58 protein-coding genes and 1 tRNA gene (1 of these 59 running past the window's edge) are annotated in these 57671 nt (G+C 56.9%); 35 read left to right on the forward strand and 24 right to left on the reverse strand.

The window, feature by feature from the left end; all coding sequences use genetic code 11:
• A partial coding sequence (locus HY298_00595) for an endonuclease/exonuclease/phosphatase family protein (protein ID MBI3848778.1) occupies positions 1–855 on the reverse strand: 855 nt, incomplete at its 3' end.
• Between the two features lie 189 nt (positions 856–1044).
• Between HY298_00595 and HY298_00600 the strand changes: the two genes are divergently transcribed.
• From HY298_00600 to hpnI, 4 genes are all read left to right on the forward strand, one after another.
• Positions 1045–3111 carry a hypothetical protein gene (locus tag HY298_00600; GenBank protein ID MBI3848779.1) on the forward strand — a complete coding sequence of 689 codons (2067 nt, stop codon included), beginning with the start codon at positions 1045–1047 and terminating at the stop codon, positions 3109–3111.
• Complete coding sequence (locus HY298_00605) at positions 3078–4541, forward strand: hypothetical protein (protein ID MBI3848780.1); 1464 nt, start codon at positions 3078–3080, stop codon at positions 4539–4541. Before HY298_00600 ends, HY298_00605 begins: the two co-directional genes overlap by 34 nt.
• A gap of 13 nt (positions 4542–4554) precedes the next feature.
• Positions 4555–5238, forward strand: a complete 684-nt coding sequence (locus HY298_00610; protein ID MBI3848781.1) for an ABC transporter ATP-binding protein — start codon at positions 4555–4557, stop codon at positions 5236–5238.
• 65 nt (positions 5239–5303) lie between these two features.
• Positions 5304–6434 carry a bacteriohopanetetrol glucosamine biosynthesis glycosyltransferase HpnI gene (hpnI, locus tag HY298_00615; GenBank protein ID MBI3848782.1) on the forward strand — a complete coding sequence of 377 codons (1131 nt, stop codon included), beginning with the start codon at positions 5304–5306 and terminating at the stop codon, positions 6432–6434.
• A gap of 18 nt (positions 6435–6452) precedes the next feature.
• Here hpnI and HY298_00620 read toward each other — a convergent pair whose 3' ends face one another.
• The 3 genes from HY298_00620 to HY298_00630 all read right to left on the reverse strand — a co-directional run bounded on the left by HY298_00620 (position 6453) and on the right by HY298_00630 (position 8845).
• The gene (locus HY298_00620; GenBank protein MBI3848783.1) at positions 6453–6785 is read right to left on the reverse strand and encodes a hypothetical protein; all 333 of its coding nucleotides are present in this window, start codon (positions 6783–6785) and stop codon (positions 6453–6455) included.
• Positions 6786–6876: 91 nt separating this feature from the next.
• Complete coding sequence (locus tag HY298_00625; GenBank protein MBI3848784.1) at positions 6877–7845, reverse strand: NAD-dependent epimerase/dehydratase family protein; 969 nt, start codon at positions 7843–7845, stop codon at positions 6877–6879.
• Positions 7835–8845: an N-acetylmuramoyl-L-alanine amidase gene (locus HY298_00630; GenBank protein ID MBI3848785.1), complete on the reverse strand. Its 1011-nt coding sequence runs from the start codon at positions 8843–8845 to the stop codon at positions 7835–7837. The genes HY298_00625 and HY298_00630 overlap by 11 nt, the downstream gene beginning before the upstream one ends.
• Before the next feature lie 379 nt (positions 8846–9224).
• Here HY298_00630 and HY298_00635 point away from each other — a divergent pair, with 379 nt between their 5' ends.
• From HY298_00635 to HY298_00685, 11 genes are all read left to right on the forward strand, one after another.
• Positions 9225–9782 carry a UbiX family flavin prenyltransferase gene (locus tag HY298_00635; protein ID MBI3848786.1) on the forward strand — a complete coding sequence of 186 codons (558 nt, stop codon included), beginning with the start codon at positions 9225–9227 and terminating at the stop codon, positions 9780–9782.
• Between the two features lie 140 nt (positions 9783–9922).
• Positions 9923–10819, forward strand: coding sequence for a UbiA family prenyltransferase (locus tag HY298_00640; protein ID MBI3848787.1), 897 nt, complete (start codon positions 9923–9925; stop codon positions 10817–10819).
• Positions 10820–10860: 41 nt separating this feature from the next.
• Positions 10861–11124, forward strand: coding sequence for a type II toxin-antitoxin system ParD family antitoxin (locus HY298_00645; GenBank protein ID MBI3848788.1), 264 nt, complete (start codon positions 10861–10863; stop codon positions 11122–11124).
• Positions 11108–11515, forward strand: coding sequence for a putative toxin-antitoxin system toxin component, PIN family (locus HY298_00650; GenBank protein ID MBI3848789.1), 408 nt, complete (start codon positions 11108–11110; stop codon positions 11513–11515). Before HY298_00645 ends, HY298_00650 begins: the two co-directional genes overlap by 17 nt.
• 162 nt (positions 11516–11677) lie before the next feature.
• Entirely contained in the window at positions 11678–12016 is a 339-nt protein-coding gene (locus HY298_00655) for a helix-turn-helix transcriptional regulator (GenBank protein MBI3848790.1), read from the forward strand.
• Complete coding sequence (locus HY298_00660) at positions 11989–12603, forward strand: hypothetical protein (protein ID MBI3848791.1); 615 nt, start codon at positions 11989–11991, stop codon at positions 12601–12603. Before HY298_00655 ends, HY298_00660 begins: the two co-directional genes overlap by 28 nt.
• 159 nt (positions 12604–12762) lie before the next feature.
• Positions 12763–13008 (forward strand): UPF0175 family protein, encoded by a 246-nt coding sequence (locus HY298_00665; GenBank protein MBI3848792.1) that lies wholly within the window; start codon positions 12763–12765, stop codon positions 13006–13008.
• Positions 13005–13466: a DUF3368 domain-containing protein gene (locus tag HY298_00670; protein ID MBI3848793.1), complete on the forward strand. Its 462-nt coding sequence runs from the start codon at positions 13005–13007 to the stop codon at positions 13464–13466. The genes HY298_00665 and HY298_00670 overlap by 4 nt, the downstream gene beginning before the upstream one ends.
• Positions 13467–13535: 69 nt before the next feature.
• On the forward strand, positions 13536–14846 hold the full coding sequence (locus tag HY298_00675) for a radical SAM protein (protein MBI3848794.1): 1311 nt from the start codon (positions 13536–13538) through the stop codon (positions 14844–14846).
• Between the two features lie 11 nt (positions 14847–14857).
• The gene (locus HY298_00680; protein MBI3848795.1) at positions 14858–15262 is read left to right on the forward strand and encodes a hypothetical protein; all 405 of its coding nucleotides are present in this window, start codon (positions 14858–14860) and stop codon (positions 15260–15262) included.
• Positions 15263–15360: 98 nt separating this feature from the next.
• Positions 15361–17076: an AAA family ATPase gene (locus HY298_00685; GenBank protein ID MBI3848796.1), complete on the forward strand. Its 1716-nt coding sequence runs from the start codon at positions 15361–15363 to the stop codon at positions 17074–17076.
• Between the two features lie 25 nt (positions 17077–17101).
• Here the strand turns inward: HY298_00685 and HY298_00690 are convergent, their stop codons facing one another.
• Together HY298_00690 and HY298_00695 are read right to left on the reverse strand one after the other, a co-directional pair.
• Positions 17102–17776, reverse strand: a complete 675-nt coding sequence (locus HY298_00690; GenBank protein MBI3848797.1) for a hypothetical protein — start codon at positions 17774–17776, stop codon at positions 17102–17104.
• A complete protein-coding gene (locus HY298_00695; GenBank protein MBI3848798.1) occupies positions 17773–18429 on the reverse strand; it encodes a hypothetical protein in 657 nt (218 codons plus the stop codon). The genes HY298_00690 and HY298_00695 overlap by 4 nt, the downstream gene beginning before the upstream one ends.
• Here HY298_00695 and HY298_00700 point away from each other — a divergent pair.
• From HY298_00700 to HY298_00715, 4 genes are all read left to right on the forward strand, one after another.
• Complete coding sequence (locus tag HY298_00700) at positions 18406–18549, forward strand: hypothetical protein (GenBank protein MBI3848799.1); 144 nt, start codon at positions 18406–18408, stop codon at positions 18547–18549. The genes HY298_00695 and HY298_00700 overlap by 24 nt on opposite strands.
• Positions 18550–18596: 47 nt before the next feature.
• The gene (locus HY298_00705; GenBank protein MBI3848800.1) at positions 18597–18827 is read left to right on the forward strand and encodes a hypothetical protein; all 231 of its coding nucleotides are present in this window, start codon (positions 18597–18599) and stop codon (positions 18825–18827) included.
• The gene (locus tag HY298_00710) at positions 18824–19285 is read left to right on the forward strand and encodes a type II toxin-antitoxin system VapC family toxin (protein ID MBI3848801.1); all 462 of its coding nucleotides are present in this window, start codon (positions 18824–18826) and stop codon (positions 19283–19285) included. The genes HY298_00705 and HY298_00710 overlap by 4 nt, the downstream gene beginning before the upstream one ends.
• 164 nt (positions 19286–19449) lie before the next feature.
• Complete coding sequence (locus tag HY298_00715) at positions 19450–19767, forward strand: hypothetical protein (GenBank protein ID MBI3848802.1); 318 nt, start codon at positions 19450–19452, stop codon at positions 19765–19767.
• A gap of 562 nt (positions 19768–20329) precedes the next feature.
• Here the strand turns inward: HY298_00715 and tsf are convergent.
• Both tsf and rpsB read right to left on the reverse strand, forming a co-directional pair.
• The gene (tsf, locus tag HY298_00720; protein MBI3848803.1) at positions 20330–21172 is read right to left on the reverse strand and encodes a translation elongation factor Ts; all 843 of its coding nucleotides are present in this window, start codon (positions 21170–21172) and stop codon (positions 20330–20332) included.
• Between the two features lie 91 nt (positions 21173–21263).
• Entirely contained in the window at positions 21264–22079 is an 816-nt protein-coding gene (rpsB, locus tag HY298_00725; GenBank protein MBI3848804.1) for a 30S ribosomal protein S2, read from the reverse strand.
• Positions 22080–22384: 305 nt separating this feature from the next.
• On the opposite strand from rpsB, the gene HY298_00730 reads away from it, so the two are divergent.
• The 3 genes from HY298_00730 to HY298_00740 all read left to right on the forward strand — a co-directional run bounded on the left by HY298_00730 (position 22385) and on the right by HY298_00740 (position 25951).
• Positions 22385–22972, forward strand: coding sequence for a molybdenum cofactor guanylyltransferase (locus tag HY298_00730; GenBank protein MBI3848805.1), 588 nt, complete (start codon positions 22385–22387; stop codon positions 22970–22972).
• Between the two features lie 128 nt (positions 22973–23100).
• Positions 23101–23946: a trypsin-like peptidase domain-containing protein gene (locus tag HY298_00735; protein MBI3848806.1), complete on the forward strand. Its 846-nt coding sequence runs from the start codon at positions 23101–23103 to the stop codon at positions 23944–23946.
• Positions 23947–24031: 85 nt separating this feature from the next.
• Positions 24032–25951 (forward strand): hypothetical protein, encoded by a 1920-nt coding sequence (locus HY298_00740; protein MBI3848807.1) that lies wholly within the window; start codon positions 24032–24034, stop codon positions 25949–25951.
• A gap of 149 nt (positions 25952–26100) precedes the next feature.
• On the opposite strand, the gene HY298_00745 is transcribed toward HY298_00740, so the two are convergent.
• The 5 genes from HY298_00745 to HY298_00765 form a co-directional block, all read right to left on the reverse strand.
• Positions 26101–29238, reverse strand: a complete 3138-nt coding sequence (locus tag HY298_00745) for a PD40 domain-containing protein (protein ID MBI3848808.1) — start codon at positions 29236–29238, stop codon at positions 26101–26103.
• A gap of 26 nt (positions 29239–29264) precedes the next feature.
• Entirely contained in the window at positions 29265–30083 is an 819-nt protein-coding gene (locus HY298_00750; protein MBI3848809.1) for a hypothetical protein, read from the reverse strand.
• 76 nt (positions 30084–30159) lie between these two features.
• A complete protein-coding gene (locus HY298_00755) occupies positions 30160–32508 on the reverse strand; it encodes a VCBS repeat-containing protein (GenBank protein MBI3848810.1) in 2349 nt (782 codons plus the stop codon).
• Positions 32509–32564: 56 nt separating this feature from the next.
• Positions 32565–32987: a YjbQ family protein gene (locus tag HY298_00760; protein ID MBI3848811.1), complete on the reverse strand. Its 423-nt coding sequence runs from the start codon at positions 32985–32987 to the stop codon at positions 32565–32567.
• Between the two features lie 139 nt (positions 32988–33126).
• Complete coding sequence (locus HY298_00765) at positions 33127–34923, reverse strand: tetratricopeptide repeat protein (GenBank protein ID MBI3848812.1); 1797 nt, start codon at positions 34921–34923, stop codon at positions 33127–33129.
• Positions 34924–35067: 144 nt separating this feature from the next.
• Between HY298_00765 and HY298_00770 the strand changes: the two genes are divergently transcribed.
• Entirely contained in the window at positions 35068–35688 is a 621-nt protein-coding gene (locus HY298_00770; GenBank protein MBI3848813.1) for an HNH endonuclease, read from the forward strand.
• Positions 35689–35799: 111 nt separating this feature from the next.
• Positions 35800–36183 carry a four helix bundle protein gene (locus HY298_00775; GenBank protein ID MBI3848814.1) on the forward strand — a complete coding sequence of 128 codons (384 nt, stop codon included), beginning with the start codon at positions 35800–35802 and terminating at the stop codon, positions 36181–36183.
• A 44-nt stretch (positions 36184–36227) separates the two neighbouring features.
• Here the strand turns inward: HY298_00775 and HY298_00780 are convergent, their stop codons facing one another.
• The 3 genes from HY298_00780 to HY298_00790 form a co-directional block, all read right to left on the reverse strand.
• On the reverse strand, positions 36228–36611 hold the full coding sequence (locus HY298_00780; GenBank protein MBI3848815.1) for a hypothetical protein: 384 nt from the start codon (positions 36609–36611) through the stop codon (positions 36228–36230).
• A 51-nt stretch (positions 36612–36662) separates the two neighbouring features.
• The gene (locus tag HY298_00785) at positions 36663–37052 is read right to left on the reverse strand and encodes a four helix bundle protein (protein MBI3848816.1); all 390 of its coding nucleotides are present in this window, start codon (positions 37050–37052) and stop codon (positions 36663–36665) included.
• A 135-nt stretch (positions 37053–37187) separates the two neighbouring features.
• Positions 37188–37262, reverse strand: a tRNA-Glu gene (locus HY298_00790).
• 133 nt (positions 37263–37395) lie between these two features.
• On the opposite strand from HY298_00790, the gene HY298_00795 reads away from it, so the two are divergent.
• On the forward strand, positions 37396–39009 hold the full coding sequence (locus HY298_00795) for a sulfotransferase (GenBank protein MBI3848817.1): 1614 nt from the start codon (positions 37396–37398) through the stop codon (positions 39007–39009).
• 277 nt (positions 39010–39286) lie between these two features.
• Here HY298_00795 and HY298_00800 read toward each other — a convergent pair whose 3' ends face one another.
• From HY298_00800 to HY298_00815, 4 genes are all read right to left on the reverse strand, one after another.
• On the reverse strand, positions 39287–39514 hold the full coding sequence (locus HY298_00800; GenBank protein ID MBI3848818.1) for a hypothetical protein: 228 nt from the start codon (positions 39512–39514) through the stop codon (positions 39287–39289).
• Complete coding sequence (locus HY298_00805; protein MBI3848819.1) at positions 39501–39899, reverse strand: hypothetical protein; 399 nt, start codon at positions 39897–39899, stop codon at positions 39501–39503. The genes HY298_00800 and HY298_00805 overlap by 14 nt, the downstream gene beginning before the upstream one ends.
• A 712-nt stretch (positions 39900–40611) precedes the next feature.
• Positions 40612–41178 (reverse strand): PEP-CTERM sorting domain-containing protein, encoded by a 567-nt coding sequence (locus HY298_00810; GenBank protein MBI3848820.1) that lies wholly within the window; start codon positions 41176–41178, stop codon positions 40612–40614.
• A gap of 66 nt (positions 41179–41244) precedes the next feature.
• Positions 41245–41877, reverse strand: coding sequence for a hypothetical protein (locus tag HY298_00815; GenBank protein ID MBI3848821.1), 633 nt, complete (start codon positions 41875–41877; stop codon positions 41245–41247).
• Between the two features lie 328 nt (positions 41878–42205).
• On the opposite strand from HY298_00815, the gene HY298_00820 reads away from it, so the two are divergent.
• The 3 genes from HY298_00820 (at position 42206) to HY298_00830 (ending at position 43423) form a co-directional block, all read left to right on the forward strand.
• Positions 42206–42622, forward strand: coding sequence for a GxxExxY protein (locus HY298_00820; protein ID MBI3848822.1), 417 nt, complete (start codon positions 42206–42208; stop codon positions 42620–42622).
• 334 nt (positions 42623–42956) lie between these two features.
• A complete protein-coding gene (locus HY298_00825) occupies positions 42957–43160 on the forward strand; it encodes a hypothetical protein (GenBank protein ID MBI3848823.1) in 204 nt (67 codons plus the stop codon).
• Positions 43157–43423: a type II toxin-antitoxin system RelE/ParE family toxin gene (locus tag HY298_00830; protein ID MBI3848824.1), complete on the forward strand. Its 267-nt coding sequence runs from the start codon at positions 43157–43159 to the stop codon at positions 43421–43423. The genes HY298_00825 and HY298_00830 overlap by 4 nt, the downstream gene beginning before the upstream one ends.
• A 393-nt stretch (positions 43424–43816) precedes the next feature.
• Here HY298_00830 and HY298_00835 read toward each other — a convergent pair whose 3' ends face one another.
• Entirely contained in the window at positions 43817–45013 is a 1197-nt protein-coding gene (locus HY298_00835; protein ID MBI3848825.1) for an alcohol dehydrogenase catalytic domain-containing protein, read from the reverse strand.
• A 140-nt stretch (positions 45014–45153) separates the two neighbouring features.
• Between HY298_00835 and HY298_00840 the strand changes: the two genes are divergently transcribed.
• On the forward strand, positions 45154–45405 hold the full coding sequence (locus HY298_00840) for a hypothetical protein (protein MBI3848826.1): 252 nt from the start codon (positions 45154–45156) through the stop codon (positions 45403–45405).
• Positions 45406–45412: 7 nt separating this feature from the next.
• Here HY298_00840 and HY298_00845 read toward each other — a convergent pair whose 3' ends face one another.
• Both HY298_00845 and HY298_00850 read right to left on the reverse strand, forming a co-directional pair.
• Positions 45413–47098 carry a hypothetical protein gene (locus tag HY298_00845; protein ID MBI3848827.1) on the reverse strand — a complete coding sequence of 562 codons (1686 nt, stop codon included), beginning with the start codon at positions 47096–47098 and terminating at the stop codon, positions 45413–45415.
• Between the two features lie 486 nt (positions 47099–47584).
• Entirely contained in the window at positions 47585–49234 is a 1650-nt protein-coding gene (locus HY298_00850) for a hypothetical protein (GenBank protein MBI3848828.1), read from the reverse strand.
• Positions 49235–49493: 259 nt separating this feature from the next.
• Between HY298_00850 and HY298_00855 the strand changes: the two genes are divergently transcribed.
• Complete coding sequence (locus HY298_00855) at positions 49494–52232, forward strand: fused MFS/spermidine synthase (GenBank protein ID MBI3848829.1); 2739 nt, start codon at positions 49494–49496, stop codon at positions 52230–52232.
• 6 nt (positions 52233–52238) lie between these two features.
• On the opposite strand, the gene HY298_00860 is transcribed toward HY298_00855, so the two are convergent.
• Positions 52239–53012, reverse strand: coding sequence for an RluA family pseudouridine synthase (locus HY298_00860; GenBank protein ID MBI3848830.1), 774 nt, complete (start codon positions 53010–53012; stop codon positions 52239–52241).
• 51 nt (positions 53013–53063) lie between these two features.
• On the opposite strand from HY298_00860, the gene HY298_00865 reads away from it, so the two are divergent.
• From HY298_00865 to HY298_00885, 5 genes are all read left to right on the forward strand, one after another.
• Complete coding sequence (locus tag HY298_00865) at positions 53064–53672, forward strand: hypothetical protein (GenBank protein ID MBI3848831.1); 609 nt, start codon at positions 53064–53066, stop codon at positions 53670–53672.
• A 97-nt stretch (positions 53673–53769) separates the two neighbouring features.
• A complete protein-coding gene (locus HY298_00870) occupies positions 53770–54231 on the forward strand; it encodes a metallophosphoesterase family protein (protein ID MBI3848832.1) in 462 nt (153 codons plus the stop codon).
• Between the two features lie 548 nt (positions 54232–54779).
• Complete coding sequence (locus tag HY298_00875) at positions 54780–55082, forward strand: GYD domain-containing protein (protein MBI3848833.1); 303 nt, start codon at positions 54780–54782, stop codon at positions 55080–55082.
• 249 nt (positions 55083–55331) lie between these two features.
• Positions 55332–56846 carry a nitrite reductase, copper-containing gene (gene nirK / locus HY298_00880; protein ID MBI3848834.1) on the forward strand — a complete coding sequence of 505 codons (1515 nt, stop codon included), beginning with the start codon at positions 55332–55334 and terminating at the stop codon, positions 56844–56846.
• Positions 56847–56909: 63 nt separating this feature from the next.
• Positions 56910–57671 carry the 5' portion of a formylglycine-generating enzyme family protein gene (locus HY298_00885; GenBank protein ID MBI3848835.1) on the forward strand. Its footprint extends 27 nt past the window's final position, so only the first 762 of its 789 coding nucleotides appear in the window; the start codon lies at positions 56910–56912; its stop codon lies off the right edge, out of view.

Here is a 57671-nt window from a genome sequence, read left to right on the forward strand (position 1 = left end):
GTCGTCCGTGTCGGACTTGGCCTCGGAATAGAGCCTGCCCCATCCGGTCCCGAAATAATCGAGCACGCCGCCGAGATCGCTGAAGGATTTGGTGAAGACCGGGTCGTGCAGGATCTGGTCGTAGCGCTTGTCCTTGGCGAGGTTCGAGCCGTGGATGCCGGCCAGTGCCTTCGGCATGCTGAGCCCGTGCTTGGTGACGGCCTTGTAGAGCGGCGATGTCAGCGAGGGGATGTTGAAATCGCCCATCACGATGAGGTCCTTGTCTTCGTTCGTTTTCTCAAGACGCTTGCCTTCGATCCAATCGGCGAGCCTCTCGATCTCCTGCCGTCGCGCCTCGTTGCTCTCGCCCCAGCGGATGTGCGTCGTGAGAACGACGAAGTCGAAATTGCCCGACTTGAACGACGCCAGGTAAGGACTGCGCCAGAAGGATTTGTCGGGAAGATACTCGAACCCAAGTTTCGCGCGCGGTGGACTGGCTTCCGCGGCGAGGCCGTTGAAGATGACCGCGCGTTTGTCGTAGATGAAGCCGAGCCGCTCCCGGTTGCCGCCGGCGTCGGGAATCATGTCGGAATAAACTGCGCGCCAGTACGGGCCGAGGATTTTCAGTGCTCGGCCAAGGTCGGTGAGATCGTCGCGCAATTCGACGATGCCGATAAGGTCAAACTGACCCAGGATTTCGGCGACGTAATGAATGGCGGCATCGCTGCGGCGCACCTTGCCGAACTCGCGGATGTTCCAACTGGCGAGGTTGAGCGTCTCGTCCAGTTTCGAGGACGGGACTTTCGCGGCCGTGATGCGCTTCTTGAGCGCCAGCAATCCGGCCGCAATTTCCGGCGAAACTTTTCCGTGGTGCATATCGTTTGAAGTGGCTTCGACCATAGCAGCGCGCACGACCCGCGCAAGGTTGGATTGGCTGCCACGCGATTGTCCAATCGCTGAATTGCCTGCTTTGCGAAGAATCGTAACCGACGTTTGCTCGATGGCAGTCTGTTCTTGAAAAGGTTTGTATCCTGTCGAGAATCATCGGCAATCGATTTATTTCCGGTGAAACCTGACGACATACTCATTGCCCTCCAAGACCTCACCCAGCGTGAGCGCATTGAGTTCCTGCCGCTCGCGCCGGATGCGCGCCAACCTTCGCCTTACGCCCCCATTGAAAAGTATCTGCTCGATCTAAAGAACAACGCAAAGCCGGAATCCGCCGCCGAAGATTTATTCACTGCGCTTTGCAAAGATCTGTTGGGCTTCCAGCCCACCCGCCAGGTCGGCGTCATGGAAGGCTTCGTGGATTTCATGCTGCCTGAACCGATGGAGCAGGCCCTTCCCCTTGAACTCAAGCCACTGTTTCAACGCGACGGCCCGGACGCACTTTGGCGCAGCGACGCCAATCCAAAAAACCACGTCGCTCAGGTCAAAAAGTATTTGCGTGATCACGAATACCTCGTTCTCACCGACCTGCGCACGGCGTGGTGCTTCAGCACGCGCGACTTTTTCTTTGAAGGCAAACATTTTGCCGAATTGCCGTTCGTGGACTTTCTCAGCCGTTGCCGCGATAACCGCAGTGTGCTCGACGCCGTGCGCCGGTTGGAAGACACGGCGGACAAACCCGAATTGGAACGCCAGTTCTTCGATGACCTCCGGCACTGGTTCAACGAATTCGACAAGGTCAAATGGACGCCGCCGGACCTCGCCGCTGAATCCATCATTCTCCTCATCAATAAACTCATTTTCGCCCGCACCATCGAGGACTTTGGGCTGGTCCCCTATCGCTACACGCAGGACGCCTACGCGCAACACACCCGCGACTGGCAGGCCAAAGGCCCGCACCGCATCGTTCCCAAGTTTCTCGATCAGTTCGAAGAGTTCTTCGATGAATACTACGACACGGAAATCTTCTCCGCCCGCGTCTGGGAACGGCTCGATAAAGACCCCGCCAATCTCCAGCGTTTTTGTGACAAGCTGAACTTCGTGCTCGGCCTCAACTCCTGGGACCAGACTTACAGCCGCGGCATCGTCCATTACAATTACCGCCGCATAGACGAGGACATCTTCGGCAAGAGCTATGAAATGTTCCTCGCCGCCAACCGCAAGGACGAAGGCATCTACTACACGCCCGCCGGCATCACCGCGCCCATGGCGGATTCGCTCGTGGATTCACTGGCGGGCAGAATCGTGGACGAAATCTGCGACGCCGTTGGTAGCCAGAAATGCGACTTCGCGCGCGCCGACCAACTCATGGCGTTGCTGGCCGAACTCCGCGTCGCCGACACAGCCGGCGGTTCGGGCGGATTTCTCATCAAAGTCCTCCGCGCCTTCTGGCGGCAATACCAGCGCATTGATTCGGCCAGCGCCTGGGTCGGCAAAATCCTGAAGCCGGACAACGGCGAACTGTATCTCGCCGAACTCCCGCCCAATGTTGAGAACGCGCTCGCCTTTCGCCGCCGCCACCAATTCGACAACCGCCGCGTTCTCATCGCCCAAATCCTTTTGCGCCACATCTTCGGCGTGGATAAAGACCCCGGCGCGCTCGAAGTCGCCAAGACCAACATCTGGAAAGAAGCCGTCAAACTTTCGCCCGCCGATTACAATTATCGCCTCCTCAAAACCGACGTCGTCAAAATTCTCCCGAACCTCGAATTGAATTTTCATTGCGCCGACTCGCTCGTGGACGTGGAACTGGAAAAGCAGACCGCGTGGCTCGCCGAGTATCATAAAGCGGAATTGAAAAAGCTGTCGGACCTCCGCGCGTGTTACATCGAGAATCCGATGAACCATGCGCCGCTGGACGAGGCGCTTGCCTTGCGCGCCAAACTCCGCGCCAATCTGGTCGAACATTTTCAGGGCGAAAACCTGCCCTGTGAACCCGCCGGTTTCGTGCTCCACCCGCTCATTCTTCCGCAGCCGAGGCCGCAGCGACGAAAGAAAGTCAGAGCCGACTCACGTCGGCTGCTACGAATGAAGCACTCGCCGGCTTCGACGGCATCATCGGCAATCCGCCGTGGGAAGGGTTCAAACCCATCCGCAAGGAATTTGCCGCCAACTTTTATCGCGGCAAACCGCAGTTCAGCAAGCTGGGCATGGACGGCCCGACGTTCGACAAGTGGTTCGTAGAGGAATTGAAAGCGAACAAGGAATTCGCCGCCCGCTGGCGTGCGCATGAGGAATACTACGAACGCAACAAGGAATACTTCAGCAAGACTTTCAAGAAGCAGGGCACCGGCGACTGGAATCTCTTCAAACTTTTTATTGAGCGCGACCTCTCGCTCGTCCGGCAGGGCGGGCAATTCTCGCTGCTTGTGCCCAGCGGATTCCAGACCGACGAAGGCTGCGCTGATCTCCGCCGTTGGTTCATCAGCGAACACCGGATGGATGAGCTGACTTCGTTTGAGAATCGCGGCTACCCGGAAATCGTGGATGGCAAGGAACGCACGAAACATATTTTCCCGGACGTGGACAACCGCTTCAAATTCGGCTTCTTCAAAGTGGTTAAAGGCGAGGCCACGCCCAAAGACCACGCGTTCGACGCGAGGTTTTACCTCCGCGATCCGAAAGATGCCTTCGCTCCGCCGATACATTACAGCGTCGAGATGTTGCGACGTTTCTCGCCCCAAATGCTTTCTGTGATGGAATTCCGTTCGGCGGAAGATTACGCCGTAGCTGGCAGGATTCGTGGTGAACACAAATTGCTTGGTGAACTTGGCTACCAATTCCGGCGCGAACTGCACCCGGCAGACGATGTGGAGTTCTATCTCAAGGAGCCTGCACGCAAGCTCCGCGAAGGCGAGTCCGTGATTTACGAAGGGAAGATGATCCAGCAGTTCGACGGCGATTTTGCCGCACGGGTTTTTCATGCCGAAGACAAAGTTGTCCGCCCCGAACTGCTCCGCAAGGAGCTTTACCGGCTCGGCCAATTCATCCGTGAAAGCGAGGTGCAAAAGGTCGAAGGCAAGAAAGTTCCGACCAAGAAAGACGAGTTTGAAAAATTTCTGGCCGAGCTTTGGAAGGCAAAAAAGTTCCAGCTTGATTGCGATTTTGAACGCGTGGTTTTCCGGCGCGTTGGCAGTTCAACCAACGAACGAACCATCATTGCCACTTTGCTGCCGGCGGGAGTTTATTGCTCCGACACCGTGAGTTATTTGATTCCGGCCAGCTACCAATTGACCAAGGCCGGCAAACTGTCTCGAGAACCGCTAACCGCCGAGGAAGCACGGTCGGTTCTTTGCCTGCTGGATTCGCTGACGCTGAATTACTACATCCGCAGCAAAATGTCAGCGACGGTAAACATGTTCTACATTTACGAACTACCCGTGCCAGAACTTCCCACCGCGCAGAAAAAGAAGCTGGCTGATTCCGCCACCAAGCTCTTGAAAAACCCGCGAAACGTGAAGGAACGCGCCGCGCTGGAAGTTTTCATCACCCGCGAACTTTACGGCCTGTCGCCCGACGATTGGAAACATCTCACCGGCACCTTCACCTTCGGCGGCGGCGACTCCAAAGCCGAGTTGGACGAGATTATTCGCCTTTCTCTCTCGCTTTGGTAATGGTTCAAGCTTTATGGCCCCGCCGAACAACAACATCGTCACCATCCGCAGTCTCTCGAAAGTTTACGAACAGGGTGAAATCAAGGTCACGGCGCTCAACAACATTTCGCTGGATATTCAGGCCGGTGAATTCCTGGCGTTGATGGGACCGTCCGGTTCGGGCAAATCCACGCTGCTGCACATCATCGCCGGCATTGACCGGCCCACGAACGGCGAGTGCCGCGTCCAGGGCGTCGATGTCACGAAGCTGAACGAATCCGAACTGGCCGACTGGCGCAATCATAACGTCGGCTTTGTTTTCCAGTCGTTCAACCTGATTCCCGTCCTGACGGCGTATGAGAATGTCGAACTGCCGCTGCTGTTAACACGACTGAGCGGCGCGCAACGCCGCCGGCAGGTCAACACCGCGCTTGAGTTGGTCGGGCTGGCCGACCGCGCGAAACATTTGCCCCGTCAACTTTCCGGCGGGCAGGAACAGCGCGTGGCCATCGCCCGCGCGCTCGTGACCGATCCCAGCCTCATCGTCGCCGATGAACCGACCGGCAATCTCGATTCACAATCCGCGCAAGATGTCATGGGGATTCTCCAATCGTTGAGCAAGACCGCCGGTAAGACGGTCATCATCGTCACGCACGATCCCAAGGCAGCGGCGTTTGGTTCGCGCTCCATTCACCTGGAAAAAGGTGAGTTGATTTAATCTGCTGGACTGAAATGGAAAACGGCGCGCTCGACTTTCTGCTTTGAGCGGCCAGAATCCCGCCGATGCTTTGGACAACTTTCTTAGGGTCGCTCGCCCTGCTCAGTTTTCTCATCACCATCTGGCAATGGCTTGCCGCGCGGCGCTTTCCGCTGCATCAACGCCTCACCGACACGTCATTCGTGCCCGCCGTCACATTGCTGAAACCGCTCAAGGGTTGCGACTCGGAAACTACCGGGTGTCTGGGCACTTGGTTGACGCAAGATTATCCGGGCAAAGTGCAAATCCTGTTTGGCGTTGCTTCGGCGGACGATCCCGTTTGTGCGATTGTCCGGCAGTTGATCAAGGAACATCCGGCGTGTGAAGCCGAACTGATCGTTTGCGGGGAGTCGCTCGGCGCGAACGCCAAAGTTTCGACGTTGATCCAGCTCGAACGCGCGGCGGCGCACAACTATCTCGTGATTAGCGACGCCGATGTGCGGGTGCCGCCGGATTTGTTGACAAATTTGATGTTACCGCTGCGCCAGGCCGAAGTCGGTTTGGTGAATTGTTTCTATTGCCTGGCCAATCCCTCGACGCTGTCGATGCAGTGGGAAGCCATCGCCATCAACGCCGACTTTTGGAGCCAGGTCCTGCAATCGCGCACGCTCAAGCCGCTCGGCTTTGCCCTTGGCGCAGTGATGGCGATGAAACGCGAGGCGTTGCAAAAAACCGGCGGTTTTGCAGCGCTCGCCGATTATCTCGCCGACGACTACCAACTCGGAAATAAAATTGTGCGGGCCGGCTGGCGCATCGAACTGTGTCCGGTTGTCGTCGAATGTTGGGAAGCACCGAGAACGTGGCGCGAAGTCTGGCGGCATCAACTCCGCTGGGCGCGCACGATTCGCGCCTGTCAGCCGCTGCCGTATTTCTTCAGTATCCTGAGCAATGCGACGCTGTGGCCGCTGCTGTGGTGGTTTGCTTTGCCTCGCAGTACACCGTTCTTTGTCCTCTGCCTGTTGGTTCGCCTGCTCACAGCACTGAACAATCACGGGCGATTGACCCGGTCAACAGCGCACCGTGGTTCTTTGTGGCTCGTTCCCGTGAAGGATTTGTCGCAAGCGGCCTTGTGGTTGCTCGCCTTCACGGGCAATCACCTTGAATGGCGCGGACAAAGGTTTCGCCTGCAGCGGGACGGCAAACTTGTGAAAGATTAAGAGTGTCCGCGGCCAGCTTCATGGAAACGGCAACGACGGTTTGTCGCGAAACGGATCGCCAGGTGGCCGCAACGCCGGTTGCGGCGCGCGCGGCTCGGTTCTGATTTCGGGTTGTGAGTTTCCACTACTGGAAGGAGGCGGGTAAGGCCGGCCGTAATAATAGTCGTCGTAGCCGTAATAGGGACGGTAATACGGGTCATGCCAGTATGGATCGGGCGGATGGCTGGCGGCCGCGTCATCGGAGGTTTTGCAACCTGCCGCTGAAACCAACAACATCATCACCAAACAAATGCGCCGGAGTTTCAGAAGAAAATGCGCCCGTTCGTTCGTCAGCTTGACCTGTGGTTTCATAACTCAATCCTTTGTTTCAGCACCGTAGCGCAATTTTCAACGCCCAAACAGCAATAAACTAGCCGCGAGGAAAAACTTCGCCTCCGCCTGCTCACACAGTGCCCGCGGCTGTCAATTCGATGATGGTTCGCAACGAGGTCGTCGGTCGAAATCCGGTCGCCTTGGCCAGTTTATCGATGAGCGGCTTGCGCCGGAGCATGTCTTCAAATCCCGGCGCGTAAGCGTCGTTGTAAGAAACCCGTTCAATCGGCGATTTCGAACCCACAATCTCCACCACCAACTTCGCCAGGTCACCAATGCAGATTTCCTCCGTGCTACCGACGTTGAAGACCTCGCCGTGCGCTGCAGGACAGGTTTGCAAACGCACCAACGCTTCCACCGTGTCGCGCACATAACAAAAGCAGCGGGTCTGGTGGCCATCGCCGAACACTTTGAGCGGCTGCCCGCTCTTGGCGGCGGCCACAAATCGTGGCAACACCATTCCGTAACGACCGGTTTGTCGCGGCCCAACGGTGTTGAACAATCGCGCAATCACCACGGGTAACGAACGCTCCTTGGCAAACGCCAGAGCGAGAAATTCATCCATTAACTTCGAGCAGGCGTAACTCCAGCGGCTGTGGTGCGGCGGGCCGATCAGCAAATCATCCTCCTCGCTGAACGCTGGTTTTTGACTTTTGCCGTAAACCTCGGATGTGGACGCGAGCAAGACCGGCACGCGACGCGGCGATGCAGCCTCCAGAACCGCTTCGGTTTCCTCCAGATTCGTTTCGATGACGCGAATGGGGGAGTTCACGACCAACTCTACCCCCACCGCGGCAGCCAGGTGATAGATCGACTCCGCGTCTGCTGCGAGAGCGGCAAGTTCGCGGCACGCGGAAACTTTTGAATCAATAAACCGCAAACCGGGATGGCTCATCACGGCGCGAAGATTATCGCGGCTACCCGTCGAGCAATCATCAATGACCGTCACCGCCTTGCCGTCCGCCAGCAATCGTTCCACCAGGTGCGAACCGATGAAGCCGGCGCCACCAGTGACGATGACCTGAGGTTTATTGCTCATTTTTAGGTTCGGTCGGCGGTCGGTCAGAAGCTGAAGATTCGTTCGTCTTCGTCGCGTTTCCGTTCACCAATTTCTCAACGCGGATTTCTGTTGGGGGCATCAACGCTTTCGCCACGGCTTCGGCCAACCTCTGCCGATGCGCCGGGTCGGCAATCAAACGCGCTTCCTTGGGGTTCGACAAGTAACCTCCTTCGAGCAGCACCGCCGGGCGATTTTGTCCGCGCAACACGGTCAGAAATCTCGCGCGTCGCACGCCCCGATCCATGCTGCCGTTGACTTTCAGCAACATGCGATGCAGGCGGACGGCGAGTTGTAGATTTTGCGCATCATAAGCGTTGTTGACGAAGGCGCGAGTTGAATCATCTTCAAAGCCCCGGCGCAAACTCGACGGCATGCCCACCGGCGTCAGGCAGTAAGTCTCCAAGCCGGTCTGTTCCCTGTCCGGATAGGACGAATTGAAGTGCAGGCTGAGGAAAAGATCGGCGTTCTCCCGCTCCGCCACAGCTACTCGATTCGTCAAGGCGACCTCGCGGTCGTTGGTGCGCGTGAGGACCACTCGCCAGCCGTTGGTCACGAGCAACTTTTCCAATCGCCGCGCCCAATCAAGCGTGAACTCCTTTTCGTAACGGTGATCGAAAATACTTCGCGTGCCCGCATCCCCGCCACCGTGTCCCGGATCGATGACAATGACGCGATTGGTTTTGTCTGAAACGATTGTGCTGTTGATCAGCGGCAGGATATTTTTTTGCAAGTCCAGCCGATGAACGAACGGACGGTTGTCGATCATTTGCGGCGCGAAACCGAGACGCAGTTCCAGCCCGTTCCAGCGCGCCGTGAGATTGTCCGCCCGGATCACGAGTACGCCGTTGCTCGTCGTCAATGCGTAAGTCGGCGTGGTGGCCGGTGAGATCCGCTGAAAACTACCGAAGCCATTGGACTGGCTCCAGCGAATCAATGAGACCCAGGTTTCGGTGAATCGATTTGTCCACGTGGAAGCCACAACTGGTGGTGGAAGGTTCGAAGGCGCCAGGGCCAGGGCAGGTGACGGTGTCAATTCTAACGCAACAATCTGGCCAGGTTCCACATTCTCTGCCATTCCCCAGTCAGGAACATGGTTTACGTTTGCCGGTCGCTGATCAGTCCTGCAACCCACAAGCGCCAGCAGACCGCACAGAAACAGTCTGTTTGAAAACGACACGCCGACATTGTGCGGATGCGCCGTTCCGACTCAAGCGGATTCAATTTGACCAAGCACCCAAATACCCAAGGTCGTGCGCAAGCCAGTTTGGGTATTTGGGTGCTTGGGTATTTTAAACCCGCTTGCCCACACTCTCCCTCGTCGTCATAGTTGACGACAGTTACGAACAACGCCTGATCGTGTGAGAATTCTTGTTGCCATCACAGGGGCCAGCGGCGCGCTTTACGCGCAGCGCCTGCTGGATAATCTCGATCCACGCCAACACGAACTGCACGTCGTCATGAGCAACTACGCGCACCAGGTCATTGCCGAGGAGCTGCCCGAGGGCTTGCGCCTGGCGGAAGGCGTCAAATCGCACAGTTTGAAAAGCATGAACGCCCCCTTCGCCAGCGGTTCGAATCCGCCGGATGCGATGGTCGTGATCCCCTGCACCATGGGAACACTGGGCCGCATCGCGCATGGTTACAGCGAGGACGTGTTGCTGCGCGCCGCCGACGTGGTGTTGAAGGAAAAAAAGAAACTCATCCTCGTCCCGCGCGAAACGCCGCTCAGTCTGGTTCACGTGAAAAATTTTGAACTGCTCCTGCTGGCGGGCGCCACGCTGATTCCCGCAAATCCTAGTTTTTATTCCGGCGCCAAGACGATTACCGATCTGGCCGACACGGTCGTCGCCCGCGTGCTGGACCATCTCGGCGTGTCGAACCAACTCGCGCCGCGCTGGGCGGAAGAGAAGGACTAACCGCCGATGAACGCAGATAAACGCAGATGGTGCATTTGGCACTCCGGCAAGTTCAGATTGACGCGCTCCATTCAGAGCGATGACCTGCCGAATCTGGTCGTTTCTTATCTGCGTTCATCTGCGTTCATCTGCGGTTAAAAATGCTCTCCGCTGTTCAAAAGTGGGCCTCGTTCGTGCGTTTCTCGCATACAGTCTTCGCGCTGCCGTTCGCGCTGGCGGCGATGCTTGTTGCTGCGCGGGAAAACCGCGGCTGGCCAGGCTGGCGAATTTTTCTTTTGATCCTCGCCGCGATGGTGTGTGCGCGAACCTGCGCAATGGCGTTCAACCGCATCGTGGATCGAAAATTTGACGCACAGAATCCGCGCACGGCCAAACGTCATTTGCCCGCCGGCCAAATCTCACTCGTTAGCGCGATTCTGCTTTGTGGGTTGTCCGGTGCCGGATTCATCACGACGACTTTTTTCCTGAACCCGCTTTGTTTTTACCTCTCGCCCGTCGCCCTGCTGGTCATTTGTTTCTATTCGCTCACAAAACGGTTCACGGATTACACGCATGTTTATCTCGGCCTTGCCTTGGCGTTGGCGCCGGTGGGTGCGTGGCTCGCTGTGAAGGGCACGAATGTTAATGCCGTGGATATTGCACGGATGGCCACACTCGCTGTGGCAGTGGTGCTGTGGCTGGTCGGATTCGACATCATCTACGCGCTGCCAGATTACGAGTTCGACAAGTCGCACGGCCTGCACTCCCTGGTGGTGGCGTGGGGACCCAAGAACGCGCTGCAAGCGGCGTTCCTGGCGCACATGCTCATGTGCGGGCTGCTGTTCGTCTTCGGATTTCTCTGCCGCTTCCGCATCGCCTACACCATCGGCTGGCTCATCATCGTCGGCTGCCTCGTGCTGGAACATTGGATTGCGAAGCGACGCAGCCTGAACTGGATCAACGTCGCCTTCTTCCGGTTGAACGCCATCGTGAGCGCGGTCTTCCTCGTCGTTGTGGCGGCGGAAGTGATTTTCAAGGGCGGGTTCAAGCTGCGGTAAACCGTCTTGCCAATGAATGGCAATAGATATACACTGCCGTTATGAAAATGGACACTATGAACATTTCGCTGCCCAAGCACATGTCCGAATTCGTCCGGCAGAATGTCGAGCGTGATTATGGCAACGCGAGCGAATACTTCCGCGATTTGGTGCGTGAAAAAATGAAGCGCGAGATTGAAGCCGACCTGAAATTTTTGGAATCCACCGGCAAAGGCGCGCTGCCCGGACCGAGCGAGGCGCAAATTGAAAAAGTTGTGGCCCTGCAAAAGAAACTGCGGAAGGAGCGCAATGCGCGTCGTTCTTGACGCCAATGTGGTTGCCTCGGCGGTTTGCTGGAGTGGCGAAGCGTATCGCTGCTTTGTAAAATTGGCGCGCCGACAATTTTTCGCCTATGGATCGGCTGAAACATTGCGGGAAGCCGAGGATGTCTCTTCGCATTTGGTTTGGGAGGAACGACCGAAACATAATGCCGCCGCGCGACTGAACTGGTATTTGGAGAAAATAAAAATGGTCGAACCCGCACCATTGGGCAAACCGCGCAGCCGTGATGCGAAGGACGATTCCTATCTGGCCGTTGCCATCGCCGCGCGGGCAAATTTTATCGTGAGCTACGACAAGGATTTGCTGGTCTTGAAAAAACCGTTCGGAATTGAAATCATTCGCCCGGCGCAGTTTTTGAGGCTGGTCAAAGGATGAATTGAATCAGATTAATTTTCTTCCGCCTCAACGCAATCGTGAGCGCGGTGTTTCTCGTCATCGTGGCCGCGGAGGCAATGTTTTCACGCGGGTTCAAACTGCGGTAAGAGTGCGTAAAAAATTCCCCTTGACAAGCATTGCACTGTGAGGCATAACTCTGCCATGCTTTCAAAAGAACTCGTCGCCGCCTCGACCGTGCCGCTGGTGTTGTCCGTGTTGACAGGCGGTGAGAACTACGGCTACGCGCTCATTCAGAGCGTGCGGGCATTGTCCGGCGGCAAGATCGAATGGACGGAAGGGATGCTTTACCCGGTGCTGCATTGGATGGAGAAGCAAGACTTGATTGAAGCCGAATGGCGCGAAGCCGAGACCGGCCGGAAGCGGAAATATTACCGGCTGCGCAAGGAAGGCCGTAAGGCGCTCCGGGAGGAGAAAGAGCAATGGTTAACCGTTCACGAAACCCTCGCAACTTTATGGAAAACGTCTCTCAGTTTGACCTAAACACGGCGCTTCGGCGCTGGCTGGAACTTCTCCGCCAATCACCACAAGTGAAGGCTGAGAATCTACAGGAGTTGGAGTCGCACGTCCGTGACTCGGTGGTGCAATTGCAAAGCAAGGGATTGTCGTCAGAGGAATCGTTTCTCATCGCGACGCACCGCGCCGGCAGCCCGGAAAAACTTGAACCCGAGTTCGCCAAAGTGAATCGGAATCCGTGGAACATGATCGTTCACGGATTGATTCTTGTTTTCTTCAGCGTTGTCTGCTGGTTCCTCTGGGGAACGCTCCACCTCCCGCAGATGACGCAAGGAATGTTGGCGAGACTTGGCGCGGTCGACCAGGCCACCGGTTATGGAGCATTGCCAGCCTTCACGCGGATGATGATGGGGCTTGGCAATTTGATGTTCGTGCCGCCACTGCTGGCTTTCATTTACTGCCTTTACGTTTGGTTCCAAAAATCCAGCGTAAAAAGTTCCTGGATGGGATTCTTCGCCTCCACGACGGCGGTCTTGATTTTCATCACGCTCCCAACGTTGATCGCGGTGGTGTTGCCGCTGATTGATTTGCTGAACCATCTTCCGGCGAAGTAATCCCCGTCTATTGGGAACGCGCTTTCCCTGCGACGCCGCATATGCTAACATTGGCGGCGTGACTTTCTTCGTTCAACGCAGCGAATTGCGCGACCTCTACAACAAGGTCGTGCGGGGGGAACGCTTGCCGTTTCGAGCCGTGACTGTTACGGTAAAGCGATGAAGATCGAAGTTCAGGATGAGGTGTTGCGCGGCTTGGAATTGACCGAGTCGCAGGCCTTGGTCGATCTGGCCGTGGGTCTTTTCACTGAGCGGCGCGCCACGCTGGGCCGCGCGGCGGAAATTGCGCGCCTGACGCAACTGGATTTCCAGCGGGAACTAGGACGGCGTGGCATCGCCCTTCACTACGACGTGGAGGATTTGCAGGCTGACCTGCGCACGCTGGCCGCGCTCCGCGAGAAATGATCGTTGTCAGCGACACGTCGGTTGTCACATCGTTGATCCACATCGGGCAGATAGCTTTATTGCAGAAGCTTCATGGAGTGGTGTTGATCCCGCAGGCAGTGCATCGAGAATTGCTTCGCACCCACGCAGACATTCCCGGCTTTCTGAATGTGCGGCAGGTTGTGGATGCCACGATGGTGGCACGCTTGGAGGCCGAGTTGGACTTGGGCGAAGCCGAAGCCATCGTGCTCGCCAAAGAAAGCCATGCCGACCTCCTCCTGATCGACGAAAAACTGGGGCGTCTGGTCGCGATGCGCGAAGGCGTCCGGGTTGTCGGGTTGATGGGCTTGACCGTCGAAGCGAAGCGGCGCGGGCTGATTGATTCAGTGAGAGAACTTGTGCAACGGCTCGAGGCAGAAGCCGGATTTCGAGTGTCTGATTCTGTAAAGGACGAGGCGTTCCGCCTGGCCGGAGAGTGAGTCAGTCTGCGCAATTCGCCAAATGCAAACCTGCTTTCCCACCTGCGCCGCTTCTGCTAATCCTTTCTCGTGAACTTCTTCGTTCAACGCAGCAAACTGCGCGACCTCTACGACAAGGCGGCCGCCGGCGAACGCATTTCCGAGGCCGACGCACTGCGGTTGTTTGATTCGAAGGACCTGAACGCGCTCGGTGCCATCGCCGATCTAGCGCGGCAGAAGAAGGTCGGCAATCGCGCCAGCTACATCATCAATCGCTACCTCAACTACTCGAACTACTGCATCCTCTCCTGCCAGTTCTGCTCGTTCGCGCGCAAGAAACGCGACGCAGACGGCTTCGAGTTGACGATCCCGCAGATGGTCGAGAAGGCGCGCGAGGCGCTCAAGCTCGGCGTCACGGAACTGCACATTGTCGGCGGCCTGCACCCCTCGCTGCCGTTCAGTTACTACGTAGATATGCTGAAGGCGTTGAGCGCACTGAATACTGGTAGCAGCCGACGTGAGGAGGCTCAAACTGAATCCTCTCAACCCTCAACCCTCAACTCTCAACCGGAAAGTCAGAGCCGACTCACGTCGGCTGCTACGCCGAAGCTGCAATTGAAATGCTTCACCGCCATTGAAATCCTCCACCTCGCGTGGCTCGCGAAGAAAACGGTCGAGCAAACGTTGATTGAATTGAAGGATGCCGGCCTTGATTCCCTCACCGGCGGCGGCGCGGAAATTTTTCGCAAGGAAGTCCGCAGCGCCATCGCCAGGGGCAAGGAATCCGCCGAGGAATATCTGGACGTTCACCGAACCTGGCATCGCCTCGGCGGACGCAGCACCTGCACGATGCTGTTCGGCCACGTCGAATCGCTCGCCGACCGCGTGGATCATCTGCGGCAATTGCGCGCGTTGCAGGACGAGACGCGCGGGTTCGTCGGCTTCGTGCCGCTGCCGTATCAGCCGGAGAACAACGACATCCCGGTGAAGACGCCGCCCACGGGTTTCGACGCGTTGCGCACCATCGCCGTGAGCCGCATCTACCTCGACAACTTCGATCACATCACCGCCTACTGGGTGGGCCTGGGGCTGAAGCTGGCGCAAGTGGCGTTGAGCTACGGCGCGGACGATCTGCACGGGACGATCATCGAGGAACACATCTTCCGAATGGCTGGGGCGAATCCGCCGCAACTCCGCCAGCGCGAGCACGCGACGGAGTCGGTGTTGCACCAAGTTCAAGCCGAAATGATCAAAGCCATCCGCGAAGCCGGCCGCACGCCGGTGCAACGGAATACGTATTACGAACCGATTCGCGTTCTGGCTGACGCGCCCGCAGCGAATGAAGCTGAACCGCCGTCGGGCAAATCCAAAGTGTTGGAGGATAATTTGGCGACGGCGTAGAAATAACCACCATGAAGCTCATAACTAAGAAGATCGCCACGAATGAATTGTTTCGCGAACGAGTGCGACACCTTCTCCGCGTCCGGATTCATGCGACGACCTTCCGCAGCCGAAATCCAAATTCGGTGGACCAAGAAGATCGTGTCTCGGATGTCGAATTCCTCTCAGTTCCTCGCATCACCAAAATCTGCGATCTTGACGCCAGCGAAGTGCAAATTGAGGGAAACATTCTCATTGAACTGACATTGCAGTCGCAAGTTCACGGTGTCGACGCCGAGGAAACGCTTTTGGACACCTCGGCCAAAACATGCAGGTTCACGTTGGTTATTGCTGGACATGCGCGGACAAACGCTGAGTTGACAAAATCCGAGATTGAGCGGCTGACAATCGAGGTGCGGCACTTCTCCACCACCTAAATCTCATGAAGGCCAGTTAGCTCGCTATGGACACTACTGTTTACTGCGATCAAGGCAAAGAAACACTTAATCGCCTACTCAGACTCTTCCGAAGCGTTATGTCCAAGGAAGAGTTCCAGAAACGCGATGCGGAGCGCCAATTAACGGAGGTTGCCTCGTGGTTTGTCGCAAAAGTGCTGAAGTCCTACCCAATATCAGATGAAAACAGAATCCAGTTCTGGAGCGCTCTTTTTGGAGGAGAGCAGCCCTTGATGCAAATCTCCGAAACACTAACCCGTCACGCCGAGTTCGAATCTGCACCGCCTCCGCTACTCAATTTTGGGATCGAACACGACAAATTATGCGGGACTCGCGTTTCGGCTACCTTTGTGCAGTTCCTCATGGTACTGGGGTTGTTAGCTACTCTGCTCAACGAGCAAAAACCAAGAACCAATGAGGAAGGAAATCTGATACTGTCTCCAGCGGAACAGTGGTTCCAAAATTATGTCTTCAGTATGGAGGAGTACTTCAAACAGTTTGGAATTCCGAATCAGGTGGACACCTGCTTGGGTGCATTTGGTGAGGACGGAAAAGAAGTGTGCGATTGTATTGGCGACGTCTGCATGGGATGGGCGTTCGATAAGAAAATTGAACACGCGCTGGACGGGGGCCTAACGATTTATCAGGACACATCTGTTGACGATCAGGCCTTTAACAAGATCAGGGAGTTTTTTCTCAGCAGGAAATTGAATTTTGACGGCGCGGCACTGAAATTCGCAAAGGAGAATTCCAGATTTCAGCTTATGGTTCCCACAAAGGGGGAGGAAAAAGGCAATCCACACTTTGTTCAGTTCTGGAGGCAACTATGCAACGAACTGTCCGAACAGGCACTCGCTGGCGAATTGGTTGACTTGCGCTTTTGTGATGTTTTTTGGTCAACAAGGGTCGTCTATGCTGACAACAGAAAACACAAATTGCCGACATCTGAACTCTCGCCGCTGCCCACTGTAGGCGACATCGATCAAACATTGCAGGAATTACGTGATATGATTGGTCTCAACGGCGTTAAGAGGGAGGTTTTTTCGCTGGTCAACCTGATCAAGGTCCAGAAACTACGCGCAGCCCAAGGACTAAAAGCAACCCCCATTTCCCTTCACCTTGTTTTTACCGGCAATCCTGGAACTGGAAAGACAACCGTTGCGCGGCTGATAGGTAGAATCTACGCAGCGCTCGGCCTCATATCAAAGGGGCATGTGGTGGAAGTTGACAGGAGTGGTCTCGTTGCCGGTTATGTCGGGCAAACTGCGCTGAAGGTGCAAGAGGCTGGCCAGCGTGCGCTTGGCGGAATTCTATTTGTAGATGAAGCTTACTCCTTGGTGAAGGAGAACGACATCTTCGGCCAAGAGGCGATTGACACCCTTCTGAAGTTCATGGAAGACCACCGAAACGAAATGGTCGTAATTGTGGCGGGCTATCCGAAATTGATGGACAAGTTCTTGGAATCAAATCCCGGACTAAAATCCCGATTCGCCAGAGTGATCCCGTTCGAGGATTATTCAGTCGATGATTTGGCGTCGATCTTCGCCCGAATGTGTGAATCCGGCGGGTATATTTATGATGCGGAATTCGAGAAGGCGCTCAGAGAAGCGCTCGGGGAGAGAACTCAAAGTGAGAACCAATCTTTTGCAAACGCCAGAGGGGCAAGGAATCTTTTTGAAACCCTCCTGCTAGTTCATGCGAACAGAATGGCATCAATTGAAACACCCAGTAAGGATGATCTGGTTCGGTTTACGTCCGATGATATGATGAAGGTTGAGATAGGCGGAGTGAGCTAATTTGGCCGCGGCGTAAGGCTTCTCATCAATGTTCGATTCTTGGCAAGTCAACGAGTTTAACCTGCGGGTCGTGCTTCATAATCTGCCGTGCCTGCATATCAGAGACGACTAACTGCTTCCCACCCTGATGCGGGAAGTGAAGCACAGCCGCCCAGGTGGGCGTGCCGGTGAGATTGCAAAAAAGATGATGAACAGACTCCAACGATGTCTGGCGATTCATTGTGCTTTTCGTTTCTTGCTCGTGACGCCAACGCCCGTCCGCTTCCCGCACGATACTCGCCAAGAATAATCGTGCTGACGAGGTCAGAAAGTCATAAACCAAGTCAGCTCGTGCAGTGCGGCTTCGATTGCGCGCGTCTTGGCCCAAAAATCTGTCTCCGCCCAAATCCCCGACATAATCATAGTCGCCACAACCGTCAGCCCCGTGCGCAAATGACGATGTCAGGTGAGTGACGTGTTGCTCGATTGCGTTGTGGCTATTGGTGGCGAACCTGAACTTGATTTTCCAATCACCGACTTTGCCGTATCGAGAGAACCAAAACCAGTGAAGCGCGTTCGCTATCGGCAGGACATTTTCCCCCGCAAAAGTTTCCAATGCACTTTCAGTGTCGTAAGGCGCTGCACTCGGCAGGCACAAATGAAGTGACTTGTGGACGAGGTGTGCGATTGGACTGCAAGTTCGTTCCTCAACTGATTTCATGGATGCAATTTTGTTTTGTCCGCTCTAAATTGTCCAGCGCACGCCGGGCAGAGGCCACCGGAAACATACACGGAAACTGTCAAGCAAGACGCGCACTTTGGGGCTTCGATCCACTCGCGACTTCGGATTCGCATTTCGAAGTGAGGTATGTCCTCATACGCGAAATGAGGCCCTTTCGATGATTTGCCGGTAATGTCTTGGAGAACCGCGAGGTGCGCGGCAAACCCTGAACCGTCCTTCGCGCCTGAGCCGGGAATCTTGCCGCATGGCTCAAGTGAAACGGCGTTGAAGCTTTTCTCTGTGGGATAGTAGTAGACCTTGCAGCCGGTTGGATTGTTGGCGTCGCCGGACGACATATAGTCAAAGATTGCCTTGGTGCAGATTTGATCACTTCTAAAACTCTTGAATCGCGTTACGGTGGTTGCGTCGGTCGGGAAATGCTTCGGGTCATCTCCGTATGGAAACTTCATGCGTGCTCGAATGCACTCGGGGCATTCAGGGAACGTGTGAGGGGTAAGATTGTAGTCTCCGTGCTGCGGACAATTTGCTTTCATATTTACAAATATGGCGAACACGCCGTGGAACACAGGTTTTTTTTTCATCGAGCCACCAAGACTGTTCGCATTGAGATGATTTGCCGGAGCTTTAAGCATTTTTCCCAAAAGCGCATCACCGACTTCGTGCCGCTGCCGTATCAGCCGGAGAACAACGACCTCCCGGTGCAGACCCCGCCCACGGGTTTCGACGCGTTGCGCACCCTCGCCGTGATCTGATGAAATTCCTGTTTGCCCGCGTTCGTGACCGGGTTTAATCTTTTGCCATGAGCACGCTCGCAGAAATCGAGAAGGCGGCGGAAAAATTGTCTCCGCTGCAGAAGCAGGAATTGATGCTGTTCCTCGGCTCGCAATTGCGAACCGAAAGGAATGGGCACGCTCCCCGCAATCTGCCGCCCGCCGAGCGCGCGGCGGATTTGCAGCGCTGGGCGGCCAGCCATGAGCGCGGGCCGGGCTTGCCTGATTCCGCCATCGGACGTGACGCCATCTACGACTGATGGCCACTTACCTCGCTGATACGAATCTGCTGTTGCGCCTCGCTGATCCAGCCTCGCCGCAACATCCCATTGCAACCGATGCGCTCGCCCGCCTTTTGGGCCGAGGGGATGAGGTTTATCTCACGCCGCAGAATTTCATCGAGTTCTGGGCTGTCGCCACGCGACCGGTGGAAGCGAACGGTTTCGGCTGGACCAGCGAGCGAACCACAAAGGAAGTCACCGATTTGCAGGCGCGCTTTCCCTTGCTGCCGGACTCACCGGAGATTTTCACTCGCTGGCTGGAGCTTGTGAAACAACTGCCCGTCCACGGCAAGCGCGTTCACGACGCGCGTTTGGTCGCCGTGTTGCAAGCCCACGCAGTCGAGCACTTGATCACTTTCAACACTTCCGACTTCACCGTGTTTTCATCGCTTTCATTGGTTGATCCGCGTTCGCTCGTTTCGACGGCGGGGAAATAGTTTGCCGGAACTTCAAGTCGTTTTCCCAAAAGCACGCCACTCCCGACAGGTCGGGACTGCCGTATCAGCCGGAGAACAACGACATTCCCGGTGCAGACGCCGCCCACGGGCTTCGACGCGTTGCGCACGATCGCGGTGAGCCGCATCTACCTCGACAACCCCGAATGCTTTCGGGGCTGGCGCAAGTGGCGTTGAAGCTCGGTGCGGACGATCTGCACGGGACGATCATCGAGGAACAAATCTTCCACATGGCCGGCGCGACCTCGCCGCAACTCCGCCAGCGCGAGCACGCGACCAGGTCGGTGTTGCAGACCGAAGCCGAAATGCTCAAAGCCATCCGCGAAGCCGGCCGCACGCCGGTGCAACGGAATACTTTTTACGAACCGATCAAAGTGCTTGAAGAGACTTCGCCGTCGGTAAATGAAACCGAACCGCCGTCGGGCAAATCCAAAGTGTTGGAAGACAATCTGGCGACGGCGTGAAGCCTCGACTTGTCGTTGCATTAAGGTTGCTTCGCGTAAAATAGGACGATGAGCAAGACAGCCACACTTTCCGTTCAGGGAGCCCAGCACAAAGCGCGGGCCGAGCGCTAACCGGCCGAGACGCAGAATGTTCTGCGTCTGCGGGCAACCGAGCGACAATCGGCGGCGCGGCGATCACGACCGCGGTCAAGGCTAGTCGCGCAGGTAGAAGGAAATCCGCTACGGGAACCTGCCATGTGGAAAACGCTTCAAGACCGGTTGTTCGCACAGTTCGATATGTCGCGCAAGCTTCAGGAGCATCCCGATACGGCGTCAGAGAGCGGACCGGGTGCGCAACATGGAGGAATGAGTTCTTGTAAAACTAAATTCAGTATTGGACCGAACATACTTTTCCTGGCTGGAATTGGAACGTATGTCGTTCATGGGAATACAGTGACCGCCAGGGTTTCATACAGGTATGGATCCCAGTTCAGATACAGCAATAGAGGCATGGGTTCCTAAAATTGATGAAGAGGATTTGATAAGAATATCGAAAAAAGGCACTTGACCTGGTTTGTCTGGTTCAAGCCGCCACACTTTCACCCACCTGAAAACGGACAAAGTGTCGGATGGTAATTTCATCGCCCAATTGTTTGGCAACGGAGGCGACGTGTTCCTTGACGGTGACTTCCGAACTCCGCTTCACGAAACCCTGATCCAGCAAACAATAGCCCTGGTAAAATTTTTCCAGTTTCCCTTCGACAATCTTGGCGATGGCTTGCGGCGGTTTGTTCTTCACCTGTTCCGCCGCAATTTCCTTTTCCTTGGCCAGCATAGCAGCATCAACCTGGTCGCGTGACACGACAAACGGATGACCGGCGGCGATTTGCAACGTGATGTCGCGCACGAGTTGTTTGAACTCGTCATTCGCCACCGTCGCTTCCTTGCCCGCGCCGACTTCGACGAGCACACCAACCTTCGCACCGGTATGAATGTAGGCGGCGACGAGGCCGTTGCCCTCCACAACCAGCCGATGGTGACGGGAAATCTTGATGTTCTCACCGATCTTGGCGACTTGGGCCACGCGCAGCGGTTCCAAATCTGTTTTTGGATCGTTGGCGAGCAAACTGGCCACTTCATCGCAGAACGCGCGGAAGTTTTCGTTCTTGGCGACAAAATCCGTTTCGCAATTCAATTCCACCAACACGCCGACGCGCGCGCCGGGTTGAATGTGCTGGGCGATCACACCTTCCTTGGCTTCGCGTGTGGCCTTGTTCGCTGCGGAGGCAACACCGCGTTTGCGCAAAATATCCACGGCGGCATCCAGTTTGCCGGCGGCTTCGGTGAGCGCCTTTTTGCAATCCATCAAACCTGCGCCGGTCATTTCCCGGAGTTTGCCCACGCTGGCAGCAGTAATATCAGCCATATAAAATCAGTTGAGTGTTGAAAGTTGAGTGTTGAGTGTCGAAAGGAAATCCGAGGGAGGCAATCATCCCAACCGGATTCCAACTGGAGAACTACGCTTGCGGTTGCACCTCTCCGACCGGTATCGGCGGCGGTGTTGCCTCGATCGTTGGCGTCGCTGCAACAGGTTGCACTTCCACTGGCGCCGCTTGTTCCGCGGGCTTGCGCCGCCCGTACTTGGCTTCGTACTCCGCCTGCGCCTGCGTCAAGGTCTGGCCGATCGTGCTCAAAATCATGCGCACGGAGCGGATGGCGTCGTCGTTGCCGGCGATCGGATAATTGACCAGTTCAGGGTCGCAATTCGTATCGACGATGGCCACGACCGGGATCTTTAAGCGCCGCGCTTCGGCAATGGCATTGTGTTCCCGCTTGATGTCCACGATGAACATGGCCGCGGGATACTTGTCCATCGACCGGATGCCGTCGAAATACTTGAACAACCGCGCGGCTTCACGACGCAGAACGGATTGCTCCTGTTTGACGTAATTGTTGATGGTGCCGTCCGCTTCCATCTTTTCAATCTGCTTGAGCCGCGCGATGGAGCGCTTGACGGTGCTGAAATTGGTGAGGGTGCCCCCGAGCCAGCGCTCCGTCACATAAAGCTGGCCACACTCTTTGGCCGTTTCCTTGACGGCCTGCTGCGCCTGCTTCTTGGTGCCCACGAAGAGCACGCGCCCGCTTTTGCTCACGGTTGCCGACAGAAAATCACACGCGGCTTCCAGTTGACTGAGCGTCTTGCTGAGGTCGATGATGTGGATGCCGTTGCGGGCATCGAAGATGAACGGCTTCATCTTGGGATTCCACCGTTTGGTTTGGTGTCCGAAATGAACACCCGAGTCCAACAATTCTTTTACGCCAATACTGATCACAAGTTTCCTTTGGTTAAGAATTCCCTCGAGACCGAGGTCCGAGCGAACCATCCCGCGGAACACGGGATTGATTTTGATGTTGTTTTGGCCGCCGGCATCACTTGAATACAGGCAGAATTAAGGCCGTTTACCCGATCGACGGTCAACCGGACACTCCGGTTTCCCGGGAAAGGGGTGGTCAAGGTAGCAAAGCCGAACCCGGTAGCAACCTTTATTTTAATGGAAAACGTGACGTTGGATTGAAGCCTGGCTTGCTTCCAGACCAGTTCCTCAAGTTGCTTTTTGTTGAAAACCGCGCGTCCAAAATGAAACAGCCTGCAACTCAACCCTTCAAATGTGAAGTTTGCATTCTTGCCGGCGGATTGAGCCGACGCATGGGGCGCGACAAAACCCGCTTGCGCCTGGGGCAACACACCGTCCTGGGGCAAATCCGCGCGACGGCCAGGCAATTGCAGCAGCCCGTGCGTGTCATCCGCCACGATCTCAAACCAGGATGTGGGCCGCTCGGCGGCATTTTCACCGCCTTGAAGACCAGCCGCTCCCAGGCCGTGCTTTTCCTTGCCGCTGACATGCCGTTCGTCTCTGCCAGCCTCCTGCGCAAAATGCTGGGATATTTAAATCCCGGCCGAAACGCCTTGTTCGTTCGAGAAAGAGAGGGGGTTGGGTTTCCAATTCTGCTACGGCGAACCGCTTTGCCCGTCGTCACGCAACAACTGATGCGGGGAGACTTATCGCTGCAAGCGCTCGCCCGGGTTCTCAACGCCAGAACCGTCCGGTTGCCGCGCGCGATGTCGCTGGAGTTGTTCAATATCAATACGCCGGCCGATTGGGAAGCAGCCCGCAAGCGCAGCTTGTCAAGCCAACGCAAAACCGGTAAGCTCAAAGCATGTTGAAAAAGTTTGTGATCCTGTCGGTTCTGCTCGGTTGCGGCCTTCAAAAGGCGCAGGCCGACACCCTTCAGTTGAAGGACAAAGCCGCCCTGACCGGCAAAATTCTGGCGGAGAAGCGCGATCAAGTCGTGGTGGATGTCGGCTACACGGTGTTGGTGGTGCCGCGCAACCAGGTCGTAAAAATTTCCAAAGGCGAAAAAGTCGAGAAGGAGGAGCCGTCACCGAAGACGGTTGTCTCCTCGCCGGTTGTGGCTCCGCCGGAAACCAAGTCCGGCCTATACCAAACTGCGGCCGCCCTGCCGCCGGTGCGGACGGTGCGGGAACTGGTCAACCAAGTCGGGGAAGCGGTGGTTCAAGTGCGGACTCCCGGCGGGTTGGGTTCGGGTTTCATCATCAACGAAGATGGATTTCTGATGACCAATTTTCACGTCATTGAAGGCGAGACAAAAATTTCCGTGGAAGTTTACCACCAAAAAGCCGGCCAGCTCGAACGCAAGAGCTACAAGGACGTTAAAATTATTGCTTTGAACAAATTTGAGGACCTGGCGCTGCTCAAGATTGAAGACAAGGACGCGCCGAAGTTCGTGCGTGTCTTGATTGGTGATTCCGACGCCTTGTCGGTCGGTGAACGTGTGTTCGCCGTCGGCAGTCCGCTGGGATTGGAGCGCACGGTGACTGAAGGCATCCTCAGTACGAAGACGCGACAGTTGCAGGGCGAGCTTTATTTGCAAACCACCGCACAGATCAACCCGGGCAACAGTGGCGGTCCGCTCTTCAACCAGAGCGGCGAGGTGGTCGGTGTCACCAACATGAAGATCACTTTTGGCGAAGGCCTCGGCTTTGCCATTCCCGTGAATGCGGTGAAATTCTTTCTCGACCATCGCGACGCCTTTGCCTACGCCAGCGACAATCCCAGCAATCCCTACCGCTACCTCGAACCGCCCAGCCGCACGAGGAAAACGGAAGGCGCGCAGTGAGGAAGCGATCTAAGTCAGTTGAGCGGGAAACAACTGCGGGCATTTCCCGCTCATGAAATCAACAAGTCACGAACCTGGCAAACTCATGAAAAACTGTGCTCTGATTCTGGCGGCCTTCTTTTGTCTCGTGTTCGACAGCAATGCTGCCGTGCCGCCCGCGGAAAAATTGCTGCCGGACGATACTTTGGTTTTGCTCACCGTCCCTGACTGGCCAAAAGCCAGGAACATTCTGACCAATTCGCCACAGGGTCAGTTCTGGAACGATCCGGCAATGAAACCCTTCAAAGATAAGTTCATGGCCAGACTCAAGGAAGATGTCCTGACCCCGTTGGAACGCGACATGGGGATTCGCTGGGAAGATTTTTCTCCGCTGGCCCAGGGACAACTCACGTTTGCTCTCACGCAAAACGGCTGGCAGGGCAAGGACGACCAGAAAATGGGTTGGCTTCTGCTCGTTGACACCAGGGATAAAACCAACCAACTCAAAAAGAATCTTGCAGACCTGAAGAAAAAATGGGTGGACTCCGGCAAGCAGCTCAAGTCCGACAAAATCCGCGACGTCGAATTCAGCACGCTCGTCACCTCCAGCAATGACTTCGCCAAGGTGCTGAAAAAAGCCCTGCCGGTGCCGCCTCCGGGAACTCCGGAAGGTTTCGAGGACCCGGACGCCAAAAAGACCCAACCCAAGAATGAGTTGATTGTCGGGCAGACTGATTCCTTGTTGATCGTCGGCAACTCCGCCAAGGCCATTGAAAAACTTCTCGTCCGGTTGGCAGGCGGAGCGGTCCCGTCGCTTGGCGAATTGCCCGCCTACGCCGCCGATCACGCCGCCATGTTTCGCGACGCGCCCGCCTACGGTTGGATCAACGCGAAGCTGCTGGTGGACTCCCTCATTCGTCCCTCCAGCGCGTCCGCCGATGCGGATTCCCAACCCGGCGCGTTCCTCCCCTCCTTGAGCAAAGTCGCGGCTGTCCTTGGCTTGACCGGACTGAAAACGGCGGCGTTTAGTTTGCACAATTCAAACGAGGGCCTGCTATTTCATGTTTTTCTCGGCATTCCAGAAGCGGAGCGCCGCGGCCTTTTCAAAGTGTTGGCGCTCGAAACCAAGGAGAGCAATCCGCCGCCGTTCGTACCGGCCGATGCGGTGAAGTTCCAGCGTTGGCGGATTGATGGTCAAAAAGCCTGGGCTACGCTGGAAACCGTGATCACCAATTTGTCACCGCAACTCGCCGACTTTCTGCAAATGACCTTCAACACCATCGGCAAGGACCAGGACGCCACTTTTGATTTCAAGAAATCCTTCTTCGGCAATCTCGGCGACGACCTGATCTCCTTTCAAAAAGCGACCAAAGGCAATGCGCCGGCTGACCTGAACTCGCCGCCAACGATCTACTTGGTTGGTTCACCGAATGCAGAACAACTCGCTGTCGCCTTTAAATCCGCCACCGCCGTCATGCCGCCCCAGTTTGGCGGTGGCACTCCGGTCAAGGACCGGGAATTTCTCGGTCGCAAAGTCTATACGCTGCCAGCCCCTCCCGCCGCGGGCGATACCGGCCAGCGCGGATTCAACTTCGCGGCCAGCGGTGGTTACCTGGCGATGTCCTCGGACGTGGCGCTGCTCGAGCAATACCTGCGCAGCGCCGAAACCCAGGCCAAATCCCTGCGCGAAAATCCCGGCATAAATGAAGCGGCCCAACAAGTCGGCGGCGCGGGAACGGGCTTGTTCGGTTACGCTAACGAAAGCGAAACGATGCGCGCGCGATTCGGGACCATGAGAAAAAATCCGAATTCATCAACCAACTCGAACAACCTCGCGCTTCTGGCCAGTGCTCTCAGCATCAGCTTGAATCAGAATAATTACAACACCTGGTTTGATTACTCGCTGCTGCCCGAATACGACAAGGTCGCCAGGTATTTTCATTTCAGTGTCTATGCCGGCAGCGCGAATGCAGATGGATTGACGTTGAAAATATTTTATCCCGTGCCGCCGCAGTTGAAGAAGTGACGTTGGAGTTCAGTCTCGGCTCGCTCTCAAAAACGGCCGCACAAGCTGAAGCTTGGACTCCAGCCTCATTCCTGCGGATAAACCAGAATCCGGTCATGGACGAGTACGACCAGGTCGTTCTTGCCATCGCCAGTCAGCTCGGCCACATCCTATTCCACCAGCATCACGCGGTAGAAGCGCTGCGACCAAGCACCGGCTGAGGAGTCCTCCTTGAAACCCGTCGTGTCCGTCGCCGTCACATCACCGACGAGATCGTTCCACATTGAATCGGACAGCGACGTTTTGAACTGCACCCGATATTTCTTTCCTGGAACGGCGCTCCAAAATATCTGCACCGGGCCGGAGGATGGCGATGAGAGTGTAACCACCCTCAGGATAGAGCCAGCGTTGGTGGGGTCGGTTCCCGCCATGAACTCCATCAAGTCGGTTTGTCCATCCCCGTCATAATCGCCTGTCCCATCGCGTTGCAGGCCGTTGAAGTACGCCAGTTCCCAATCGTCCGGAAGCCCATCGCCATCGGTGTCGGATCGGTTCAGCCGGAGCATCATGATGTCGCGCGATTCGTTGTAGTCGCCAGTGATCAAGTCCGAAGCGTAGCTTTCCAACAAGACCGTGCTCCCGTCTGCGCTCATGATCGGGTTGCCGGAGAATTGATTCCCGGTGCCTGTCCCGTCACGATTGACGCTCAGCAGAATGGTCCTGCTCAGCAACAAATCGCGCAGGAACACGTCGCTCATGCCGTTGGTGTCGTTTGCGGCCAGGTTCGAAGCGCGGCTGCGGAAGAGCACGTAACGACTGTCGGGGGTGATCAAAGGCGAGAGTGATCGATTATTCCCCGCGCCGATGCCCTCGCGATTGACGCTTATTAGCGATGCCAGTCCGTTCGTGCGATCGATGAGATATACATCCGTCGTCAAGTTGGTATCCAAGGCGGAGTAACTGTTGCTACGTTCGCACGCCACGAATCGCCCGTCGGCGCTGAAGGCGGCGTTCACCGCGTCCGTGAGGGTGGTAGTCAAGGTCTGACTCGCCACATCAAACAAGAAAGTGTTCGTGAGGCGCTCAAACGCAAGCAGCGGGCCGTTGGCACCAAACGCCACGCGCCCGATTTGATTCAACCCGGCTCCCGTTGCGTCGGCACTGGCGAGAATGTTGGACCCCGTCACTGAATCCCACAGAATGGCATTGACTCCGGAGATCGAGTTCGTAACGAGGTTTCCAGCACTACTGAGATACGCGACATACCGGCCGTCAGTACTGATGACGGCGTTGGACGACGCGGCTGATCCCGCCGCGTTGCCCTGATAGTTGAGGCTGACGAGGCGGTTTGAATCTTGTGTCAGGTCTCGATAGTAAATCTGCCCGACAGTCGTGGCGTAACCGCCGACATTGTTCTCGCTGCTTTGAAACGCCATGAATGCGCCCTGTTGGCTGAACGCTGGGAACGACGGCGCGCTCACTTTGCCTACGCCGGCGATCAATTCGTTCGTCCGCGCCAATCGGTCAAAGGCATACAGATTATAGCGCGTTCCCAGACCCGCCAACGGCGTGCTGTCAGGGATCGCTTCGAATGCGACCCACCGGCCATCGTCGCTGATCACGGGACGCCGGGATGGGCCGCGCGAAAAACCGTCCAAGATCGTGTTGAGCCGGACCCAGCCGTTGGAACTGGCGTTGAGGTCGCCGATCCACACATCGCCCGTGTGGTTGGTGTCGCCGGCATCCAAGTCGGACGCGTAACTTTCGAACACGACGAACTGGCCGTTGGAACTGATCCCGCCGGGAATCACTCGGCTGGCGGCTGATCCGGTCGCCACCATCAATCCCGGTTCGCGAAGCGAAATCAGTTCGGTGGTTCCGCCTGCTCGGTCATAAAGATAAATGTTTCGCCCTCCAGTTGTCTCGGGCGCGCCGACGAAAACAATCCAGTTTGCGTCGTCCGTCATCGTGGCATCCGCGCCGGGCACGTTGGTCGCGATGGTCGTGTTGGTGGCTGCGACAGCGTCGAACAGCACCAGGTTCTTGCTGACATCCTGATAAATCACAAAGCGCCCGTCGGCCGAAAGCGCCGGGACAAATCGCGCGCCCTGTGCGGAGGTCAACAGGGTAACCCCCGAAGCGATCAACGTTGTCGTACCAGCCGCAAGGTCACGATGGAAAAGATCCGCGCCGGATGAATTGGTGTCACCCAGCACGAGATTGTTGGCGGTGCTCACGAACACCACGACGTTGCCGTCCTTGCTCAACACCGGCGAGCCGGAGCTGCTCGAAGTCGAACTGGCGCCATTGGTGTTCACGCTGACCAGAGCCGTCGTTCCAGCGACGCGATCCCGCAGGAACACATCAAGCCCACTGTTCGTATCATTGGTGGCCACGTTGGATGCGGCGCTTTGAAACACCACATAGCTGCCCGAAATATCCATGGAGGGATTTTGCGAATCGCCGTTGCCCAGCCCGGTGCCCGCCGTGTTAACACTGAGGGCGAGGTTCGACGAGGTTTGCAGGTCTCGCATAAACACGTCAATCTTCGCGTTGGAGTCACCCGAGACAACGTTGGTGGCCGAGCTGTGGAACGTTACCCAGCGACCGTCATCGCTGATTTGTCGATTCCCATCCCATATCACGGACCGACCAGCGGAACTGGCAGTGTTTGCGGAGTTGCGAGTCACGAGCGTCGTGGTTCCGGCCACCGTGTCGCGAACAAACAAATCAACCGCGTTGTTGGCATCGCTGGCCGCCAGATTGCTGGCGCGGCTCGCGAAGAGCACATAGCGACCGTTGGGTGTGATGCTGGGAGCGGTAGATTCGAGGTTGCCTGGACTGACGCCGGCGGTGTTCACGCTGATTAACGTGGTGGTTCCAGCAACGAGATCGCGCAGGAACACGTCGGAAGCGTTGTTCGTGTCATTCGGAACCAGATCGCTCGCGGCGCTCTCGAACACGACAAACTGACCATTGGAACTGAGCGTGGGTGATTGGGAAGCGCCGTTTCCGCTTCTTGTGCCCGACGAGTTCACGCTCACCAGTAACGTACTGCCGAGCTGGCGATCACGAACAAAAACGTCGAACGCGCCGTTGCTGTCGTTGGTGACCAGATCGTCTGCCGTGCTGACGAACACGACGAAGCGGCCATCCGCACTGACGCCCGGGTTGTGGCAATCACCCGCAGCTCCCGATGACAACGCCGTAGGAGTGAGCAACGGCCCGACCAACGGGTTCGCCCACGACGGGGTGGCAATGGCAACGCCCGTTCCGACCGACAGAAGCAACAATTTGCGGATTTTCATTGTGCGTCTTCCGATGATTCCGTCCTTCAACGCAGATAAGAAGCTGCGGCCTGAAGTCGGGCCACATCCGGATTGTTGGGCGAAGCGACGTTGAGGTTGATTGGGCCGTTGATCGGAGGCATGGTTCTGGCATCGGACCACTGCCAGTACTCAACATGCCCGTCAGCCATGCCAAGATTCATTCCGCCCACATGGAAATACGCTGGGAAATCAACAATCGTTGCAGACGCACCGACATGCGCGAGGTCAATAACAAATTCTGAGTCGTTGATGCTCGCGGGATGCTCCTCCAAGAGCACAAAAGTCCGGTTGGGTTGAGAAACTTCAGTCGCCTTGGTCATTACTTGAAAGTTTGGGCTCCATGGATCAGAAATTGGGCCTACGTAACCATTCATTGAGTAGCTGCGTACTCGCAGCTTGGGCACTCCTCCACCTGTAATCAACGTTGAGGGGTCGGCAGGACATCGAAACAACAACGACGAATTCACGTAGGGACCGATCGCCGCATAAGCGGCGTTGGTAAGTTTCAAGGGACTGGTGTTGTCCGAGTTGACGGGAGAAAAATCGAGGACGCCGCCAACCCACGCGACGCCTGGCGATGGTGAGTAATGGGCCATCAACAACCCCGAATAATCATCCGCGTACATCTGCCACGCCTGCATCAGGCGGCGGAGATTGTTGGCGCAGACAGCTCGGTCCGAGGATGTCGGATTATGCGCCACCGCACTGACCGAAAGCAGAGTCAGCACGGCCACCACGCACAGCACCACCAGCAGTTCAGTAAAGGTGAAGGCAACCTGGTCCATCCGACCAGGACGCGGTTCGATGGCCGCGTGTAGTTGCATGGGTGGAACATAAGCTGAGTTGACCTCGCTGGTCAATTCGATTCCAGCAACCAATGCAGGCTGATTGGCTGACTCTTTATTCCTGCGGGTAAACCAAAATCCGGTCATGTACGAGCACGACCAGGTCGTTCTTGCCATCGCCGGTCACGTCGGTCACCAACGCTTCGCGCGGTTCAGGCATGTCGCTGCGGCGGCTGCGGAAGGTCCGCTCCTCAAACACCTGCCAGCGATTCGCCGGCACCAACTGATGCGGTGCTTCAAACAATACCAAGTCCAGATAGTTCTTCGCGGTCTCCAGAAAAACCAGGTCCTTGCGCCCGTCGTTGTTCAAGTCGCCCGTGACCACGTCATTCAAGTGGCCGTCCTTGATCGGCGTTTCGTAACCGTCCAGTTCCTTGAATTCCCAGGTGTCGCCCTGAAGCGCCAGCCACGCGGCGGCATTGAGGCCAAGAAAACCAACGGTGTTCAGATTTGTGCCGCCCAGCGCCACCGGTTGCAGACTGGTGAATTCGGTGAACGGCAGCGAGATGTTGCGGACAACCTGCCATACTCCCGCGGTATCGCGTTCGCACAGCGTCAATACCTTGCGTTCCGCATCGAGCAAGAACAGCGACGGGATGGCGTTCGTTCCGTTGGGGACGGCCGCCGCGCCCACCAGCCGGGAATTGCTCCCGGCGCCGTTGATCTGTTCCTTAACACTGAACATCCAACCGGCCTTGTTTGTGGCGTTCTGAGCGGAGGCCTCCGGCTTCAGCACGACGGCGCGGAGAAAATTTTTCTGCGTCAACAACAACTCCGGTTTGCCATCGCCATCGACGTCTGCCGCGCTCAACCACGGCAACTCGATGCTGCCGCCGGGCGGCGCGATGTCCAGTTCCTCAAAATCCTTGCCCGCCACCTGCAAGAGAATTTTGATTTTTTCGTACGGGATCAGAACGATGAGGTCAGCCAATCCGTCCTGGTTGACATCGTGGAACGCAAGTGTGCTGGGATTGGATTTGAAATTCTTGCTGAGCTTCTGCGTTTTGGTCTTTCCATCGGCGGTGCGCGTGAACAATACCCGCTTGCTCTCCTGCTCGCTGCCGTCTTGATCCAGCAGCACTGCCAGCGTCGCCCGCGCTTTGGCTTGAAGCGGGCCGACCGCCATCGCCAGCGGCTTGCCTTCCATCGGAATCAGCGTGGGGAACGGCAACCGTCCCTTTTCATCGAGCCGCGTCACGCCCACCTGCCTTTCGTCCGTGCTCAATAAAAAAATCTCCGCCCGCCCGTTGCCGTCCCAATCCGCCACCGCCAGATCGCTTACGCCGGTCAGCGTGGGGAAGGATTTGGCCGCGGCGAGGGTGCCATCGCTTTTTTGGAAAAAGACCGTGATCTGTCCGCTGTCCGGTTCGGACACCAGCAGGTCAGGCAGGCCGTCACCGTTGATGTCCGCCCACAACATGCCACGTCGCGCCTTGGTGGTTCGATTGATGGGCAGCACCTGGAACTGGCCGAGCTTGAAACTGCCGGAGAGCGTCTCCGCCGGCTGACGGACGAATTCGGAGATTTGAGCGCGCCCGGAATTTTGCGCGATGGTCATGACTTTCGTCCTTCCGCCCTTCTCCAAAATATCCGCCCAGTAAGAACGAATGGGTGGCAACGCAAAATAAATCTCTGGCCCCAACTGTCCCGCATCGTTCTGCAAACGAAACCGAAACGGTGTCGGGTTTTCCCAGTTGACGAGCAACAAATCGTCCCGGCCGTCGCCGTCAATGTCCAACACCTGGGCCGACTTGAGTGCTCCTGAAAACGGAATCTTCTCCGGCTCGCCGAGGGTGTGGTCGGGTTTTTGGGTGAAGAGGTAAATGTAATTCTCGGACAGGAGCAGTAAATCGAGCAGGTGGTCGCCATTCAAGTCGCCGGTCGTCAACGCGTTGGGCGTGAGCTGGCCGTCGTCGATGGCCCAGCGTTTGGGCGCGCTCCAGCCGTTGGTGCCTTGATTGTATTGCACGACCAGTTCCTTCGGTTCGCCGTAGTAAGCGATGTCCGGACGGCCATCCTGGTTAAGGTCCTCCACCACCAGCGACGCGATGCGTTTCTCCGAGGCGATGGAATCGACGCGAAACCGCGCGTCTAGCGGCAACTCATTGAGTTCGCGTTTAACCGCTGGCGGCACGGTTTTCGCCGTGTTGGTCGAGCCGGTTTGATTGTAGAGCAGATTGATCTTGGAGCGGACGTTGTTGACCACAATCAGGTCGTTCAGCCCATCGCCATCGAGGTCGGCCGAGTGCAGTTGGCTGATTTGATTGTCGATGGGAAAAATCTCCGGCCCCGTGAAACCGAATCGATTCGTGAGGGTTTCCGCCTTGCAGGCAAAGGCCAATGCCGCCATACCGACCAGCACAGCGAGGCGGGTTGCGCGCCGGATTGAATTCAAATTATGCATGTTTGAACGCGTTTCAATTCGCGAAAAGCTGCCATCCATCCGGGGCTTTGGCGAGTTTATTCCCCGATAAAATGGCCGGCCACGCGACGCGTGTGCGGCTGGCGGCGATGTTCCCACAAATAAATCCCCTGCCAGGTGCCCAACGCCAGTCGCCCCGCTTCGACGGGGATGCTGAGGTTCACCGCTGTCAAGGCCGTGCGAACATGCGCCGGCATGTCGTCCTCCACTTCGGCCGTGTGTTGGAAAAGCGCGTCGCCATCCGGAACGAGCCGCGCGAAAAAGCGTTCCAAATCACGCCGCACTTCGGGATCGGCATTTTCCTGGATCAACAACGAAGCCGAAGTGTGGCGTAGGTGCAAGGTGACGACACCGGACTGAAATCCATTCTGTCGAACCCACGCGGCCACTTCGTCAGTAAATTCATAAAGACCTCGTCCACGCGTCTTCACCACCAGTTCGTGCGAGCTTTGGCGTATCATTTTGGTGTGCAATTTGGATGACGAACTTCGAACAAAAAGTAGCCGCCGATGTGAGGAGGCGGACAAGTGTTGTGATTGTCCATTATTTCCGCCTCCTCACGTCGGCGGCTACGAATGAGAACTGATTTTTAACAGGCGGCTATGGCGATCCTTCCGCCGGCTTTTTTTCATCCAGCATTTTTTCCAGATTCGGATTGTGCGGCATGCCCGCGGTCAGCGCTTTTTGATAATGCCAGCGCGCCAGTTCCACCAGCGGCGGTTGCTGGGTGACGTAGATGACGGCGAGATTGTTGTGCGCGCTGCCATAACCGGGATTGAGTTGAATCGCCTTGCGTAGCGCGGTTTCCGCCGGCCCGCGCATGCCTTTATGACTGAGTGTGATGCCCAGATAATTTTGCGTCTCGGCGCTTAATGGATTCAGTTTCGCCGACCGGCTGAGCAGATCGAGCGCTTCGTCGTACTTTTGTTGCTGGAATTTCAAATAGCCCATGAGCGACAAACTGAAAGCGTCGTTTGGATCAATCTCCAGCGCTTGCTTCAGATTTCTTTCCGCGGCATCGAGATGGTTCAATTCCAACTGGATGGCCGCCAGATTCCCCAACGTGTAAACGTTCTTCTCGTCCAGCCGCAGCACCTGCAAATACTTCTGCTCCGCTTCCTCGTAACGTTGCGCGGCGAAAGCGCTCTGCGCTTGCGCCACCAGCGGACCGGCGCCCTCCGGCAATTCCTTGACCGACTTCTTCCCGGCCTTGGGATTCTGGGCCGCCAGTTTCGCCGGCGATGGCTTGAACAGGGCCAATTCCTCCTCAGTGTAGGGCACCTGGCGCGCCTCGAATACTTCCAGCCGGGCGCGCAAGATTTCCAGTTGACTGGTCATTTCCTCCACGCGCGCCGCCGTGGCCGGACCTTTGCGGCCATAAAGTTCCTTGGTGGCGACGTCGAGTTTCTTTTGCAACTCGTCCCGCTCGCGTTCCAGTTGTCTGATTCTCGCGGCATCCTCCGGTGAAGGTGTTGCGGGAAGCAGGGGTTTGGGTGCGGAAGTCGTGGACAACTGTTTGATCCGGTTTTCCAGGGCGATCTTCTCCAATCGCGCAATTTCCTTGTCCGATTGCAATGCTGCGATCTGCGTTTCGGCCTGGGCCAGTTGACGACTCAAATCCGCGGCTTTGTCGCCCGAGGGCTGTTTGGTCCGCAGATCGGCGACTTGCTTTTTGAGAATATCATTTTCCGCTCGTAATGCGGCTGCCGCCTCCGTCTGTTCACTCAGCTTGTGCATGGCTTCCGCCAGGGCCTGCTTGTTCTGCGCCAGAGCCGCCGGCGTCGCCGCGGCTGACCGGGCTTGCTCTTCCGCCAGGCCGGCTTTCAACAGCTCATTCTCCTTCAAGAGTGATTTGATCCGCTCCTCTGCTTTGGTCAACTCCCGCGGATCCACGACCGCTGGCTGGACCGCGAGGGCCTCTTTGAGTTTTGCCTGGAGCAACGTCTTGTCCGCCGTCAACTGACGGACTTCATCCTCCAAAGTCTTGAGTTGATTCGCCGGCATACTGGGGGCGGCGGGCCGGGCCGCGGGCGGTGGCAACTTCAAAGTAAACTCAGTTTTCGGCGCGGCCGGCGGAACGATTGTCACGGTGCCGGGTGGGACGTTGGTCGCCGGCGTGCGTGAGGCCAACGGGATTATTTTTGCTTCGAGGTATTTGAGCCGGAAGCTCACGACCTTGGTATTCCACTCGGGATTGACGGCTTGAAATCGTTTCAGCGCGGTCTGCGCCTCCAGATATTTTGCCAGTGCCTGGGTCATTTGCCCCGCTTCGTTCAGATAATCAGCCTGCTGAATCGAATTGTAAATGGCGACATACTGTTCGTCCTGCGACTCCGCGCGCACCTCCGGCAACGCTGCCAGCAAAACCAACACAACCAGTGCAACAAGGCGTTTCATACAAGAATTCTAGTCGAGCAAACAAACCTTTGGCAATGATTACATCGGCTTGTTCAAAACCTCCCTGAGATATTTTTGACGGCCTTTGGGAACGTTGACATTGGGTTGCCTCTTATGTTAGTTTGCGCCCCAACGGATAAACTTATGGCGTCGTTTTTGAACCAACATGTCTTGGTGCTCAATCGCCTCTGGCAGGCGGTGAGCATTTGCACCACCCGGCGCGCTCTGACATTGCTGTTTGCCGGTCATGCGCAAGTCGTGCTCGGCGATCAGGACGGCTCCTTTCAAACCTTCAACTTCAGCGAGTGGCAGGACTTGTCGCAACGCGAGCCGCACCCGGAAAGCATCCACACTGTCTCATTCAGGATCCGCGTGCCGCGCGTCATCTTGCTCGTCATGTTCGACCGGCTGCCCAAAAAGGAAGTCAAGTTCACGCGCCATAACATTTTCGAGCGGGACCAGAACAAATGCCAGTATTGCGGCGAGGTGTTTGATCGCAAGGATTTGAACCTGGATCATGTGATTCCGCGCGACCGCGGCGGCCCGACGACGTGGGAGAACATCGTTTGCTCCTGCGTCCAGTGTAACACCCACAAGGCCAATCGCACGCCGATGGAGGCGGGGCTGCACCTCATCCGCAAGCCGAAACGGCCCAAGTGGCGTCCGTTCGTCCAGATCAACCTGGGATTGCACCAACACGACAGTTGGAAGCATTTCATCGATCTGGCCTATTGGAACGTGGAGCTGGGCGAGGATGTTCGTTGAGGCCCGAAGTCGGAGGTCAAAGGTCAGACGCCAGATGACAGAGATCGGAAGTCGGAAAGCTGAAAGCAATTCAACTACAAACAACCAGCAGATAATGAGAAAGGCAACACTATGGCGGAAATCATTCGTTCGTTTCGGGACTTACGGGTTTATCAAGCGATGTTTGGACTCCAGCAGAACATTTTTGAAATCTCCAAAGCCTGGCCGCGAGAAGAGCAGTACGCGCTCACCGACCAGGTCCGGCGCTCGTCTCGTTCCGTTGGGGCTAATCTGGCTGAGTCGTGGGCGAAGCGGATGTACCCTTTGCACTTTCTCAGCAAGCTGACTGACGCTGACGGAGAACTGCAAGAAACTTCACATTGGCTGTCTTCTGCTCTGGCGTGCAAGTATCTTGTGAACAGAGAGCAGGAGGATTTACAGGCGAGAATCGATCATGTCGGGAAGATGCTGGGCAAAATGATTTCCATGCCGGAAAAATTCGCCATAAAAAAATGATGCGTGGACACCGACTTCCGACGTCCGGCTTCTGACTTCTGACTTCAGCCCTCCGACCTCCGACCTCTGCCTTCCGTCCTTGCCGCCTCAATCAACTCCCAGAACTTCGGGTTTTGTTGTAGCGCCTCGTCCTCCGCCATCTTCAATCCCGAACGGAACATGAAATCCTTAAGTGTGTGGCGGCTCAGAATCCGATGCACCACCACGCCAAGTTCATGTCGCTCAAAATAAACGCGGTAATCGCCGACGCGAAACCGGTGCAACGTTTTTCCCGCCTGCTCCAGTTTGCCGAACTGGTCGAGTTCGGTTGCCATCACCTGCTGGGGCAAACCGCGAAATTCGCCGAGGATTTGCAACTGCAGCTCCTTGGGCATCCGCGCCAGCTCCGCCGCGCTGGTCGGATTGAAAATGATCTGGAAGGGGCGCATTGTAAAAAGTTGAGGGTCGTTGGTTGAGAGTTGAGGGTTTCTGAAGGCCGGTCAACTGCGATTTTCCAGCAACGATTTTCTTAAGCCACTTAACCCGAAAACCGGGAGGGAGAACCACGGATGACACGGATGGCACGGATGAAGAGGAACTTCTACACGGAACTCCCCGAATCGACCTGCCGCGGCGGTGCGCGAGCACGGCGGGTCCGTACAGAGCCACACGAACGGAATGCTTTCATTATCCGTATCATCCGCAAAATCCGTGGTTTCAGCTTCGGAACTCGGGCTTAGCATTCGACTCTGTTTCTCGGCGGAGGCGCGTCGCATTTGATTGGTCAGGCCGAATCGTTCATCTTCGGGAAAGGTTCGCGTTATTGAATAAACTGTGTCCGCAAAATCGATGGCCTCGTGCCATACATCCAGTTTTTCAAAGTTAAACATATTTTAGTTCAGGGTTATTGGTTGGATATTTATCGACACATGTTTGTAATCGCGGAAGTCCCGATCATCAATGCAGAATTCCAATCCTTCTCCTGACTCTCAACCCTCAATCTTCAACTCTCAACCCTTCCGAAGTGGTAGCGCGTACGGGAATCGCACCCGTCTTTCAGCCTTGAGAGGGCCGTGTCCTAACTGATAGACGAACGCGCCTACCGGCAACCTTGTCATGCTACCCGCACCATGGCGGATGTCAACGACCGCGCGATAAGGCTCGCACCATTTGCCGGCAATAATCGACGAAACCACGGCGCGCCCGGAGGTCGCCGCCCTACCAGCAAATGATATGCGGGTTTCAAAGACTGCTTGCGCCGGCGACCTTGGCATTTATCCTTTCGCCGCGACCATGAAATTGAAGCGACAACGGTTGGTTTCTCAAAGCACTCTGTCCCGGATGCTCCAGACCGCCGAGGAGGCTTGGAAACGCAGGGAGTTCCGGCAGTGCATCGGGATTCTGGAACGCGCCAGCCGGCTGGACCCGGCCAATTCCGAGATCCTGCTGCAATTGGGCCGCGTTCATGGTTTGTGTTACGATTACGCGGCTGCCGAAAATTGCTTTGAGAAAGCGGTTCGAGTGGCACCAAACAAAACAGAAACACTCGCGGCAGCAGGACTACAATCGCGCGATTTTCGCAGCTATGGAATGGCGGAGCGTTTTTTCCAGCGGGCGGTGGAGCAAAAAAACGCAGCGCCAGAGACCCTCATCAACCTTGCGGAGCTCTACGAACGACTCCGCCGTCTGGAAGATGCCGCCAGACTGGTAGATCACGCGCTGCAATTGGACGGGGCTTGCGCGTCGGAGTTGCTCGCGCGCGCGCGACTGGAACGCCAGACGGGGCGGCCGGCCGAAGCGGAGAAACTGCTCCGATCTTTTCTGCCAAATGCCGAGCAGACCATACGCATCCGCGGCTGGTATGAACTGGGTGCGCTGTTAGACCGCCAGGGGCGTTACGACGAAGCCATGACGGCATTTCTCGAGGCCAAGGCGCTGTTGCGTCCTGACGCAGCCCCGTACGCCGCCGGACTGCGATTACTCCGTGCGCGCTTGAAGGAGATGACTGCCAACATCTCTGTGGACATGCTGCAGCGGTGGCTTGATTTGAGTCAGGCATTTCAACCACTGCGCCGGTTGGCCCTGCTTTGTGGCCATCCGCGTTCCGGGACTACCCTGCTGGAACAGGTGCTGGATTCACACGCCGAGATCGTCTCGGCTGAGGAGACGGAGATTTTCCACGATGATGCATACGTTCCACTGACGCGCAGTTTGCCGGAGGGCACGCTCATGCTCAGCGTTCTGGAATCGGCCCAAACCAGCGCGTTGCAGCAATCGCGTGCGAATTATTTCCGGTCCATGGAATTGTCGCTTGGCAATCCCATCGCCGGGCGGCTGTTGGTTGATAAAAACCCCTCGCTCACTTTTTTGATTCCTGCGCTCATCCGCGTCTTTCCTGAAACCAAATTCCTCTTGGCGCTGCGCGACCCGCGCGATGTCTGCCTGAGCTGTTTCATGCAGCCGTTCGTCCCCCTCGGTCAGACCACTTCAGCCTATTTGAGCTTGGAGAGCACCGTTGAAGAATATGCACATCTGATGGGTATCTGGAGAACGTTAGCGCCCCTGCTGCCAAGCCCTTATTTGGAAGTGAGGTACGAAGACATGGTGGAGGATTTGGAATCCGTGGCGCGGCGGGTGTTGGAGTTTCTCGATGTCCCGTGGGACGCCCGCGTGTTGGGCTTCGACGAGCACGCGCGGCAAAAGCTGGTGCGATCGCCGACTTACGCGGACGTGGTGAAACCCGTGTTCAAAACCGCCGTCGGCCGCTGGCGAAATTACCAGAAATACCTCGAACCTCATCTGGAAAAGCTGGCGCCGTTTGTGAAGGCGTTCGGCTATGACGAATGACCACAAAGGAATTTGACCACGGATGACACGGATAACACGGATGAGATAAACCGCGAAATACGCCAACCACGCGAAAACCCGGAGCTTGAAAAGGGATGGGAGGCGGAGGGACTCCTTCACCGGCCGGCTTCCAGCGCGGAGCTTCCAGCGCGGAGCGGTGAAGAAGACCTTTTCCGAAAGCCCTTCTCCGTTCGCGTATTTCGTGTGGTTCGCGGTGCCATCCGCTGCTTTTTTTAGCGGAATAGTCAGAGCCTCCTCACGTCGGCGGCTACGAGAGTCAAACGGATCGTCTCCGCGCTTCCGCGAGCAGTTGTGCCCGTTTGTGTTCCTTGTATCGGTCGCGCAACGCGGAGAGCAACTCGCGCCGTGTCAGGTGCATTCCGGCGATGGCTTGATCGAGCAGGGCGTTCAACCGCTCCCGGCAAAGCGGGAGGTCCTTGGGTTCCGCGTATTCCAGGTCGAACTGCGCCTGCAGGATGGCCTCCAACAGTTCATGCCTCGCCACCGAATACCTCCCTCAAGATGGCTTCCTGACGCGCGGGTTTCATCTCGGTGTGCCATTGGTCGAAGGTGATGCGCAGGGATTCGAGTTTGGCCTCAAGCGATTGTGGTTTAAGGCCGAGCGGACTGAGCAACGCGGCATCGGCACATTCGAGCAACAACCCTTCGCCGCCGGCGATGGCCTGCGAAAGCAGCGAGCGATGCAGTTGGAGATCATCCGGGGTGGGACCGAGGAGCATTTGTTCCTCCAGGTCCTGGCACAGGCGGCAAAAGTTGAACCAAGATACAACGCGGGCGATGAGCGGATGGTGGCGGGCTTTGATCTCCGCCTCTAACACGTCGGCGAAGCGCCCGGCGGTACGCCACCGTTCCTTGACAGATGTTGACACAGGATCCAGAGCATTCATGCGGGATGAATGTAGCCGTTCTGCTCGTTCTCGCCAACTGCAATTTGGCGCGACGCGCCCATACCACACTAGACGTAGCCGCCGGGGTGACGAGACTCTGATCTGAACCACCAATGGACACGAATGAACACGAAGGAATTTGACTACGGATGACACGGATAACACGGATGAGATGAACCGCGAAATACGCCAACCACGCGAAAACCCGGAGCTTGAAAGGGATGGGAGGCGGAGGGACTCCTTCACCGGCCGGCTTCCAGCGCGGAGCGGTGAAGAAAACCTTTTCCGAAAGTCCTTCTCCGTTCGCGTTTTTCATGTGGTTCGCGGTGCCATCTGCTGCTGTTAGCTTGAAAGGTTGCGCTCCAGTCACCCAACGTGGTCAATTTCCATCTCGCTGCCTCCGGGCACGCGAACTTCAACCTCACGAAGGACTTTGACCACGGATGACACGGATTTCACGGATGATTTGCCATCCGTTTCCCCATCCGTGTCATCCGTGCAATCCGTGGTTATCCTAGTTTCCTACCGGGTGGTAAGTGTTGTAGGAGTCGAGGTAACGAGACTCGGATCAGAGCGCCGATTCTCAGCTTTTTCAGATGGAGTCTCCTCACGTCGTCTCCTACGGGGTCTGTGTGGAAAATAAAAAAGCCCCGAAGATTTCTTCGGGGCTTGAAGTAGAACAAACTAAACCAAGTTATTTGCGGCGGCGGAAGAACAACAGCACGCCAGTGCCGAGGCCGATCAACGCGAACGTGGACGGCTCAGGCACAACAACGTTCACCAACTCTCCACCGTTTGGACCAGGGAGACCAGCCCAAGTAGCCGCAGGTGATAGTCCTGTTGCAAGGGAGGCTTCCTGCCAGAGGAACGAGGCACCTCGAGCAGTGGCAGCACCATACGTTGCCCCTGTTGCGGTATCCCATGCCAAAACTTGGAACGTGACCGCCCCTGAGGTGTAGCCCGGAATATCTACAGCCACACCATTCCAATACCCTGGTTGCCCCAAGGCAGTGAGACTCCCGTTGAGTGGAACCGAAAGACCCAAGGGTGTCAGTGCTGTTGGATCGCTGGTAGTGCCAATAAAATACGCAAGATCAACGTGAATGCCGCTGTTACCAGTAGGTGTTCCGTTGTACCGCACATTCATGTAGGGCGCGGCATTGTAATTGTCGAAAAGCGTATGCCCCTGACCATAGGAAGAGGACACCGTTGCGACCGAAGCTGCGATCCCAATTACTGACGCAATGATTGTTTTTTTCATATTGTACTTATCGGTTGTGTTTTTTGGTTTTCTATTATGATCTATTCGTCAATTATCTAAACCCGTTTATGGCAGAGTCTGAACCCAGTTGGTGGCTGCTTTCGATTGCACAAAGAAACCTTGTGCAGGAACCACGGGCAGATCAGGAGACCAAACACTAGGAGACCCACCTTTGGTTGAAGCCACATATGTGCTTCCGTTCCAAGCTTGGATAATTGATTTATTGGGCAGCACTCCCAAACCCAAGGTAGCACCATTCAAGGTATCCGAAAACGGAATCGGGCTTCCTACCAGCGCGTAAGTTGTCGGGAGAGCGTTGGTGACGCTTTGACCTGGCCCAACAATAACGCTTCCCACGAATGTGTTCGTCTGTTGACTAGGTGTTTTCAGGAAGAATCCCGTACCGACGGGAACAGAAAGATCAGGTGACCAAACGCTCGGGCTACCGCCTTTGGTAGAAGCCACGAATGTGGTGCCATCCCACAACTGAGCGATCGATTTATTGGGCATCGTTCCCAACAAACTACCGAGACTGTTCGTACCGTCGTTTAACGGATTGGCAAGCAAGACATACGTGTTGTTAGATGTTACGACGCTGACATATCCCACCACGTTGACTGAATAGACTTGCGCCATCGAGGAGTAGGCGAAACCTGCCGCAGCAACGGCAGCCGTTAGAAGTAATGTTTTTGTTCTCATTTTGTTTGTTTGTTAGTTTGTGTGTCCCGTGTGTGAGGCGAATATCACAAAATGGCCTCAAACTGTCAACAGTTTTTTGAATTTTTTTTGAACATTTTTCAAAAGGCCGTTTTGCGCCGTCCATACTGCGGTTTTGCGTCGGTTTTTCAAGGGTTTTTGCGGATTCAGGGCTGAAGGTTTGGGAGCGCATGGGAAGTCGGCGGAGATACGAAAAAAGATTTAACCGCGAAATACACGAAATACGCGAAAGAATTCTTTTGGAAACCCGTTCGTGTATTTCGCGTGGTTCGCGGTTTGAATCTGAATGGTTTGCGGTTAGTCTCCTCTCATGAAAACAGAAATTCTCTACAAGGAGGAAAGCTACAAAATTGTCGGTGCGTGCTTCGAGGTTTATCGCGAGAAAGGCTGCGGATTCCTGGAGCAGGTTTATCAGGAGTGCATGGAGATCGAACTGCGATTGCAGGGTGTTTCTTTCGTGCCAAAGAAACCGCTCGCACTGGAATACAAAAATTGCCCGCTGCGCTCAACCTACGAGCCGGACTTCATCTGCCACGACAGGATCGTCCTCGAACTGCAAGCCGTGACCGAACTCACGGATGAACACCGCGCCCAAGTTCAGAATTATCTCAAGGCCACGCGACTGAAATTGGGATTGCTCGTGAACTTCGGGCATTATCCGAAGGCGCAGGTGGAACGTATCGTGGCCGAGAGAGGCCGATACTACCACAACCGGGAGAACTCTTAACCGCTAAATACGCCAATTACGCGAAAGGTTTTCCGAAATTCGTTCGTGTATTTCGCGTAGTTCGCGGTTAATCTGCCTCGTGCTTGGGAAGTCGGCGGACGTGCCAACGAAAATTTCAACCGCTAAATACGCCAAACACGCGAAAAGTTTTTCTGGAATTCCGTTCGTGTATTTCGCGTGGTTCGCGGTTAAGTCATCCGTGGTCAAAGTCCTTCGAGTTCGTCAATGGTGGAACGATTCTGCCCGGCTGCATCAAGTTGAATTCTCCAGCGGCGATGGATTAAAACCCGCCGCAATGTTTGACTTGCCCTGGCAGCCTCTTTATGTTGCCTGCATGACCGCGCTTGAAGAACGCCGCATTAAAGTCCTGCTGAAGGACGCCGTCGTTGAAGTTCTCGAAGAACGCCACGACCTCTTGCGTGAGGCTTTGCAGGAAAGTTTGGAGGACATGGCCATGCTCAGGGCCATTCAAGACGGGGAAAAGTCCCGGCTCACAAGTCGCAAAAAAATCTTTCAACGACTCGCACACCCGGCGTGAAGACCTCTTTCCGCGAATCCTTCGACGCGGACCTGTCCGATATTAGAGACCCCGCATTGCTTCGCCGGATCAGGAAAGTCATCGAGCAAGTAGAAGCCGTCCGAACCTTCCTGCAGATTCCCAACCTCAAGCGTCTGGAAGCGACTGGCAAGTACTACCGCATTCGCGTGGGCAATTACCGCGTCGGTTTTGTTTTCGAGCGCGGTGCGGTGACGTTTGTGCGTTGCCTACATCGCAAGGAAATCTACCGCTACTTCCCTTGATGTTTGCACTGTGGAGCTTAACCACGGATGACGCGAAAAACCGGAGCTTGAATGCGCCGAGAAACGGTGAAACTCCCTCCCCATGAACCTCGTAGCAGCGGACGTGAGTCCGCTCCATCTGAATCCGATGAAAGTCAGAGCCGACTCACCTCTTTCGCGCGTATTTCGCGGTTCCATCTGCTCTTTTTTAGCTGAATAATCAGAGCCTCGTTACTTCGGCAGTGGAGATGGACCGCGAAATACGCGGAACACACGGACAGCCGGAGCGTGACGCCCTGGAAACAGTTAAACTTCATCACTCGCCAAGTCTGGATTTCCTTTTCCGAAAAGCCTTCTCACTTTCGCGTATTCCGCGTATTTCGCGGTTCAACATGCTTCTGTTTGGCCGAAAAGTCAGAGTCTCCTCACGTCGTCTCCTACCAAAACTTTCAGTGACTCGGTTGTCGGATGGGCGGCCAGATCGATGGCAGCGGCGGTTTGCGCCAATGGAAATTGGTGAGTGATGAGCGGACGCACGTCGAGCCGCCGGGAAAAGACCAGTTGAGCAACTTTTTTTTGCAACGTGAAGTCGGCTGAGTAACTGCCGAGCAAATCCTTTTCATCAACGCACACCGTGGTGAGATCAACAGCGGTCGGGGGGCCGCGACGCGTGTGGGCGAAGAGGAGCATCTGTCCACCGCACCGGACCAGTTGCATCGCTTGCTGCGCCACTGCATCCGAAGGCACGGCGATGATCGCGGCGTCGAGGCCGCGACCGTGGGTGATTTTCTTTGTGAGTTGCGTCAATGCACCGCTCGCATCAGGTTCACTCACGAACCTCGGCGGAACCGATTGTCGAACCGCCCCCTCACCCCAACCCTCTCCCCCTCCGCGGGGGAGAGGGTGACGAAGTCGGGTGAGGGGATGTTCGGCTTTCCCTGCGTTAAAGGTCCAGCGCGCGCCGAATTTTTCCGCGAGTTGCAAACGAGGGTTCAACAAATCACTCGCGATTACGTTTACGCGTCGCAGTCGCAGCAGGCGCGTGAACATCAACCCGATGGGTCCCTGTCCCGCCACCAGAACCGTGTCGCCCGGCAGCAGGTTCAAACGGTTGATGGCCTTGAGGATGGTGTTCACCGGTTCGAGCATGGCGCCTTCGGCAAACGAATTGCGCGACGGAATCTTGACGACGCCGGGGAGCACGAATGGCATCACGCGCACATATTCGGCGTAACCACCGCCCGCCGATTCAAAGCCGGCGGTGATGCCAGTGCGCTTGTACCGTGCGCATTGGGCAAAGGAATGATGGCGGCAGGCGTGACATTCCAGACATGGAATATGGTGATGCAACGCAACGCGGTCGCCAATGTGAAAACCTTTCACGCGCGCGCCGACGCGCACAATGGTGCCGGCGGTTTCATGGCCGAAGATGCGCGGCGGCGGGACGGTGCCGTACTGAATTTTTTTGATGTCGGTGGGGCAGACACCGCACGCTGCGACCTTTACCAACAGTTCACCGCCCTGGATGCGCGGTACGGGGACGGTCTCGACGCGCAGATCATTGGGTCCGCGATAGACGACGGCGCGCATGGTTTTGGGAATGACGAACACAAGGAAGTTTTAACCACGGATGAACCGGATGGACACTGATTTTTTGAAAGAGTAATTCGCCGTAGGAGACGACACTGAATAAAAATCCGAAATCCGAAGCTCGAAATTCGAAATGAAATCAAAGTGATTGGCCGAATTGATTGTCGAAGACGAAACGCGGCAGGGCGCGACCTCCGGGCGCGCCGCAGGCCAACCTCACGAAGGACGGCAGCGCATTTTCGGACGGCGCGCGCGGCAGCGGCGCGTTCGGAGAACGCGCGCTGACCATGACAGCGCGCCCGGAGGTCGCGACCTACCTTCAGACTCTGTCTGAAAAAATCGAAGTCCGAAGTCAGATTTCCGCCGTCCGCGTACCGACCTCCGTCTTCCGTCCTCTGACCTCTGACTTCTGACTTCTGATCACGGTTTCGTCGGGGTGGCGGCGGGCTGTGGCATCGCGTCGGGCGGCACCGGAGGCGGCGCCAGAAAAGTGTGCAGGCCGCGCGGAAATTGCGGTGATTCCAGCCAGTCGGCGAGGAAATGGAGTTCAAGCGCCGAGAAGCCGATGGTGGACTTGCGCAGGAAATGCAGTTTGTCAGGCTCGGGACTAGTCACCATCGTGTCACATGCGCCCAATTTAGTTTCGAGCGTCTTCGTCCAGAGGATGGCCGCCGAGTCGGAAGGGATTTGCGGCGTTTTCGAAATGTAGCGGACGAGCTGGCCCAAGTATAGCCAGGTTACGATTCGATCGCCGGTGATTTCCCAATCCAGATAGACAAGGTTGGTCCACGGAGAAACGAGTTTGACCATGTCGTAGGACGGCGCTTCCAAAATGGGATAGGGCGGTACGGTGCCGCCGAAGGCGTAATCAACGCCGTTGGTGCTGTAGGATCGAAAGAATGGTGAAAGAAAAGGAATTCCCTTTGCAGTAACGCCGTTCTGATTTTCCGCCCAACCGAACTTTCCATTGTCAGTGGTGGCGAGCAGCGGATTGACTGCGTCCATGAGCCGGGCGGAAAGCGCGTGGACCTGATTGCTGGCGTCAGTCATCGGCGCGGCGAAATAAGTTTGAGCGGGCAATCCCGGGATCGTCCAGAGAAACACCTGGTTGGGCGGCGGCGCGGTGAAAAGCCCGCGCAGCGATTCCGACGAGGCCAGCCACGGTCGGAGCCCTCGAACTGCGGTGAACCCAACCAGCGGTTCGCCAATAAGATTTGTTGGGATGCTCCACGCATCAAATTCGAGCGTCACCGGTTTGGGGAATATCAAATCGCCTTCGGTGCGGACGCTTTGGCCGTCGGGGGTAGCTCTCAACGTGACGCGCGGGGTGTTTCCCGGGGGTTTCCAATCCGGGACAAAAAGTTTGGTGATGGTCGCAAGATCGACGTTTGCGTCCAGCCAATGATTCGTGGCCGGCAAGGAGCGACTCCCCGAACCCGAGTCCGCAAATCGAGTCCCTGAACCCACCCCTTGCCCCTCCAAGGAGGGGAGCTGCGCAGGGTGGATTGTTCCCCTCTTGGGAGGGGTCAGGGGTGGGTCGGTCGGTGCCCGTTTCAGGCGTATCGGCGAGTGCTCCTGGTCGATCCGCGCGATGATTTCGCCGAGCAACGCGTTCGTGTCCGAGGCCGCGCCCACCACGGTCCACTGGCCGGCACGCGTCAGTTCAATGAGTTTGGGCGCATCGTGTTTTTTGAGCGACCAGCCGCGCAGCCCGTTCGTCGCCGGCACGGTTCGGAGGGTGGTCAACGATTCCATCACGGCGGCAAGATTGGTTTCCCAAAGCGCGGCGCGGTTGTCATCCAGTCGTATGGCGAAGACGATTTGCGCGGGTTGATCCGTCGGCTGCCGGACTTCCGTGTAAGATTCTTCCTGCACGAGATCGTCGAGCAAAGGGCGCAAGCGCGCGCTGGCCGTGTTCGCAGCATTCGTCTCGCCGCGGAGCAGCCGCCAGGGGGCCGTGGAGAGCTTGTCGAGCGTCTGCGCTTCAAGCTTCACGCTTTCGGGCAGGTTCCAAATCGCCATGAACGGCGCGTCGTTGGTCCGCGCCGCGATCCACTTTTTACCGAGCCAATGCAGATGCGAAACGCTGACTGCGTTTGACTTCATTGTTGCGTTCGGTGGTGCTGGCGGCGGTGTTGAACTGGATGCGGGAGGCGCGGACTTCTTGCAGCCGGCTAACAGCACGGCGACCAGCGGTGACATGAAAATGAAACTCTTAACCAGAGCGATGCAGTTCAAAGGAACGGGGAGCGCAGCCGCCACGGCTGCTGTTCGGCGCGCCCTCGCGCCGAACCCTTCGCACGGCGGAAGTGCGAATTGGTGCCCACGCTCGCACGCGAAGGCCGACGACGAGGGCGTCGTCGGCTGCGCCCGAGGCGGGCGCGCTCCCCGATGCCGATTGAATCGCCCGGACTTAAGTCTGGTAAACATACGGCCCGGTGTTGTGCCAAAAGTGAAACCGTTTCGCAAATGGAATCAGAACCAAGATTTGAAATCAGAAAGTAGAAAGCAGAGATCCGAGGCCCGAAATCCGATTTCCGTCCTCCGCCTTCCGAACCGAGCCTCGTGACCTCGACGCTTACGGAAGCATATTTATGGTTTCGCCGGTGCGGTACTTGGCGGTGTTGCACCAGCAGGCGAAACGAGTTGAGAATAAAGACCGCGCGGAAACTGTGGTGATTCCAGCCAATCAACCAACAGTTGCAATTCCGGCGCCGTCAACCCCGCGGTGGACTTGCGAATGAAGGACAGTTGATTCGTTCCGGTGCGCGTGACCAGGGTCGTGCACTTGTCCAGTCGGGACGACACAACCCGCAACCAGTTCATGCTCGCGGAATCCATTGTCAATTGCGCGTGGCGGAAGGCCAGACGCGCCACCTGGCCGATGTAAAGCCACGATTCGATGCGCGGGCCGGTAACCTCCCAGTCGTAATAAACAAGGTTCGTTCGCCGCAACACGTCGTGGATCATCCCGGGCGACGGCGGACGGTTGGTTTCCAGGCCTGCGGCCGGGAGCAAGCCACCGAACGCAAAGGCATCGTTTCCCGCGCCAACCGCTTTCACGAAAGGCGCCAGCACTGGCAGCCCTGCCCACATGGCGGCATCCGCATCCGAGGCGCGGACAAAATTCCCGACGCCGTGGGCCGCCAGCCACGGATTGCCATCGCGCAGCAAGACATCCGCCAGAGGGCGCAACCCGCCGCCCGGCTGCAGCAGCGGAGCGGCAAAGTAAGTTTGAATGGGAACCCCGTCCATGGCCCAGAAGCAAACCTGGTTGGGTGGCGGCCCGACTTGAAGATCGTTCCACTTTTTCCACGAAGCCAACCACGGTTGGAAGCCGCGCACGGCCGTGAAACTGATCAGTGGATCGCGCACCAGGTTGGTTGGGATGTTCCAAGGCTCCAATTCACCCAGGAGCGGACGGGCGAAGATCAAATCGCCGTGAGTCAGCACATTGCCGCCGTCGCCCGTCACGTGGATCGAGAGCCGCGGCAATTCTTCCGGCAGATTCCAGTCGTGCACCAACGCACCCGCGACTCGCTGGAGATCGAGGTCGGCTTCGAGCCAATAGTTCGTTGACGGTGCCGGAAACGGTGCATGGTCGCGCTGGATTCGAGCAACGATCTCGCCGAGCAACACATTGGTCGCCTGCGCCACACCCAAAAGCGTCCAGTTGCCCACTCGCTTCAATTCAATGAGGTTCGGCGAGCGCGTCTGCTGGATCGACCAACCGCGTCCCCCGTCCTGCAGGAGCATGTTCTGCACGCCGGTGAGCGAAGCCACCACGACCGCGAGATTGGTCCGCCATAAACCGGAATGCGGTTCATCCAGCTTGATGGCGAACGCCAGTTCCCCAGCCTGATTCGCCACCTGTCGAAATTCGACGTAGGATTCCTGCTGCACCAAGTCATCGAGCAGCGGTCGCAACAGCGCTGTCGGGGCGTTTGCCACCTCCGCCTCACCGCGCCACAACCGCCACGGGGCAACCGAAAGTTTGTCCAAGCTCTGCGCCTGCAGTTTCGCGCTTTCGGGCAGTCCCCAAAGACGCATGAAGTAGTAGGCACTGGCTTCTATCCCAAGGCGTTTCTTGCCCAGCCAATGAACGCGCACGACGGTGTTCGATGCCAGGGGCGCGGTTGCCGACGGTGCAGGCGGAAGGTTGGATCCGGATTTCCGGCAACCCGCGCCAGACACGAAAACGAGCGCCATCAAAAGACGGGGCAGGATTTGTCGGATGTGCATGGCGCGTCGTTTAGTGCCAGAGTACGCGAGGTTTCGCAAACAGAATAAACCCGACTTCGCGTAGGAGTCGAGGTCACGAGACGCTGGTCGGAGGAGGGAGGAGGGAGGCCAGAGGTCAGCGGACGGAAGGCGGAGGACGGATTTCACCTTTCAGTTTTCAGTTTTTCAGCTTTTTTCAGTAGGAGTCTCCTCACGTCGTCTCCTACTTTGTTTGTTTCCAAACTTGCATGTAGGATTGACTGCTCGTTAGCTTTCGTTCATGCAATCACGAAACCGCGGCGGGATGGTGCTGGCGCTGTTCTTCTGTTCGGGCGCAACCGCGCTGGTCTATGAAGTGGTCTGGTCGAAATTCTTATCGCAGATGTTCGGCAGCACCATCTACGCACAGACGGTGGTGCTGGCCGCGTTCATGGGCGGACTGGCGCTGGGCAACCGCCTGTTCGGTCGTTGGGCGGATCGTCTCGCGCAGCCGGTGGCCACCTATGGATTTCTGGAAATCATCATCGGTGTTTACGCGTTTTGCTTCCCAACCTTTGACCGGATGGCGGATGCAGCCTTCGTCTCGCTCGGAACTCACATAGCCGAACGCGCGGGATTACTGCTGGTATTGAAAGGTGTGTTGAGCGCGGCACTTCTACTTGGGCCGACGATTCTGATGGGCGGCACGTTGCCGTTGCTGGCGGCGTGGTTGCAAAAATCCTCCACTGATCCTGGACGCCGCTCGGCGCGCTTTTACTCGGTGAACAGCCTTGGTGCCGTCGCCGGATCGGCGCTCGCCGGATTCTGGCTCGTGCAAAGCTTCGGCATGGTGGCAACGTTGCAAATCACCGCGGCGGTCAACGTCATGGTCGGCGTCAGCGCGGTTTTGTTGAGCCGGCTCAGCTTGTCGAATGAGCTCCGGCAGGTTGAATCCAAAACTTCGACCGAAACCGACGCCGCGTCGCCGGGAACATTGCGTTGGGCCGGAGTGATCGTCGCGATGACTGGTGCGGTTTCGATGGGGCTGGAAGTATTGTCGTCGCGCTCGTTGGCGCTGATTTTCGGCTCGTCGCTGCAATCGTTCGCGGTGGTGTTGATCGCGTTCATCCTCGGCATCGGCTTGGGCAGCGCGTGGATTGCCTCGCCGCGGCGGCGCGGGCGTTCGAGCGAAGGCGTGATTGTCTTGTTGCTCTGCCTGGCGGCGGCGTGGGTGGCGGTGCTGGTGTTCAACATCGAACGCTGGGTGGATTTCTATCGAATTGCGCGCACCGGACTGGGTCGAACGGAAGTGGGTTATGTCTATCACCAGTTGCTTACGACTGGCATCGCGTTGGTGATCCTTGGCGTCCCGGCGGCGGGGATCGGGGCGGTGTTGCCATTGATGATCCGGGCCGTTTCGGCGGAAGGGGCGCCGCTGGGCGCGAAAGTTGGCGCCTTGCTCACCTGGAACACGCTCGGGGCGGTCGTCGGCACGCTGTTCACGGGTTTCATTCTGATGCCGCAGGTGGGATTACGGAATGCCTTTGCCGTGCTGGCTTTGGTGCTGGGTCTGGTGGCACTGATTGTGGCTTTGCGACGCCGCTGGCGAGCGGGGATCATTGGTTCGATGGGCGTCTGCGCATTCGTCGGATCGCTTTTCATCTTTGGCGGTGAAGGCTGGCGCTATGTGATGAGTTCAGGGGTGTTTCGCGTGTGGGAAATGAAATTTGAACCCCGGTTGATGCCCATGCGGAAAGAACACATGAAAATCCTGTTTTACGAGGACGGGCCGGACGCAACCGTGTCCGTGGAAGAGGTGGATGGCATCATTGGCCCGGCGGAAATTGGTTTGCGCATCAACGGCAAGCCGGACGCCGGAACGCAGGTGGACGTCTGCAACCAATTGCTCCTGGCCCATCTTCCGATGCTGGTGCGACCGGGAGCGAAAGATGTTTTTGTGCTGGGCCTTGCCTCGGGCATGACGGCCGGAGCCGTGCTGGCTTATCCCGTCGAGCATCTGGACGTGGCGGATAATTGTGAACCAGTCATCCAGGCGTCCAAACTGTTCGCCGACTGGAACCGACATGTGCTCAGCGATCCGCGCACCCACTTGTGGCGGGAAGACGCGCGCACCGTGCTCAAGCTCCGTCCGCAGCTATACGATGTGATCATCACCGAGCCGTCGAATCCATGGACGGTCGGCGTCGGCAGTGTGTTCAGCCGTGAGTTTTACGAACTCGCCGCGAGCCGTCTGAAACCCGGCGGCATCATGACCCAATGGTTTCATGTCTATGAAACGCATGACGACATTGTGAACATGGTCTTGCGCACCTTTAGTTCGGTGTTCCCATTTGTGGAAATGTGGGATACGGGGGTTGGTGACATCGTGATGTTGGGCGCACTGCAACCGTGGCCCACCGGGCCGGAGGTATTTCGGCAGGGTTTCGCGATCGACCGTGTGGCGACGGACATGGGGATGCTGGATATTCGTTCTCCGGAAGCGTTGCTCGCGCGTCAACTGGCCTCTCAGCGGACCGGCTTCGCCATTGCGGGCCCTGGGCCGATGCAAAGCGATCTTTTCCCGGTGCTGGAATACGCCGCGCCGCGGGCTTTCTACATCGGCGTCGGTTCCCGGATGCTGGATCGTTTTGATGAGCGGACGCGTCAGCAGCTTCTCGCGCCGCCGGAAAAACGCGCGGCGCTGCATTCGTTGCCGGCGGTCAGCGCGCAACTCTTGTTCAGCACCTTCTCGACGGTGAACGGGGAACTGTTCGGCTGCGTCTTCGGCAATCCCTCCAGCGCGAACGTGCCGTGTGTTTTCCAGACGCGGCAGCCGGCGCCGCCACCGGGAGGGTCCGGAACTGCGTTGGACCAGGCTGCGAGGGCGTTTGAGGCGGGGGCTTTGGATCCGGCCGCACAACTGGCGGCGCTGGCCTGGAAACAGAATCCGGCTGACCCGATGGCCGGCTATATGTCTCGTGTCATCGAGCGTGAGAAACAATTGCGACAAGCCAGCGGCAACGCCCGCGCGCAGCGGTGAGCAGACTCAACCCGCGCCCGGTGGCGGCTGCCCAATCAAGAACTCCCGAAACCACGGCTCCGGCTCGCACGAAAACTCGAGGCGCTGCTCACGCCACCGAAATTTCAACGCGCTCGCGTGCAGCCCGTGATGTGGCAGCATCAACCGCCGGCGTTGTTCCGGCGTGAGGCGATCCTCCACCAGCGCCAGATACAGATCTTCATCGCCACCGTACATCTTGTCGCCCACGATGGGATGGCCAAGGTGCGCCAGATGGATACGGATCTGGTGTTTGCGGCCAGTGCGCGGCAACACTCGCAGGAACGTAAAACCGCCCTCCGCCCGTGTGAAACGGCGTTCCACAAAAAAATCGGTTTGCGATGTAGCGCCGTCGGGTCGGACACAATCCTTGATCGCGATGCAGCTTTGTTCATCCTTGCCCAGCGGCACGTCCACCGTGCCTTGTTCGCCGGTCACATGGCCGTGCACGATGGCGAGGTATTCCTTTTGCACGGAGCGGCTCTCCCAAATTCTTCTCAGTTCCAGCGCGACAGGTGAGTTTTTGGCCACGAGCACAATGCCGCTGGTTTCACGGTCCAGACGATTGATCAGGTGCAAGTCGAACTCCGCGCCCAGATAAAGGCGCACCCGGCTGATCAGGCTCGAATAAACGTCGCCTTTGGTCGGGTGGCAGACAAGGCCCGCCGGTTTGTTGACGACCAGCAAGTTGCAATCCTCGTGCAGGAGTTCAAACAGTTTGTCCATTGACGTCGGCGCCGCCGGCGAAAAGAGTTCCTTCATTCTCAATTGTCCGGCTTGTCATTGCGTCGGGTTGGCGTATCATCCGGGACTGTGAAAGAAAAGTACGGATTGCCGCTGGTCCTGATCGTCGTCTTCGCGCTGACGCGTCTGCCGGGACTGATGCCGTGGAACTTCAGCGCCGCGTATGCGCTGGCCTTTTGTGCGGGAGTGTATTTTCCGGGTCGCCTCGCCTGGTGGTTGCCGTTGGGCACGCTGCTCGCAACCGACGTGCTGCTGAATGTTTTTTATTACCATGAGCCGGTTTTTACCGTTTACATGGCGATCAAAACACTTTCCTTCCTCGGCATCATCGCGCTGGGACGGCTGTTTTCTCCGCGCACGAACTGGTTCAAGCTCGTTGGCGGTGGGCTTTTGGCCGCTGTTTTGTTCTATGTCGTGACCAACACCGCATCGTGGATCAACGACCCTGCCTACGCCAAAACACTCGCGGGATGGATTCAAGCGTTGACGGTAGGGAGGCCGGATTTTCATCCGACTACGCTGGAGTTTTTCCGCAACACACTTCTTAGCGGCGGCCTTTTCACCGCGTTGTTCGCCGGCGCCATGAAAATTGCGGCGGCGGCTGAATCGGCGAAAGAGAAAGAGCCGGAGCCGGCGGAAGAACCCGAAGGCGAGCAACCCGATGAAGCGAAGGCGTGAGTGGGATCGTGATGCGTGAAACGTGAGGCGTGAGGCGTGAGGCGTGATGAATCGAGGAGGCGGCTGAGGCTGAGCGAAATATTCGCGATCTACCACCATGAAAATTGGCGTCATCTCCGACACCCACGGCTATCTCGATCCACAAATCCTGAAACTGTTCTCCGACGTTGACCACATCCTGCACGCCGGCGACATTGGCACGCCTCGCATCATTTTTGAACTGGAGCAAATCGCGCCCGTGACGGCTGTCCTTGGAAATACGGACAGCGACATCAGCTTCAACGAAATTGAGATGGTTCAACTCCAAGGACGTAGATTTCTACTGCATCACATCGTCGATCCGCGCGCTCCCGGTGACATCATCAAGCAACGCATCCTCCGCGAAAAGCCGGACGTAGTGGTGTTTGGTCATACTCACAAACCGTTCAATCAAGTGATCGGCAAGACGCTCTACTTCAACCCGGGCTACGCCGGCAAGCAGCGCTTCAACCTGGAACGCAGCATCGCCATCTTGCATTGTGATCCGGACAGCATCCACGCTGAGCTTGCGAAGTTGTGACTGCCATTCCGATCAGCCGATTCTCCCTGCGCGGGACCAGAGCGACGACGCCAGACAACACACGGTGCTGCCGCAGCTCAACAGGGCGGAAATGATCGCGAGGGTCGGGTGCTTGAAAATTGCAAACAAGCCACTCAACGGCATTGACGGCGCTTGATTTCACGCCTGGCGCGGGGAACCGAAGTTGGACAGAAGCGGTTTGGGTGGGTTCGTCTCCAGGTTTTGCAATTCAACCATTCCTCAGCCAGTCTTGGCCTTCGTACTACTCAAAGATGTAGTACCCCCATCACACAAAAGTGTAATAGCGGGAGTGCCGCCAGCCATTTAACGTAGGCGCGAATGAATCCAATGGCTCGCCATTCCGAACCGATGAATCCCGGCGCGCACGCCGCGTCTCCATTCTTGTTCCAACATGGCCTTGCGAAAGAAGGACTGGGCGCGAGAGTGGTTTTCGATTCACCCGGCAAATTCCCCCAACTGAATCCAGAAAGACCCGGCGGTCTCCGCCCCCAACTGCAACTTCCCCTGCTGAGATAAGGAAAATCATTATGCCTCAATACGTCAGTCTGCTCCGCTTCATTGAACAGAAGGCCAGGACCATCAACAAATCGACCGAGCGCGACCATGACTTGCACAAGCTGGCCGCAAATGCCGGTGTCAAAATCGAAAGCCAGTATTGGCCGATGGGCGAAAGCGACGGCGTGTTGACGCTGCGCGCCGACAGCGAACAGCAAGTGTTGCATCTGCTTAAAGGCCTGGTCTCGCTTGACCATGTGCATGCCGGAGCCTTGCAGGCCCTGGTGTATTCGGAAGCGACTTCGACTCTGGCACCTGGAACCGTGAGCCATTGAGGCGTCGAAGCGGCCGGCGGGGGTGGCCAATCTGCGGATTTGCGATCCAATGAATCAGCCAACAAGAATGCAGCTTTGCTGCGAGGCTGGCTGCACGCCAGCGGGGTTCTGTTGAGCTTTTGGTCATGGTCACCACTTTCAAGAGCGCTCCGTTGCTAACATTCACTTGTCCTGCCTAGGACAAAAAAGAGCCAGTGTTGACCAAAAGATGTGGAGTCGTCCCGCCGCATGACAGGCAGAATTCAAGTCATGAAATGTAAATTGATGCTCAGTTTTGCAAACGCAATCGTATTCGCCAACCTGTTGGCTCTGCTTGCGACCAGAGGTGTTGCGGCCGTGGACAATTCGACCGAACCCATCGTTGGCGAGGAGGTGGCGGTGTTGACCCAGGCGCCCAACGTGCCGCCGCCGATCAAGCGCGCGTATGCCACCAAAGTCATCGTGACGCTCGAAGTGCAGGAAGTCGTGCTGCGGCTGGCCGATGGCGTGAACTACTTGTTTTGGACGTTTGGCGGCGAGGTGCCGGGAAGTTTCATCCGCGTCCGGGAGGGCGACTTCATCGAGTTTCATCTGAACAACAACCCGAACAACAAGATGCCGCATAACATTGACCTTCACGCCGTCACCGGTCCGGGGGGCGGCGCGACCTCGTCGTTCACGGCGCCGGGTCACACCTCGCAGTTCTCCTTCCGCGTTCTGAATCCCGGCTTGTATGTGTACCATTGCGCCACGGCGCCGGTGCCGATGCACGTCGGCAATGGCATGTATGGGTTGATACTGGTCGAGCCGAAGGAAGGTTTGCCGCCCGTGGACCGCGAGTATTACGTAATGCAGAGCGAAGTCTATACGGCGGGCAGGTTTGGCGAGGAAGGATTGCAACCGTTCGACATGAACAAAGCCGCTGACGAAAGGCCGCCCTACGTGGTGTTTAACGGTGCGGTCAGTTCACTGGTCGGCGACAAGGCGCTCAAAGCGAGCGTCGGCGAAACCGTGCGCCTGTTCGTCGGCAATGGGGGACTGAACCTGGTGTCTTCATTCCACGTCATCGGCGAGATTTTTGACACGGTTTATCCCGAAGGCGGCACATCGCTGTTGCAAAAGAACGTGCAGACGACGCTCGTTCCACCGGGTGGCTCCACCATCGTCGAGTTCAAAACCGATGTGCCGGGCACATTCATTCTCGTGGACCACGCGTTGTTGCGCGCCTTCAACAAAGGAGCGCTCGGCATGTTGAAAGTGGATGGCCCGGAGAATCACCTGATCTATACCGGCAAGGAGGTGGACGCCGTCTATCTCGGACAACAGGCGGCGGCGGGCAGCGAATCGGCCAAACGCATCGGCACGCTGCAATCTGCGCTGGCGCAGGAAATAAAAACCAACCCGCAGATCGCCACGCTGACCAAGGAGATTCAAATTGAAAAAGGCAAACAGGTTTACATGCAGACCTGTTTCGTCTGCCATCAACCCGACGGGCAGGGCCTTGCCAGCCAGATCCCGCCCCTGGCCAGGTCCGACCTCCTCATGGCCGACAAGGAGGGCAGCATCCGTGGGGTTCTCCAAGGCCGTTCCGGTGAAATCACCGTGAACGGGAAAAAATACAACGGCGTGATGATTCCGCTGAATTATTTGACGGATGAACAAATTGCCAACGCCCTCACTTATGTCCGCAACAGTTGGGGCAACAGTGGCGACGCCGTGTCCGTGGAAGAAGTTCGCCACGTGCGCAGCGAGGCGCCGCCCCCGCCGGCCAACCCCTATGAGTAGGCGCGAATGATTTGAAAGGAGGCGCTAGTGGCTAAAGGAATCAAACTGTTCGCAGCCGCGCTGATCTGCACGGTCAGCGCGGTCCCGCCACTTTGTGCGCAGACACCACGCGACGCCACGCCAGTCGTCGCACCGCCCCGCGGCACAGTCTTCATACCCGCCGGCGCTTACCGGCCTCTATTCCGCGGTGAGAATGATCCAAAGGAAATTTCAGTGAAACCGTTTTATCTGGAGGTTGAGCCGGTCACCAACGAGCAGTTTCTGGAATTCGTGCGCGCCAATCCACGCTGGCGCCGGTCACAGGTGAAGCGGCTGTTAGCTGACGAATCTTATCTCAAACCTTGGGCCGGTGACCTTGATCTGGGGAAGGACGGCGGAAAAATAAGACAAGCGCCTGTCACTTGCGTCTCCTGGTTCGCCGCCAAAGCCTACTGTGCCTGGAAAGGAATGCGGTTGCCGACCGTAGCCGAATGGGAATATGCCGCCAATGCCAGCCCAACGCGCCCGGACGGTGAGAACGATCCTAAATTCAAACAGCAAATCCTGGAGTGGTACACCACACCAGCACCGCGGACGCTTGCACATGTCGGCACTGGGCGCGCCAATTATTTCGGGGTCCATGATCTGCACGGGTTAGTGTGGGAATGGGTGGCCGATTTCAACACCGCACTCGTAACCGGCGAATCCCGCGGCGACACCGGACTCGAACGAAGACTCTTTTGCGGCAGCGGTTCGGAAGGCGCCAACGACCGCGACAATTACCCGGCGTTCATGCGTTACGGTTTTCGCAGCAGTCTCAAGGCAGATTACACCGTCCACAACCTC

The organism is Verrucomicrobiota bacterium, assembly GCA_016200005.1.
Classification (GTDB): Bacteria; Verrucomicrobiota; Verrucomicrobiia; order Limisphaerales; family PALSA-1396; genus PALSA-1396.

Coding starts and splice junctions, on each gene's coding strand:
- HY298_00605 (MBI3848780.1), top strand. CDS start 3,078: ATGGACGGCCCGACGTTCGACAAGTGGTTCGTAGAGGAATTGAAAGCG.
- HY298_00610 (MBI3848781.1), top strand. CDS start 4,555: ATGGCCCCGCCGAACAACAACATCGTCACCATCCGCAGTCTCTCGAAA.
- hpnI (MBI3848782.1), top strand. CDS start 5,304: ATGCTTTGGACAACTTTCTTAGGGTCGCTCGCCCTGCTCAGTTTTCTC.
- HY298_00620 (MBI3848783.1), bottom strand. CDS start 6,785: ATGAAACCACAGGTCAAGCTGACGAACGAACGGGCGCATTTTCTTCTG.
- HY298_00625 (MBI3848784.1), bottom strand. CDS start 7,845: ATGAGCAATAAACCTCAGGTCATCGTCACTGGTGGCGCCGGCTTCATC.
- HY298_00640 (MBI3848787.1), top strand. CDS start 9,923: ATGCTCTCCGCTGTTCAAAAGTGGGCCTCGTTCGTGCGTTTCTCGCAT.
- HY298_00645 (MBI3848788.1), top strand. CDS start 10,861: ATGAAAATGGACACTATGAACATTTCGCTGCCCAAGCACATGTCCGAA.
- HY298_00650 (MBI3848789.1), top strand. CDS start 11,108: ATGCGCGTCGTTCTTGACGCCAATGTGGTTGCCTCGGCGGTTTGCTGG.
- HY298_00655 (MBI3848790.1), top strand. CDS start 11,678: ATGCTTTCAAAAGAACTCGTCGCCGCCTCGACCGTGCCGCTGGTGTTG.
- HY298_00660 (MBI3848791.1), top strand. CDS start 11,989: ATGGAAAACGTCTCTCAGTTTGACCTAAACACGGCGCTTCGGCGCTGG.
- HY298_00665 (MBI3848792.1), top strand. CDS start 12,763: ATGAAGATCGAAGTTCAGGATGAGGTGTTGCGCGGCTTGGAATTGACC.
- HY298_00670 (MBI3848793.1), top strand. CDS start 13,005: ATGATCGTTGTCAGCGACACGTCGGTTGTCACATCGTTGATCCACATC.
- HY298_00680 (MBI3848795.1), top strand. CDS start 14,858: ATGAAGCTCATAACTAAGAAGATCGCCACGAATGAATTGTTTCGCGAA.
- HY298_00685 (MBI3848796.1), top strand. CDS start 15,361: ATGTCCAAGGAAGAGTTCCAGAAACGCGATGCGGAGCGCCAATTAACG.
- HY298_00690 (MBI3848797.1), bottom strand. CDS start 17,776: ATGAAATCAGTTGAGGAACGAACTTGCAGTCCAATCGCACACCTCGTC.
- HY298_00700 (MBI3848799.1), top strand. CDS start 18,406: ATGATTTGCCGGAGCTTTAAGCATTTTTCCCAAAAGCGCATCACCGAC.
- HY298_00695 (MBI3848798.1), bottom strand. CDS start 18,429: ATGCTTAAAGCTCCGGCAAATCATCTCAATGCGAACAGTCTTGGTGGC.
- HY298_00705 (MBI3848800.1), top strand. CDS start 18,597: ATGAGCACGCTCGCAGAAATCGAGAAGGCGGCGGAAAAATTGTCTCCG.
- HY298_00715 (MBI3848802.1), top strand. CDS start 19,450: ATGCTTTCGGGGCTGGCGCAAGTGGCGTTGAAGCTCGGTGCGGACGAT.
- tsf (MBI3848803.1), bottom strand. CDS start 21,172: ATGGCTGATATTACTGCTGCCAGCGTGGGCAAACTCCGGGAAATGACC.
- HY298_00730 (MBI3848805.1), top strand. CDS start 22,385: ATGAAACAGCCTGCAACTCAACCCTTCAAATGTGAAGTTTGCATTCTT.
- HY298_00740 (MBI3848807.1), top strand. CDS start 24,032: ATGAAAAACTGTGCTCTGATTCTGGCGGCCTTCTTTTGTCTCGTGTTC.
- HY298_00745 (MBI3848808.1), bottom strand. CDS start 29,238: ATGAAAATCCGCAAATTGTTGCTTCTGTCGGTCGGAACGGGCGTTGCC.
- HY298_00750 (MBI3848809.1), bottom strand. CDS start 30,083: ATGCAACTACACGCGGCCATCGAACCGCGTCCTGGTCGGATGGACCAG.
- HY298_00755 (MBI3848810.1), bottom strand. CDS start 32,508: ATGCATAATTTGAATTCAATCCGGCGCGCAACCCGCCTCGCTGTGCTG.
- HY298_00760 (MBI3848811.1), bottom strand. CDS start 32,987: ATGATACGCCAAAGCTCGCACGAACTGGTGGTGAAGACGCGTGGACGA.
- HY298_00765 (MBI3848812.1), bottom strand. CDS start 34,923: ATGAAACGCCTTGTTGCACTGGTTGTGTTGGTTTTGCTGGCAGCGTTG.
- HY298_00770 (MBI3848813.1), top strand. CDS start 35,068: ATGGCGTCGTTTTTGAACCAACATGTCTTGGTGCTCAATCGCCTCTGG.
- HY298_00775 (MBI3848814.1), top strand. CDS start 35,800: ATGGCGGAAATCATTCGTTCGTTTCGGGACTTACGGGTTTATCAAGCG.
- HY298_00780 (MBI3848815.1), bottom strand. CDS start 36,611: ATGCGCCCCTTCCAGATCATTTTCAATCCGACCAGCGCGGCGGAGCTG.
- HY298_00785 (MBI3848816.1), bottom strand. CDS start 37,052: ATGTTTAACTTTGAAAAACTGGATGTATGGCACGAGGCCATCGATTTT.
- HY298_00795 (MBI3848817.1), top strand. CDS start 37,396: ATGCGGGTTTCAAAGACTGCTTGCGCCGGCGACCTTGGCATTTATCCT.
- HY298_00810 (MBI3848820.1), bottom strand. CDS start 41,178: ATGAAAAAAACAATCATTGCGTCAGTAATTGGGATCGCAGCTTCGGTC.
- HY298_00815 (MBI3848821.1), bottom strand. CDS start 41,877: ATGAGAACAAAAACATTACTTCTAACGGCTGCCGTTGCTGCGGCAGGT.
- HY298_00820 (MBI3848822.1), top strand. CDS start 42,206: ATGAAAACAGAAATTCTCTACAAGGAGGAAAGCTACAAAATTGTCGGT.
- HY298_00825 (MBI3848823.1), top strand. CDS start 42,957: ATGACCGCGCTTGAAGAACGCCGCATTAAAGTCCTGCTGAAGGACGCC.
- HY298_00845 (MBI3848827.1), bottom strand. CDS start 47,098: ATGAAGTCAAACGCAGTCAGCGTTTCGCATCTGCATTGGCTCGGTAAA.
- HY298_00850 (MBI3848828.1), bottom strand. CDS start 49,234: ATGCACATCCGACAAATCCTGCCCCGTCTTTTGATGGCGCTCGTTTTC.
- HY298_00855 (MBI3848829.1), top strand. CDS start 49,494: ATGCAATCACGAAACCGCGGCGGGATGGTGCTGGCGCTGTTCTTCTGT.
- HY298_00860 (MBI3848830.1), bottom strand. CDS start 53,012: ATGAAGGAACTCTTTTCGCCGGCGGCGCCGACGTCAATGGACAAACTG.
- HY298_00870 (MBI3848832.1), top strand. CDS start 53,770: ATGAAAATTGGCGTCATCTCCGACACCCACGGCTATCTCGATCCACAA.
- HY298_00875 (MBI3848833.1), top strand. CDS start 54,780: ATGCCTCAATACGTCAGTCTGCTCCGCTTCATTGAACAGAAGGCCAGG.
- nirK (MBI3848834.1), top strand. CDS start 55,332: ATGAAATGTAAATTGATGCTCAGTTTTGCAAACGCAATCGTATTCGCC.